This is a genomic window from Xanthomonas vasicola pv. musacearum NCPPB 4379, assembly GCF_000277895.2.
GTDB classification, from domain to species: domain Bacteria; phylum Pseudomonadota; class Gammaproteobacteria; order Xanthomonadales; family Xanthomonadaceae; genus Xanthomonas; species Xanthomonas vasicola.
Genome location: NZ_CP034655.1, coordinates 344792 through 402093 on the forward strand (window position 1 = coordinate 344792; position 57302 = coordinate 402093).

Genomic DNA, 57302 nt, shown 5'->3' on the forward strand with positions numbered 1-57302 from the left:
TGCCGGATGGGAACTGACAGTCTCGGCGCCGATGCTGGTTGCGTTATCCGACGTTTGAGCAGGCGTATGAGTTACACCCGTGACGATGCAGGCGTAACGACGCGCCTGACCCCGAAGCTGCTGGATCAGGTCGGTGGTCGGCTGCGGCTTCGCCATTACAGTCTGCGTACTGAGCAGGCGTATGTGGGATGGATTCGACGCTTCGTTCTGGCAAACGGCAAACGGCAAACGGCAAACGGCAAACGGCAAACGGCAAACGGCAAACGGCAAACGGCAAACGGCAAACGGCATCCAGGACAGATGGGGCAAATAGAGGTCGAGGCGTTTCTCACCGAACTGGCGACGCGGGGCCAGGTGTCGGCGGGCACGCAGAATCAGGCGCTGGCGGCACTGCTGTTCCTGTATCGCGAGGTTCTGGGCGTAGAGTTGCCCTGGATGGAGAATCTGGTGCGCGCCAAGCGGCCGCGGCGCATTCCGGTGGTGCTCTCGGCCGACGAGGTCGCGCGCTTGCTGACGATGCTGGAGGGGTCTTGTCGGCTGATGGCGGGGCTGCTGTACGGAAGCGGGATGCGGCTGCTGGAATGCCTGCGCTTGCGGACCAAGGACGTGGATGTGGTTCGTGGCGAGATTGTGGTACGCGATGGCAAAGGGGGCAAGGATCGGCAGGTGCCGCTGCCGCACATCCTGCGTGGAAAATTGATGCAGCAGCGCGAACGAGCGCTGTTGTTGCACGATGCCGATCTTGCTGAGGGCGCAGGACGTGTGTTCCTGCCACATGCACTGGCGCGCAAGTATCCCAATGTCGATGTCGAGCCTGGCTGGCAGTATCTGTTCCTCGCCGCGCGTCGCTCTGTGGATCCGCGCAGTGGGCGCGTTGGTCGGCATCATCTATCGGAAGAAGTCCTGCAGCGTGCGGTGCAGGTGGCACGGCGCCAGGCTGGCATCACCAAGCCTGCAACCTGCCACACGCTGCGGCATGCGTTTGCAACACATTTGCTGGAGGCGGGCCACGATATTCGCACGGTGCAGGAACTGCTCGGCCACAAGGACGTGACAACCACACAGATCTATACGCATGTGCTGGGACGCGGTGCATCGGCGGTACGTAGTCCGCTGGACGGACTCAGCGGTCTTGGTGGCGACGCGTAAAAACGCGCAGCGCGGCGACGCAGTGGACGGATGCTTGCTGCCACGCCAGTGAAATCGCGTGTTCTGACACACCAGAGCGTGCGATGAGGACAGCCAATCGCCGCACTGGCTTGCAGCGACTCAGCAGTCCACCGCGCGCATGTTGCGATGACTGCGTTGCACAGCATGGCCTACCGATGCGTTGCATCGCGCCGGCCATCCGAAGCCAGCTCGCTTCGCCCCGCTCGCCGGCCTCAGCCGTCCAGCAACGCCTTATTCCGCACCGCACCCTTGTCCGCACTGGTCGCCAGCAACGCGTACGCCTTCAAGGCCGTAGTGACCTTGCGCGGGCGCACTTCCACCGGCTTCCAGCCCTTGGCGTCTTGCTCTGCGCGACGAAGGGCGAGTTCCTCGTCCGAAATCAGCAGGTCGATCGAGCGCTTGGGAATATCGATCAGGATCTTGTCGCCATCGCGCACCAGGCCGATCGCGCCGCCTGCGGCGGCTTCTGGCGAGGCGTGGCCGATCGATAGCCCCGAAGTGCCGCCGGAGAAGCGGCCGTCGGTGAGCAGGGCGCATTGTTTGCCCAGGCCCTTGGATTTGAGGTAGCTGGTGGGGTAGAGCATTTCCTGCATGCCGGGGCCGCCCTTGGGGCCTTCGTAGCGGATCACCACCACATCACCTGCGACCACCTCATCGGCGAGGATGCCTTTCACAGCAGCATCCTGGCTCTCGAACACGCGGGCAGTGCCTTCGAACACGTGGATGGATTCGTCCACGCCTGCAGTCTTCACCACGCAGCCGTCGCGCGCGATATTGCCGTACAGCACGGCCAGGCCGCCTTCCTGCGAGAACGCATGTGCAACATCGCGGATGCAGCCGTCACTGCGGTCGGTATCCAGGCTGTCCCAACGCGTGGCCTGGCTGAAGGCGATCTGCGTGGGAATGCCGGCCGGGCCGGCTTTGTAGAACGTGTGTACTGTTTCATCGTCGGTCTGGGTGACATCCCATTGCGCGATGGCATCGGCCAGCGTGCGTGTGTGCACGGTGGCAGCATTTGTATGCAGCAGGCCGCCGCGTGCGAGTTCACCGAGAATGGCCATGATGCCGCCGGCGCGATGCACGTCTTCGATGTGGTACTTGGGCGTATTCGGTGCGACCTTGCACAGCTGCGGCACGCGCTTGGACAGGCGGTCGATATCCTGCATGCCGAAGGCCACCTCGCCTTCCTGCGCGGCGGCGAGCAGGTGCAGGATGGTGTTGGTCGAGCCACCCATGGCGATATCCAGCGTCATCGCATTTTCGAAGGCTTCGAAGGTGGCGATGCCGCGCGGCAGGGCAGTGGGATCTTCGCCGCCGTACCAGCGGTGACACAGTTCCACCGCCACGCGTCCGGCGCGCAGAAACAGTTGCTCGCGGTCCGCGTGCGTGGCGACAACCGTGCCGTTGCCCGGCAGCGACAGGCCCAGCGCTTCGGTCAGGCAGTTCATCGAGTTGGCAGTGAACATGCCCGAGCACGAGCCACAGGTGGGGCAGGCACTGCGTTCGAACTCGGCCACCTTTTCATCAGAGGCGGTGTCGTCGGCGGCGATCACCATCGCGTCGATCAGGTCGAGCTTGTGCTCGGCCAGCTTGGTCTTGCCGGCTTCCATCGGGCCGCCGGAGACGAACACGGTGGGGATATTGAGCCGCAGCGCGGCCATCAACATGCCGGGGGTGATCTTGTCGCAATTGGAGATGCACACCAGCGCGTCGGCGCAATGCGCGTTGACCATGTATTCGACCGAGTCGGCGATGATCTCGCGGCTGGGCAACGAATACAGCATGCCGTCGTGGCCCATCGCGATGCCGTCGTCCACAGCGATGGTGTTGAACTCCTTGGCCACGCCGCCGACGCGTTCGATCTCGCGCGCGACCAGCTGACCAAGATCCTTCAGGTGCACATGCCCGGGCACGAACTGCGTGAACGAGTTGGCGATGGCGATGATGGGCTTGTGGAAGTCGCCATCACGCATGCCGGTGGCACGCCACAGGGCGCGGGCGCCGGCCATGTTGCGGCCGTGGGTGGAGGTCTTGGAGCGGTACTCGGGCATGGCGAATTCGACGGCTGAGTGGCGAGCGGTGGCTGGCAATTAGAACGCGTCGTGACCGTTGCTGCTGCAACCGTCACTGCACGCGCAGGGTCTGCACGTTAGCACGCACGCCGGCGTGCACCTGCAGTGCAGCGGTGGGCGCTGCCGGCATGCCGTGCAGATGCCGCTCGTGCGCCATCGCCTTGCGAGCCCGCACGTGCGCGGCGTCGTTGGCCTGTCATGTAATGCGATGTAAACGTATGCGCCCGGGCATGCAGTGGCAGGAGTGCGAACTGGCGCCCAGATCCGGGCGCTGGGGCACGGTCACCATCGAGCGGACCGGTGCGGCCGAGGGGAGCTGCGCCGGCGAGGATCTTTCCAACGGCACCGCAGGAGGCGCCCCGATGTCCGACCATCCATCTCCACGCCGCGCAACAGCGGCATCGCCCCACTCCACCACGCCACCGGTCGCCGGCGGCATCACCCGCCGGCGTGTCCTGCAAGGTGCGGCCGGCGCCGCGGTCGTGGCCACCACCGGCTGGGCAGGCCGCGCAGCCGCGCAAGGCGCCAGCCTGCCGTTCGCTGGCCTCAACCTGTCCGGCCTGGCCTCCAATAGCTATGTGGAGAACGCCGAGATCGGCACGCATTACCGCGCCATCACTGCCCAGCATGTGGCCGCGGCAGGGAACTGCCCGTTCTTCCGTCTGCCGACAACCGCTGCGCGCTTCACGCGTGGGCAGGGTGCGCTGTTGAACGAGAGCTACTGCAAGCAGGTGCAGGACGCGCTGGACAACATCGCTGCGCGCGGCAAGCGCGCCATCGTGGAGTTGCACGATTACATGCGGCTGCCGCAGCGGGTGGCTGCCAAGAGCGGATATCGGCGCGATGCCAGCGGTGCAGTCGTCGATGCGCGTGGCAACCGCGTCGGCGATCTGGCGGCGGCCGAGCTGTGGGCCGACACCTATCCGCTGCGCAACTTCAATTACGCAGGCTATCTGGACAGTCGCGACCAGCTGCTCAAGCTTTACGAATACCGGGTGATCGGCACGCCGGGGTGCACGCTCTACAACGACGCCGGCTTGCCGGATCTGTGGGCGCGTATCGTCAACCGGTTCAAGCAGCATCCGGCGGTGTTCGGCTGGGGCGTCATGAACGAGCCGTACCAGGGCGCCGAGCGCAACGCCGATGGCAGCGTGCTGTCGATGGCCGCACATTGGCAGAAGACCGCCACCGCCTGCTCCAAGGCCATCATCGATCGCGATCGAAACCATTTCGCCTTCGTGTGCGGCAACGGTTATGCCAGCGCCCGGCGCTGGCAGGACGATTCGATGGACCTGTTCGACATCCCGGACCCATACGATCGCATCGTGTACGAGGCGCACAACTATCTCGACAGCAACGGCAGCGGGGGCGGTAACTGGATCGGGCCCGGTGGGCGCAACGAGGTGATCCAGCCGGATACCGGCATCAACATGGTCAGCCCGTTTATCGAAGCGCTGCAGCAAGCCGGCAAGCGCGGTTATCTGGGCGAGCACGGCTATCCGGCCGGCAATCGCAGCGCGGAGATCGCCACCACGCGCATGCTGGCGCATCTGCGGGCCTACAACATTCCCAGCACGCAATGGTGCTTTGGCCCCGGGTGGCCGGAAGACGACGTGCTGGGCATGAGCCGCGACGCGGGTGCGGACATCCAGGCCAAGGCCAACCTGGCTGCGGTGCAGGCCTTCTTCGACGTGCGCCTGTCCAGCTACGTTCCGCCCCGCTAGCCGGCATCGCCGCCGCTGCCGGGAGGCGGCGGCGGTTTACACTGCGGCATGCACCTGGACATCCCCTGCCGCGCTGGCTGCGCGGCCTGCTGTATCGCCCCATCAATCAGTTCGGCCATTCCCGGCATGCCGCATGGCAAGCCGGCGGGGGTGCCGTGCGTGCAACTGGACGGGCAGGGCCGCTGCCGCCTGTTCGGCCTGCCGACGCGGCCAGCGGTCTGCGCCCGCCTGCGTCCGTCCCAGGACATGTGCGGTACATCGCGCGCCCAGGCGCTGGCCACGTTGACGGCACTGGAGCACGCCACGCAGCCGTAGCCGCGCACTCCGGTACCGTCACGCCCGCGCCATGCACGCTGATGGCGCTGCGGCTCAGCTGGCGGGCGAGGCGCCCCGGTATTGGTCCTTGAGCCGCACGTAATGTTGCGCGGAGTAATGCAGGCTTTCGATTTCCTTGTCGCTGAGCGTGCGCGCCAAACGTGCAGGATTGCCCAACCACAACTCGGCTTCGCCAACCACCTTGCCCGGGCCGACCACCGCACCGGCACCGACGAAGCCATAGCGTTTGACCGTTGCGCCATCGAGCACGCAGGCCCCCATGCCGATCAGGCACAGGTCCTCGATCGTGCAGGCATGCAGGATGGTGCCGTGGCCGACGGTGACGTCCTCGCCGATCACCGTGGGGTAGCCGGCCTTGTTGAACGGGCTGTGGTGGCTGACGTGGATGATGGTGCCGTCCTGCACGTTGGTGCGCGCGCCGATCTGCACATGATTGACGTCGCCGCGAATTACGGTACCCGGCCAGACCGAGACGTCATCGCCCAGGCTTACCTTGCCGATGATGGTGCAGGCAGGATCGACGTAAACGCGGGCACCCAGCTGCGGGGTGTGGTCCAGGAAGGGGCGGATCGGGGTCACAGCATCTCCGTCAAGTCAGCGTGCCGCCTACTGCGGACACGCTGCGGATGATACCTGCGCTGCGGTTGCCGCCGGGGCAGCAGCAGGGCAGTGCGCCGCAGCACTCAACGGGCGGATGCAATGCGTGCGAGGCCGCTGCCAGACGTCAGCAGGTGGGACGAGGTCCAATGGATTGTGCCGCGACGGCAGCTACCCCAAAGCCGCGGACAGCACGTCACGCGATGCATCCGAAGACATCGCAGCGCTGGCCAAGCGCGTTGGCGCATTTTCCGATAAGCGCACAGCGCTGCGGTCATCGGTCTTGAACCGGCGGTGCAATCGGCTAGCGTGTGCAGGCGGTGGCAAGCCACTATGCATGGGTGATCGCACGCATCGCTGTTCCGCCGCGCAGCCCGGCCTTGCGCACTGCGCCGTTCAACGTCGACTGCAGCGCTTTCGGACCATTCCTTTCTCACACTACAGGGCATGCCAATGCGTCAGCACACTGCATCGTTTGGGCACTTCGTGCTGGAGCGCATGACACCGTTCCAGTGGAGGGCCGTTGCGGTATGCGTGTTGCTGACGATGCTCGATGGCTTCGACGTGATGGCCATGGCGTTCACCGCGCCGCACGTGTCGGCGGACTGGCAGCTGTCGGGCAAGCTGCTGGGTATGCTGTTCAGCGCGGGCCTGATCGGCATGGCGCTTGGCGCGCTGGGGTTGGCGCCGTTGGCAGACCGCATCGGCCGTCGCGCGCTGACGCTGGCATGTTTGGCGATCCTGACCATCGGCATGGGTATGTCCGCACTGGCCAGCACTGCATGGCAGCTCGGGGCGCTGCGGCTCCTGACCGGTCTGGGGATCGGCGGTATGTTGGCCTGCGTTGCGGTCACGGCAGGGGAGTTTTCCAGCCCCCGTTGGCGCAACACTGCCATCGTGCTGCAGGTGACCGGCTACCCGGTCGGTGCCACGCTGGGCGGCATGATTGCCGAACTGTTGATGCAGCAATGGTCGTGGCCTGCGGTGTTCGTACTCGGGGCAGTGGCATCGTTGCTTTGTGTGCCGTTGGTGTTTGCATTCCTGCCCGAGTCGCTGGAGTTCCTGATCATGCGCCGGCCACCCGATGCCGTCGCGCGCTTCAACGCCGTGCTGGCGCGGATGGGAATGCCGCCGCACGACGCGTTGCCGCCGCTACCGCCGCAGTCTGCCACGCAGGCACAAGGCTATCGGGCCCTGTTTGACGTTGCCATGCGGCGGCACACGCTGCTGATCGCGCTTGGCTTTTTTTCGCTGATGTTCGCGTTCTACTTCGTGATCAGCTGGACGCCGAAGCTGCTGGTGACCGCTGGCTCGTCGGCCACCGAGGGCGTCACGGGCGGGGTGCTGTTGAATCTTGGAGGCATCGGCGGCGGCGTGCTGTTCAGTGGGTTGGCCTCGTGCGTGCGGCTGTCGCGCCTGACGATCGGATCCCTGTTGCTGATGGGCCTGACGATGCTGGCCTCCGGCCTGTGCACGACGCAGTTGAGCTGGGCGTTCGCTGTCGCCTTACTCACCGGGGCAGCAATGTTCGCTGCGGTGGGCGGCATGTACGCCATTGTTCCGATCGTCTTCAACGCTGCGGTGCGCTCGACTGCGCTGGGCTGGGCGATCGGGGTGGGGCGCTTCGGTGCGATCCTGTCGCCGTTCTGCGCCGGGGTGCTGCTGGACGCCGGATGGTCGCCGGCCATGTTGTATCTGGCCTGCAGCGTGCCGTTGCTGTTCGCCGTCGTCGCCGTGCTGGGGATGCGGCTGCCGAACCGCTGAGCGGCCCGCCTACAGCCGCGTCCGGCGTCACATCCAGGCCTTTCGTCGACCCGGTCGCGCGCCAAAGAAATCGTGCCATGTGCCGATAACACCGCAGACCGCCAAGCCGTGGCGAACTTTCCCTGGACATTGTGCAGACCAGCGCCGGCATGCTCAGAACCATCGACTCAGATCAACTCCGCCCCGGCATGTATGTCTACAAGCTGCTGGGCGCGTGGGTGCACCATCCGTTCTGGAAGACGTCGTTTCTGGTCGATTCCGACGATGTGGAGAAGATCCATGACAGCCGCATCGAGCAGCTGGTAATCGACACCGCGCGCGGGGTGGATGTGGAGGCGCCCACGAGCTCTGGCGCGTCTGCCGAACCGGGCGTACCGCCGAGTCCGGCGCCTGCGGCGCCTGAACCGCCGGAGCCTGCTGCCGAACCGCGTAGCGTGCGTACCAACAGCGTCACCGCGCAGGTCGGCATCGAAGCCGAGGTGGTGCGCGCACGCCGCATTTTCGAAGACGGCCGCGACATGGTCGAGGCCATGTTTCGCGATGTGCGGCTGGGGCGCACCGTCGACACCGAGGCGGCCATGCCGCTGGTGGAAGCCATCAACGACTCGGTGCTGCGGCATCCGCAGGCCTTGATCAGCGTGGCGCGGCTCAAGACCGCCGACGACTACACCTATCTGCATTCGATGGCCGTGGCCGGCCTGATGAGCGGGTTGGCGCGCCAGCTCGGCCTGCCCGAGCCGCAGGTGGTGGAAGCGGCGATGGGCGGCCTGCTGCACGACATGGGCAAGGCGGTGACGCCGTTGGAGATTCTCAACAAGCCCGGCCGGCTCACCAGCGCAGAAATGGAGGTGATGCGCCAGCATCCGCTGGACGGCCATCGGCTGCTGGTGGCTGGCGGCGTGCAGAATGCGGTGGTGCTGGAAATTGCGCTTCATCACCACGAAAAGATGGATGGCAGCGGCTACCCGAATCAGTTAGTCGGCGAAAATATTTCGTTGATGTCGCGAATGGGCGCGGTGTGCGACGTCTACGACGCCATCAGCTCGGACCGCCCTTACAAACGCGGCTGGGATCCGGCCGAATCGCTCAAGCAGATGGCGTCCTGGAAGGGCCATTTCGACCCGGTGGTCTTCCAGGCCTTCGTACGCCGGCTGGGCATCTATCCGGTTGGTTCGCTGGTGCGGCTGGAGTCGCAAAAACTCGCGGTGGTGATCGAGCAGAGCCCTGATTCGCTGCTCAAGCCCAAGGTGCGCGTGTTCTATTCGGCCAAGTTGCGCAGCCACGTGCTGGTGCAGGACATCGACCTGTCGCGCCCGGACTGCCAGGACCGCATTGCGCAGATGGAAAGCCCCAGCGAGTGGGGCTTCCGCGATCTAGAAAAACTCTGGTTGCCCTAAGTGGGCGGCATAGGCGCCGCGGCAGTGGCGTGCTTGTGCCATGCAAGCCGACGCCGTGCCATCACCTTCAGCAGATATCCCAGCCGCACGTCTTGCGGCTTGCGACCAGCATGTGCTGCAGCCAGCAGCCAGCAGCCAGCAGCCAGCAGCCAGCAGCCAGCAGCCAGCAGCCCACAGAGCGCTTCCCGGCTAGCGAGCGCGACCATGCTGCGCTGCAGCTTGGCAATGTAGTTATGATAAATAAATATTCCGGAACGCAATCACTTGCCGCCCGGAATCATGTCCCAGTCCTGTCTGGATCACTGCCGTCCCACACCAGCTGCCGCGCTATGCCGCCGTTGCAAGGCGCGTGTGCGGAAGGGCGGCGTGCTGGATATGCGGACAGCGCATGCATCGGCGGCGTGGATGTCCACATCGACAGGCCTGGCCGCGTCTACAATACGGTGCACGCCGGGGATCGGCGTTGCGGATGGGGCGCATCGCGCGTACCGGTCCGCCCGCTGCCTTTGTTGTGAGAGCTGCCATGCCCATCACTGCCCCTGCTGCGCCCTTGCCCGATGCCGTCACCACGGTGGATCAGGCGCGTCTGCTGCGGTTGCTGGGGTATCGCATCACCCGCACCGAGTTGTTGATCCGGCGGATGTTTCAGGAGTGCGTGGCAGCGTTCGACCTCAAGCCGGTCGATTTCTCGCTGCTGATGCTGGTGGATGGCAACCCGGGCATCAATCAGCGCCAGATCGGCGATGTGCTGCACGTATCGCCGCCGAATCTGGCGATCTTGGTGGCCAGGCTGGTCAAGCGTCGCCTGCTGCGGCAGGTGCGTGGACGGCAGGACCGGCGCATGCAGCATCTTTCGCTGACCGCGGCCGGTGCCGCGCTACTGGCCGCCGCCGAAGCCGAAGTGCTGCGCATGGAACAGCAACTCAGCGCTGTGCTCGGATCCAGCGAAGCACCGCTGTTGCGCGCCCTGGACCGCTTGGATCGTCTGGACACACCGTAACGCGGCTCCGTCGGTCTGCTGTCGCCCGGCAGCGACTCTCAACGAAGGTTTCGATGGCATGTGCTGTGCGCAGCGCGGCGCATGCGCATGGCTGACGTTCGTAATGTGACACGTGCCGCTAATCCCTCCGAATGCTGGAGATGTCTGCAGTGATTCGATCATCGGTGATGCGTGGCGCTGGGATGGCAGCAACGTGGCAGGTCCGCGCGCTGCTCGGTGTGTTGGGAGGGTTGGCAGCAGGCGCGGCACTGGCGCAGAGCGCGCCGCAGGGCGTACCGCAGAGCGCGTCGCTGACCAATGGCGTCAACACCGGTGGCACCAGCTTTCTGGACGGGTTCACCAGCACCACACCCGGGTTGGCGGTCATCACCTACCTGCGGCATAACGCGTTGGATGCAATCAAGGACGCCCGTGGCAACGATGTACCGGTGTTCGACAACCCGCGTATCGATTCCACCGTGCTGCTGACCCAGTTCGCTTACGTCACGCCCTAGAAATTGTTTGGCGGATCGCTGGGCGTCACTGCACTGGTGCCGCTGGTCAATTTGGAGACCTCGTTCGGCCGCAACAGTATTGCCACGCTGCGCGACAACGGCGCCGGCTTGGGCGATGTGACATTCGGGCCATATCTGCAAATGCCGCCGGTGATACGCAACGGGCGAGCGGTGTTCTCGCAGCGATTCGAATTCGACGCCGTGGCGCCGGTTGGCAAGTTTGACCGCGACCGCGATCTCAACCAGGGCTCCGGTTACTGGTCGCTCATTCCCAGCTACGCATTCACGGTGCTTCCCACGCCCAATTGGGAAGTCAGCGCACGCATTAACTACATCTACAACTTTCGCAGCGAGCGTCGTCCGAACGTGTCGCCCGGCTTCGACTTCCGTAGCGGTCAGGCAGGCGATGCAGGCTGGATCAATTTCGCCACCTCCTGGGAACTGACGCCGAAGCTGCGGCTGGGCGTCAACGCGTATTACCTGACCCAATTCCGCGACAACCGCACCAACGACGAGCGCGTGCCGGACAGCCGTCAGCGCGCGTTCTATGCAGGGCCGGGTGGCGTATGGCGCTTTGATGCCAAGAACATCCTGTTCGCCAACCTCTACCTACCCGTCGAAGTCAGGAACGCAGCGTCCGGCACCAACGTGAATCTCGAATATGTCCATGTGTTCTAGCGCCGGCACAGCTGGCTCCTTCGAGGATGGCAATGAATTTACACAACAAGACGATCGTGGTGACTGGCGTGGCGTCGGGCATTGGCGCGGAGGTCGCACGGCTTGCACGGTTTCATGGCGCTAAGGTGATTGGTGTCGATCGCACGCCGGTGCAAATGACACTGCACGGTTTTCATCAGGCCGATCTTGGCGACCTGGCATCCATTGATACCTTGGTGAAGGCATTGCCGGATCACATCGATGCGCTGGCAAATATTGCCGGCGTGCCGGGCACCGCGCCGGTGGATGTGGTGGCGCGGGTGAACTATCTGGGCCTGCGCCATCTGACCCAGGGGCTGCTGCCGCGTATCGTGTCGGGCGGTTCCATCATCAATGTCGCTTCAATTCTGGGCGCCGAGTGGCCGCAGCGTCTGGACCTGCACAAGCAGTTGGCCGCGACCGACAGCTTCGAAAGCGGCAGTGCATGGCTGGCGGCGCATCCGGTGCCCCACGACACTTGCTACCAATACTTCAAGGAAGCGTTGATCGTGTGGACCTTGCTGCAATCGCGGCCCTGGTTCGCCGACCATGGCGTGCGCGTCAACAACGTGTCACCGGGCCCGGTGTTTACGCCGATCCTGGACGATTTCGCCGCCATGCTCGGCGAGGAACGCGTCAAGGAAGATGCCAAGCGCATGACCCGCCCGGCGTATGCCGACGAAGTGGCCGAGGGCATCGTCTTTCTCGCATCCGACGCCGCCCGCTGGATCAACGGCATCACCCTGCCGATCGATGGCGGGCTGGCTTCCACTACGCTCTAATCCACCACATTTTTTTGCAGGAGGCTAGACCATGAATGCTCTTTCCAGCGCAGCGGACGCTGCAACAAACGCACCCGCGTGGCATGGTTGCATCTTCAATGGCGAATGGGTGCCCGGTCACGGCGGCAGCTTGGCTGTCCATGAGCCGGCAACCGGCGCTTTGTTGCATGAAGTCGGCAAGGCCGACCTGGCCGATGTCGCGACCGCTATCGCACAGGCCAAACAAGCACAGCGCGCCTGGGCTGCGACCTCGCCGCGCGAACGTGCTGCGGTCTTCCATCGCGCCGCGCAAGTGATGCAGGCGCGCAGCGCCGAAGCCACGTTACTGATTGCGCTCGAAACCGGCGGCATCCTGCCCAAGGCGCAGCGCGAGGTGGACGAAGCGGTGGTGCTCTACCAGCAGGCGGCTGGAATGCCGCTGCAGGCCAGCGGCCAGATGTTGCCGACATCAGCCGGCCAACTTAGCCTTGCACGCCGCCTGCCGTTGGGCGTGATCGGAGTGATTTCGCCGTTCAATTTCCCGTTGGTTCTGTCGCTGCGTTCGGTGGCGCCGGCACTGGCAATGGGTAATGCGGTGGTTCTCAAGCCCGACCCGCGCACGCCGTACACGGGCGGAGTGATCATCGCGCAGGTACTCGAAGAAGCGGGTCTTCCCAAGGGCTTGTTGCACGTGTTGCATGGCGATGCGCAGATTGGTCAGGCGCTGGTGAAATCGCCGGATGTTCCGATGATCGCATTCACCGGCTCCACGGCTACCGGCCGCCGCATCGGCGAAATCGCAGGGCGCCATCTGAAGAAAGTCTCATTGGAACTGGGTGGCAACAACGCACTGATCGTGCTCGACGACGCGGATCTGGACAAGGCCGCCTCGGCCGTCGCATTCGGCGCTTACATGTACCAGGGCCAGATCTGCATGGCCACCGGACGTGTACTGGTACAACGCGGCGTAGCGCAGGCGCTGACTCAGCGGCTGGCCGAAAAGGCGCGCCATCTGCCGGTGGGTGACCCGGTCAGTGGCACTGTCGCATTGGGTCCGATCATCGACCAGCGCCAGCTGCAGCGCGTCATCGACATCGTCAGCGATAGCGTCGCCGCTGGTGCGGTGGTCGAAGCTGGCGCCACCAACCAAGGCCTGTTCTACGCGCCCACCGTGCTGTCCAATGTGCGCCCCGGCATGCGTGTGTTCGACGAAGAAGTGTTCGGGCCGGTGATCAACATCACCGTGTTCGACACCGACGACGAAGCTGCCGAGTTGGCCAACCAGGGCGAATACGGGCTGGCGGCAGGCATCCTGTCGGCATCGGTCTCGCGGGCGCTGGCGTTGGGCGAGAAGTTGCACACGGGTCTGCTGCATATCAACGACCAGACGGTGGCCGATGAGGTCGTCAATCCGTTCGGTGGCACCGGTGCGTCGGGCAACGGCACCAGCGTCGGCGGCCCCGCCGATTGGGAGCAGTACACGCACTGGCAATGGCTGACGATCAAAAACGAAGTGCCGCAGTATCCGTTCTGAGTGAATTGGCTTGGTGATGGAGTGGCTGAAACGTTATCTCCATCTTTGGACGGATGGAGAAATGTGCTTGGCTCACTCGTATTGGCTGTTTGGAAATGCCTTGCATCATTTTTAGATGCAAGCAAAGGCTTAATTGGTCGAGCGCGCGGTGCCCTCACCGCTTGCGGGACACGCCGTAGACCCATCGCTGTGGGCCCGATGGCGGCATCCATGCCGCCAACGGTCCCGCAAGCGGCGAGGGCACCGCACCAGAACGTTGGTCGGCAGTTTTATGGCAGCTGCTTGTGAAACGCAGGCGCTTCTGCATAGCGAGCGAAGGTCGCCTGTCGATTGCGCTGACAGACCGACCAACGTGACTGGTCCTTGCGCGCTCACCGTCGCAGGACCCTTGGCGGCATGGACCCCGCCAAGGAGCTTACATGGACCTACTTGTAGCGTGTCCTGCGATGGTGGGCGGGCAAGGACCTTGCAGCGAGTCTCTAAATCACTCTTCCTCCGACGCGGACAGCGAGTAAGCAACATCGCTGTGTTGCCGTTCTTACTCGCCAGTGCGAAAGCGCGTCGGCGAGCAGCCGGCGTGGCGTGCGAAATAGCGACTGAAATAGGCAGCGTCGAAAAATCCAAGGCCGGCGGCAATCTGTTGCACGCTTAGGCTGGTGTAACGCAATGTGCGGCGTGCTTCCAACATGATCCGGCGCTGCAGCAGCTGCAGTGCGGAGGCGCCAGCCAAGCGCTGGCACAAGGCGTTGAGGTGACCGGGCGTCAACCCAAGGTGATCGGCATAGCGCGAAATCGGCCAGTGCGCGCGGTAGTGCTGGTCGATCAAACTTTGATAGGCGCGGAGATGGCGCAGTGCGTGATCCGTCTGCGGGCTGATCGCCGTGGCGTCCTGTGCGCGTTCCAGCGCCGTGCGTGCCATCCAGATGACCAGCTGCGCCGCCGCGGCCTGCGCCGCGATGTCATGGCCGATCCGTCGGCGCGCATGGTCCTCGGCAATGCTGCCGAACACCACATCCAGCCATTTGCGCGCGTGCTGCACCTGCACAACTGCTGGCGTCGTCAGCACCTGTTGCAGCAATGGCGCAGCGCTCAGCGTGGTCTTGACCAGCGGCATGCACATGGTGATGACGTGTCCGCGCACCGCCGGGTCGAATGCGAAACCATGTACGCAAAGCGGTGGAAGCCACACCACGCTTGTGCCGCGCAGGCGTTGCGAGCGCCCATCCAGCTGCAGCGTCGCCGGCCCGCGTTGCACGTAGACCAATTGCGCTAAGTCTTCATGTCGATGCGGGACGATCTGCCAGTCGTGCAGCCGGCTGCGCGCGGCAATCGATTCCCAGTGCAGCAACTCCGCGGCATCGGCGTGTTGCTCGCCGTACAGGCCGAAAGCAGGGACTGCAGCAGCGTCGGGCGTAGGTGGGGCCATCGTCGAAAAGTCCAAGGACTGCACGCAATCATCCCTTCAATGCGCGGGTTTGGCTACTGACACTGCCTGCATCGCCATTCAGACCAGGAACAGTGCATGCGAACGCAGGTTGCGATCATCGGCGCCGGCCCATCCGGCCTGTTGTTGGGTGAACTATTGCGGCTCGCCGGCATCGACTGCGTTATCGTCGAGCGGCAGACACCCCAGCATGTGCTGTCGCGTATCCGCGCCGGTGTGCTGGAGCAGGGCAGTGTGGAACTGCTGCAGCGTGCTGGCGTCGGCGAGCGGTTGCAGCGCGAAGGCCTGCTACATCACGGCTTTGAGTTATCGCTCGATGGGCAGCGCGAGCGCATCGACCTGCTGCGCGGCTGCGGACGGGGCGTCACCGTTTACGGGCAGACCGAGGTCACCGCCGATCTTATGGACGCGCGCGAGCGCAGTGGGGCACCTACGCATTACAACGCGCAGGACGTGACCCTGTGCGATGTGGAGGGCACTGCGCCCGCTGTGGAATTCACGCAAGACGGCCAGCGCAAGCGTCTGGACTGCGACTACATCGTCGGCTGCGATGGCTATCACGGCGTCAGCCGCGCCAGCATTCCCGCCAAGCGACTGCGTCTGTTCGAGCGCGTGTATCCATTTGGTTGGCTCGGCGTGCTGGCCGACACGCCACCTGTGCACGAAGAGCTGATCTACGCGCGCCACCCACGCGGGTTTGCACTGTGTTCGATGCGTTCGCCCACCCGGACGCGTTATTACATCCAGGTGCCTGCGAGCGCGCAGGTGGATGCCTGGAGCGATCAGACGTTCTGGGACGAGTTGCGTACACGGCTGCCGCCTGCATTGGCGGCGCAGCTGGTCACCGGCGCATCGATCGAGAAAAGCATCGCACCGCTGCGTAGTTTCGTTGCCGAGCCGATGCAATATGGCCGCTTGTTCCTGGCCGGCGATGCCGCGCATATCGTGCCGCCCACAGGCGCAAAGGGGCTAAATCTGGCACTGGGCGATGTCGGCCTGCTGGCGCAGTTGTTCGAGCGCTGGAAAACAAGCGGCGACGCCAGCGTGCTGCAGCAGTACTCGGAGCTAGCCTTGCAGCGCGTGTGGAAAGCCGAACGTTTCTCGTGGTGGATGACCACGCTGTTGCACTGCTTCGACGACGAAGACGAATTCACTACGCGGCTGCACGGAGCGGAGTTGGATTATCTGCTCGGTAGCGAAGCAGGCCGCACGACGCTGGCGGAAAACTATGCAGGCCTACCATTGGCTGTGCTGTCGGATTGATGCGGCATGGATGATGCCGTGATGTCCCAGGCCGCGTAAGGACTACCCAAGACCTGGGCGGCATGGTTGTAAAGATTCAATGACGCCCTGGCTCCCTACATACGATGTGAGCGCACTGCAGCACTCCGATAACATCGCTTGATCGCACATAGCAGTCGCACATTCGTTGGCTTTGCTGCGGTAATCGCACAATCAAGAGCAACATCAGGACAACCCTGCGCACGTTGCAGCAAAGCACTGGCGGCAAGCACGTGGGTTATGTTTTTCTCACCATTTGTTCTGCAAGTGCCCAGGTGCACCTCTAGGCACCTAGCGAGCGAGTGAACGTCACCGGTAGGGTGGCGTTGACGCATAGATGCGGCTGCAAGGACGCGTCATTCCCCTGCTCAACGGAACACCGTGCTGGCATCCACCGATGAACGCACTGCCATCCTCCACCCAGGAGTATCCCATGAAGAAGTTGCCCACCCGTGCCTTGCTATTGGTCATGCTGGTAGCGCCAGTAGCTGCGTTTGCGCAGACCGCGGTCACTGCAAATCCCAACCATCAGAAGATGCTGCTCGGCTCCACCTGGTATGAAACTGCAAACAAGCGGCTGGTCTACGATTTCTGGCGCACCGTGCTTGAGGCGGGCCAGGTGCAGTACGCGCCGATGTACATGGACAAGAACTACATCCAGCACAATCCGAACGTGGCCAATGGGCGCGATGCGTTCATCGCTTTTCTCACCTCTCTCGTGAAGCCGACGCCGGTGCAGCCGCGTGTGCAGCTGCCATTGGTGGCCATCACGGCTGACGGCGATCTGGTGACGTTCGTGTCGGTGCGCACCTTGCCCAATCCCAATAAGCCGGGCACCACCTACACCACCACCTGGCTCGATATGTTCCGGATCGAAAAGGGGGTAATCAAAGAACATTGGGACACGGACACCATCTCCGGCCCCAGCACTGGCGGCCAGTAACGACGGCCGAAGGCAGGGCTGCATTGCGCAGGCCTGCCTGCTTCGTTATTGCAGATGGCTATCCGGTCTAAGCGCCGACCGCATGAATTGCAGATAGCTATGCGGTCTAAGCGCCGACCGCATGATGGGCGCTGTCGTTTTGACGGCAACCATCAGCTGATGCGGAAACCCATCGTCGCTTCCACTGCTTGCTGCCAGCCGGCGTACAGCGCTTCGCGCTTGTCGTCGGCCATGGCCGGTTCGAAGCGGCGATCCACTGCCCATTGCTTGGCAATTTCTTCGCGGCTGCACCAGAACCCGGTTGCAAGCCCTGCCAGATACGCCGCACCGAGTGCGGTGGTTTCGGCGACTTCCGGGCGGAGCACCGGCACATTGAGCATGTCGCTCTGGAACTGCGCCATAAAGTCGTTGGCGATGGCGCCGCCGTCGGCACGCAGTTCTTTCAGTTCGATTCCGGAATCACTCTGCATCACGGTAAGTACGTCGCGGGTCTGGTAGGCCATCGATTCGACCGCCGCACGTACGAAGTGTTCCTTGGTGGTGCCACGCGTCAGCCCGAACACGGCGCCGCGAATGTCGCTACGCCAGTACGGCGCGCCCAGGCCGACGAAGGCCGGCACGATGTACACACCGTCATTGTCGCCGGCGCGCTCGGCATAAGCCTGCGAATCGCTGGCCTTGCCCAACATACGCAAGCCATCGCGTAGCCATTGCACCACCGAACCGGCGACGAAGATGGCGCCTTCCAGCGCGTATTCGACCTTGCCGTCGATGCCCCAGGCAATCGTCGTCAATAAACCGGCCTTGGAAGCCACCGCTTTGTCGCCGGTATTCATCAGCATGAAACAGCCGGTGCCGTAGGTGTTTTTCGCCATGCCCGGCTCGAAGCACGCCTGGCCGAACAACGCGGCTTGTTGGTCGCCGGCGATCCCGGCAATGGGCACTTGTTCGCCGTAGAAATACTGGGTCTGGGTCATGCCATAGACCTCGCTGGACGAACGCACTTCCGGCAGCATCTGCGCGGGCACGTCCAGCATGGCCAGCAGCTCCACGTCCCACTCCAGCGTGTGAATGTTGAACATCATGGTGCGCGAGGCATTGGTGTAATCGGTAACGTGCACCTTGCCGCCGGTGAGGTTCCAGATCAGCCAGCTGTCGATGGTGCCGAATGCGAGCTCGCCTTTCTGCGCGCGTTCGCGCGCACCTTCCACATGGTCGAGAATCCACTTGACCTTGGTGCCGGAAAAATATGCATCGATCAGCAGGCCGGTCTTGTCGCGCACCATCTGCTCATGCCCGGCTTCCTTGAGCTGGGTGCAGATGTCCTTGGTCTGCCGGGATTGCCACACGATGGCGTTGTAGATCGGCTGGCCGGTGGCCTTGTCCCACACCACCGCGGTTTCGCGTTGATTGGTGATGCCGATCCCGGCGATCGCGCGTGCATCGATCTGCGCGTTGTTCAGCAACTCGGTGATGGTGGTATAGACGCTGGTCATGATCTCGCGCGGGTTGTGTTCTACCCAACCCGGCTGCGGAAAGATCTGGCCGAATTCGCGTTGCGCCACACCGGCCACCTTGCCCTGGCGATCGAACAACATCGCGCGCGAACTGGTGGTGCCTTGATCGATCGCAAGGACGTACTGCTTTTCCATCGGAGATTCCTCGAACAATGCCGGCATGGGCGCACGGCGAGAAAGGTCGGTGCGGACGGGCGATGACGTGTGGCCAATGATGGCTTGGCCACCGCTGACCTCGGGCGTCGTCAGAGTGATTGTCGGCTTAGCGCAATGCCATCACGGCGGATCGAGCGGTTTCGCGCCGCCCTGCAGATGGCGCACGCGCGCCGGCAGGAACGGCAGGATCAGCCACTGATACGCCAGCGCGCCGAGCGGCCCGCCGATCAAGGGGCCAACAATCGGGATCCACCAATAGTTGTCCTTGGCCGGCAACGCGGCCTCGCCCCAACCGGCGAAATACGCGAACAAGCGCGGGCCGAAGTCGCGCGCGGGGTTCATCGCCCAGGCTTCCAGATAGCCCATCGACGCACCCAGCGTCGCCACCAGCAAACCGATCATCAACGCGCCGGAGTTGGCAGTCGGTGCGGCTTCGTTGAACTGCTCGGTGATGGCGAAGATGCCGAAGATCAGGAACGCAGTGATGATGATCTGGTCGACCAGCGCATGCATCGGCGTGACCGCCAGCCCCGGCGCAGTGAAGAACACCCCCGCCGCGCCACCGGTCTCACGCGTGAGCTGATGCAGCTGGTTGAAGTGGTCGATTACCGGTCCATACAACTGATAGACGGTGGCCGCGCCCAGGAATGCGCCGATCACCTGCGCAACCCAGTAAGGGAGCACTTTCTGCCAGGAAAGTCGCGGAACAACGCCAGTGCCAGCGTCACCGCCGGATTGGCGTGGGTGCCGGATACCGAGCCGGTGACGTAGATCGCCAATGTCACCGACAAACCCCAGGCAATGCACACGCCCCAATACGCGTTTTGGTAAGGGCTGGGGTCGTACAGGATGTACATCGCTGCCACCGAATCGCCGAGCGCGATGATGATGAACATCGCCACCGCTTCGGAAATCAACTCACCTATGAGTTGCCGGCTCATGCGCGCAGACCCGCAGTGTCAGCGATGCAAACAACAGGATGCAGCGCGTTTACTGGCGCGCAGCGGTGGTCGTTGATGCTCATCTGGGGTGCCCTCCACGTAACTCAGGATGATGTGCTGGCTGATGCGCCGGAATACATTGCCGGACGACCCGTCCTCGCCGGCAATGCAGTGTGTTCAAGCAGGGACGATGTCGGGTTGCTGGATCGACTGCGTCTGCAGATAGTCTTCCAGACGCTGCCGCCCGGCCGCATCGATGCGCAGGCCGAGCTTGCTGCGCCGCCACAGGATATCGTCGGCAGCGACCGCCCATTCGGATTGGCGCAGGTAATCCACCTCGGCCTGATACAGGTCCGCACCAAAGTGCGTACCCAGTTCGGCCAGGCTTCGTGCATCGCCAAGCAGTTGTTCGGCGCAGGTGCCGTAGTTGCGCACCAAGCGCTGCGCGGTGGCGGCCGGCAACCAGGGGCGCGCGCTGCTGACGCGTTCCAGCAGGCTTGCGATATCGCGCTGTTCGCCGCCGGGCAATGCGTCGCCACGTGCGGTCCACGCCGGCTTGCGTGCGCCCAGCGCGTGGGTGAGCCGGTCCACCGCTTCTTCGGCGAGCTTGCGGTAGGTGGTCAGCTTGCCGCCGAACACATTGAGCAGTGGCGCGCCATCGGTGACCACTTCCAGCTGGTAATCGCGGGTGACTTCGGCCGCGTTGTCTTCGGCGTCGTCTAGCAGGGGGCGCACGCCGCTGTAGTTCCACACCACATCGGCAGGGGAGATCTGCTGCTGGAAATACAGGTTCACCGCATCGCACAGATACTGCACCTCGGCGGCATCGATCTTCGGCGCGGCGGGGTCTGCTTCGTAATCCACGTCGGTGGTACCGATCAAGGTGAAGTCGTGCTCGTAGGGGATGGCGAACACGATGCGCCGGTCCGGTTGCTGGAAGATGTACGCATGATCATGGTCGAACAGCTTGGGCACCACGATATGGCTGCCCTTGACCAGGCGCAGCGCGTGTTCGTGCGGCACTGAGGCCACGTTGTCCAGGAACGACACTGCCCACGGCCCAGCCGCATTGGCCAGCGCGCGCGCCTGTACGGTGCGGCGGCGGCCCTCGCGGTCTTCGAGTTCGGCATACCAGAAGCCGGCATCGCGCCAGGCCCCGACACAACGCGTACGGGTGTGGATCTTGGCGCCGCGTTTGGCCGCGTCCATCGCGTTGAGCACCACCAGCCGCGCGTCCTGCACCCAGGCATCCGAATACACAAAGCCAGTGCGCAGCGATTGCTGCAGTGGCGCACCCACCGGATGCGTGCGCAGCGACAACCGGCGCGAGCGCGGCAGGCTGCGCTTGCTGCCGCCCAGATGGTCGTACAGAAACAGGCCGGCGCGAATCATCCAGGCCGGGCGCAGATGCGGCTGATGGGGCAACAGGAAGCGCAGCGGCCAGATGATGTGGGGCGCCAGCCGCAACAGCACTTCGCGCTCGGCCAGTGCTTTGCCGACCAGCGCGAACTCGTACTGTTCCAGATAGCGCAAGCCGCCGTGAATGAGCTTGGTACTGGCGCTGCTGGTGTGCGCGGCCAGATCGTCCTGCTCGCATAGGCACACCGACAAACCGCGCCCGGCCGCGTCGCGGGCAATGCCGACCCCGTTGATGCCGCCGCCGATTACCAGAAGATCGTACATCTCGCCCATCGGTGCCTCCGTCCGGGCGCGCTGATGAGCGAACCCAAGTTGTCATGTTCGAACATATTCGAACATCGAACCTTGCGTAAGCGTGAAGATGCGCGGAGCCAGGCCCGCTGGTCGCAGCTGGAGAAGTTGGCTATCGAGAATGTAATTTAGATGTGATGGTTTACTCGAATTGAGCGGCTCCTTTGGCTTTTGCATAAGAACGCTCAAAAACGAACATCCACCTCAGTTGGCTTCGTCAGCGTCTGCCAAATGCACCCGGGTGCCGGCCTCGGCCAGCACGGCAGCCAACTCCTGCGGCGGTGGCCGGTCAGTGAACCAGTCGTGCACCTGGGCGATGGCGCCCAGTCGCACCATGGCGTTGCGGCCGAACTTGCTGTGATCGGCGGCGAGCAGTACTTGCCGCGAGTGCTCGATGATGGCCTGCGCCACGCGCACTTCCTGGTAGTCGAAATCCAGCAAGGTGCCGTCCAGGTCGATACCGGAAATGCCGATCACCCCGAAATCCACCTTGAACTGACGGATCAGCTCCACCGTCGCCTCACCGGTCACGCCCTGGTCGCGCCCGCGCACCACGCCACCGGCCACGATCACCTCGAAGCTGGGGTTGGCGCTGAGCATCACCGCGACGTTGAGGTTGTTGGTGATCACCCGCAGCCCGCGGTGCTGCAGCAACGCACGCGCAACTTCCTCGTTGGTGGTGCCAAGGTTGATAAACAGCGAAGCATCGTCGGGAATGAAACGCGCCACACGCGCGGCGATATGCTGCTTTTCGCGGGCCTGCAGCGCTTTGCGTGCGGTATAGGCGAGATTTTCCACGCTGGAAGGCATGCTGACGCCGCCGTGATAGCGGCGCAGCACGCCGGCATCGCAGAGCAGGGTCAGATCGCGCCGGATGGTCTGCGGCGTCACCTCAAAGCGGGTGGCCAAGCCTTCCACGTCGGCAAAGCCCTGCTGCCGCACCAGCGCCACCAATTGCTCCTGGCGCGGGTTTAATGCCGGCGCCGGGACAGTCCTGTAGTGAGTCGACTCCATGCGCAGATGATCGCGCATACGCGTGAGGATGCAAACACGGTGGTACGCGCCAGTGGCTGCAGGAGCTGTGGGCTGATTGCGATCACCAGCCTGGTTTAGTGCGCACATGCCGCGCGGTTTCGCGTGAAGCCTGCGACATGCCTCGACTCTGCGAGGTAGAGCGGTCTGAGGCCAGAGCTACGAGGTGAATCAAGCACGCGCTACCGACTCAGATGGTGTGCAAAGCCATACAACCCCAGCCCCGGCAGTTTCACCACGAATGCCTGCGCCGGAATCCGCCCGCTATTGCCGAAGGTTTCGAAGTGCAGCCGCGCGTACGGCCGACCTGCCGCGTGCCAGTGCTGGCGTGCCGCTTCGAGCATGCCGAGTGGTCCGCATACGTAGACTTCGGCATTGGGCGAGAGCCGCGCCAGTTGCGCAGCCAAATCGGGCGGGCCGGCGCTGTCGTCGCAGTTGCAATTGCAAACGCTTGCCCAGCAGCGCTTCCAGCGTGTCGACATAAGCCGTCGCACTGCGTGAGCGGCCGGCGTAGAGCAGGCGAAACGCGGGATGGCGACGCGCCAGCCGTTGCGCCATGCCAATGATCGGAGTGATACCGATACCACCGGCAATCAGCAGAATTTCCTCGCCGCTTTCATCCAGCGGGAAGTTGTTGTTGGGTGGCGACATTTCCACCACATCGCCCGGCGCGAGCGTCCACATATGCAGCGAGCCGCCACGGCTGTCGGGCATCTGCCGCACTGCAATCCGGAAATAGCCATCGGCGCGCGGTTCGCCCACCAACGAATACGAGCGTACATCGTCGCGACCATGCAGCTGCACGCGGAAATTCACATGGCTACCGACCTCGAAGTGGCGCGCGGCGGTGCCAGGATCTAGCATGATTTCGCGCACGCCGGGGCAGGCATCGGCAGCACTGACGACGCGGCCGCGATGCCACTGGGTGTCTTTACGCATGAAGGGCTCCGGGCAATGAGGCGTGCCGGCCCGTGCCGGCAGTAATGGCATTGCGATGAATCGCTGTGATTGAAGGCACGGCTGGCCGCATGCGCTGTGCTCAGCCCACCATGCGCAGCGACAGATCCTGCACGCGTTGTTCCTGCGCGATCAGGCGGTCGATCACGCGCCGCGCCCACATGCCGCCGGCATCGACGTTGAGTTGTAAAAGGCCTGATCCGGGTGCGCGCCGATCGCACGTTGCTGCGCTTCCAGCACCGCCTCGTCTTCGCCGAACACGCCGGTCACCCCTTCGCGCGTGAGCGTGGTCAACGACTGGTCGTGCAGCGCGTAGTTGCGCATGAACGCCCAGAAGTAATGACAGGTGGTGTCGGTTTCGGGGGTGATGGCGTTCAGCACATAGCCGTTGACACCCTGGCTGCGATCGCCCTCCGGCGCACCGGTGCCGGTGATGGCCACGCCCACATCGATAGCAATGGTGCCGGGTGCTTCGAAATGAATAATCTGCCAGCGATCGACCTTGCCGCGGTAGTCCAGATGGCGGGCGATCTGGCTGGCCCAGAACGGCGGCGGATCGATATTGCGCATCCAGCGCGATACGACCACGCTGCGATTGCCATGCACCACGTCGAACGGCGCTTCGGCCACTTCGTCCTGGCCGATGCTGGAGCCGTGCACGAAGGTCTCGTGGGTGAGGTCCATCAGGTTGTCCAGCACCAGCCGGTAGTCGCACTTGGCGTAGATGGTGCGGCCATCGCCGGCCCAGGCCGGGTCGTGCGCCAGTGCAGGTCGGGAATCAGGCGCGCATCGGCCCAGGCCGGGTCGCCCGGCCAGATCCAGACACAGCGGTGCTTTTTGGCAACGGGAAGCTGCGCACGCAGGCCGAGGGGTTGATGGTGTCCTGCGAGGGCATGTGCACGCAGCGCCCCTGCGTGTTGTAGACCAGCCCGTGATGCCGCACACCACATCGTCGCCGCGCAGCTTGCCCATCGACAACGGCACCAGCCGGTGCCAGCAGGCGTCTTCAAGCGCGACCAGCGCACCGGCAGTGGTGCGGTAGACCACCACGTCCGGTTGCAGATCTTGCGTGGGCTGAGCGCGTGCTTGATCTCGTGGTCCCAGACGACGGCGTACCGCGCGTTGAGGGGAAACAGCGGCTTGGACTGCGACATGACCGTAACTCCTGGATGTGTACGCAACCTGGATGCAAGGCGGCATGCGCCGGCCGGCAACTGGTTGGCCGGCATGGCAACGCTGGCGTCTGCTTGCAAATGAAGTTATGTATAAACCGGATACAATGTGGGGGCGTTACGGCCCTGCTGAAATTGTGCGAATATCGATTTGGGGTGCCGATTATCGGATTGACCGACCGACTGGCTGCGCCTACCGTGACCGCACGCTCGCTGTGCTGGAAGGGAATGCAATGGCCGAAATCGTCACTCTCGCCGACGCCGTGTCGCAGCTGATCGCCGACGGCGATTGCGTGGCGATGGAAGGCTTCACCCACCTGATTCCGCATGCGGCCGGGCACGAGGTGATGCGCCAACGCAAGCGCGAACTGCGCCTGGTGCGCATGACCCCCGACCTGATTTACGACCAATTGATCGGCGCCGGTTGTGCGGCCGCGCTGCGCTTCTCCTGGGGCGGCAATCCGGGCGTCGGCTCGCTGCACCGGTTGCGCGATGCGGTGGAACACGCCTGGCCGCAGCCGTTGCAGATTCGCGAGCACAGTCATGCCGATATGGCCAATGCCTATGTCGCCGGTGCATCGGGTCTGCCGTTTGCGGTGCTGCGGGGGTATGTCGGCTCGGACCTGCCGCGCGTCAACGACAGCATCAAGTTCCTGCAATGCCCCTACACCGGCGAAACGCTGGCCACCTCGCCGGCAGTCAATCCCGATGTCACCGTGATTCATGCCCAGCAGGCCGACCGCCGCGGCAATGTCTTGCTCTGGGGCATTCTGGGTGTGCAGAAAGAAGCCGCGCTGGCAGCGCGCAAGGTGATCGTGACGGTGGAAGAGGTCGTCGACACCCTCGACGCCCCGCCCAATGCCTGCATCCTGCCGCGCTGGGTCGTCGATGCGTTGTGCCTGGTTCCCGGTGGCGCGGCGCCGTCGTACGCGCACGGCTATTACGCGCGTGACAATCGCTTCTATCTGGCCTGGGATGCGATTGCGCGCGACCGTGCGACGTTTCAGGCCTGGATCCAGACGCACATTCTCGATACCGACGATTTCGCCGGTTTTCAGCGGGTTTACGCACAGTCGCAGCAGCAGGTGGCCGCATGAGCGCCTACAGCACCAATGAAATGATGACGGTGGCCGCCGCGCGCCGCCTGCCTGATGGCGCGGTGTGTTTTGTCGGCATCGGCTTGCCATCCACTGCCGCCAATCTGGCCCGGCTCACGCATGCGCCGGACGTCACCTTGATCTACGAATCCGGCCCCATCGGTGCGCGCCCGCAGGTGTTGCCCTTGTCGATCGGCGACGGCGAGCTGGCGGAGACTGCAGACACCGTGGTGTCCACGCCGGAAATCTTCCGTTACTGGTTGCAAGGCGGGCGCGTGGATGTGGGCTTTCTGGGCGCGGCGCAGATTGATCGCTACGCCAATCTCAACACCACCGTGATTGGTCCGTACGACGCACCGAAAACGCGTCTGCCCGGTGCCGGCGGCGCGCCGGAAATTGCGGCCAGCGCCAAACAGGTGTTCATCATCATTCGCCAATCCAAACGCAGTTTCGTTCCGACGCTGGACTTCATCACCACGGTCGGGCATCTGGACGGTGGCGATGCGCGGACGCGTGCCGGTCTGCGCGGCGCCGGCCCAACCGTGGTCGTCACCGACCTGTGTGTGATGGAGCCCGACCCCGTGACCTGCGAACTCACCGTGACGTCGCTGCATCCTGGAACAACGCGCGAGCAGGTCAGCGCGGCGACGGGTTGGCCGATCCGCTTCGCTGCCGACCTTGCGCAGACCGCGCCGCCCAGCACCACCGAGTTGGATGCCCTGCGCGCGCTGCAGGCACGCACCGATGCCGCGCATGGTGCCCAGGCAGCGGGAGCGGAGGCATGAGCGAGGTGTATCTGATCGATGGCATCCGCACGCCGATCGGCCGTTACGGTGGCGCCTTGTCCAGCGTGCGCACCGACGACCTGGGCGCGGTGCCGATCGCTGCATTGCTGGCGCGGCAGCCGCAGCTTGAGCCTGCCGCAATCGACGATGTGTATTTGGGCTGCGCCAACCAGGCCGGCGAAGACAATCGCAACGTCGCGCGTATGAGTCTGTTGCTGGCCGGCTTGCCCCCTTCGGTGCCGGGCAGCACGCTCAATCGCCTGTGCGGTTCGGGGTTGGATGCGATCGGCACGGTGGCGCGCGGCATTCGTGCCAACGAACTGGATCTTGCCATTGCCGGCGGTGTCGAATCGATGTCGCGCGCGCCGTGGGTGATGGGCAAGGCCGACAGCGCCTTCGCCCGCACCCAGCAGCTGGAAGACACCACCATGGGCTGGCGCTTCATCAATCCGCGCCTGCAGGCCGCCTATGGCACCGAATTGATGGGCGAAACTGCAGAGAACGTGGCGCAGCGGCATGCCATCTCGCGCGAAGACCAGGACGCCTTTGCACTGCGTAGCCAGCAACGCGTGGCGGCGGCGCAGGCGGCCGGTTTTTTCGATGGCGAAATCACCTCGGTGGCAGTGGCCGCGCGCAAGGGCGGCGATGCCAGCAGCGTCGAATACGACCAGGCGCCGCGGCCCACCACCACGGCAGAGATGCTGGCCAAGCTCAAACCGGTGTTTCGCCAGCCCGGCACCGTGACAGCCGGCAATGCCTCCGGTCTCAACGATGGCGCGGCCGCATTGCTGCTGGCCTCTGCGCAGGCGGTACAGGCGCATCGGTTGACGCCGCGCGCGCGGGTGCTGGGGTTTGCATCGGCAGGTGTGGAGCCGGCATACATGGGCATCGGCCCGGTGCCGGCCACGCAGCGCTTGCTGACGCGTTTGAACTTGCGCATCGAACAGTTCGATGCGATCGAACTCAATGAAGCCTTTGCTGCCCAGGCGCTGGCCTGCACGCGTGCATTCGGGCTGGCCGACGATGCCGAACACGTCAATGCCAACGGTGGCGCCATCGCGCTAGGGCATCCGCTCGGCATGAGCGGCGCGCGGCTGGCGCTGACCTTGTTGCGGCAGCTGGAAGCCAGCAACGGACGGCTCGGGCTGGCCAGCATGTGCATCGGGGTAGGGCAGGGTGTGGCACTGGCGATCGAGCGTCTGTGAGACCAGCTTTTGCAACCTACCTCATCCTTCCCTCGCACCCATGTCGTTGTAGTCGCCTTGCTGCCAACGGAGATGTAAATGCGCGATCCCACCTCTGACGAAACTGCCGTCGCCACCGATCCGCTGCTCGGCTACCGCCGCAGCCGGCTCGGTACGCAGCCGGCGTATCTGCATCCGGCATACGCCTCCACCAGGTTGCGTGGGCCCACGCGTGATCCGATCGATCTGCCGGTCACGCTGTCGGAAATCACCGGCCCGCGACTGGATCGGCTCAGCTTGGGCGAGCACGCGGCGGACCTCACTGCAGGTTTCAGCGGCGCGCCGTTAGGTGAACGCATCATCGTGTCTGGCCGCGTGCTCGACGAAAACGGCAAGCCGGTCCGCAACAGCGTGGTGGAAGTGTGGCAATGCAACGCGGCTGGTCGCTACCAGCACGCAGGCGATCAGCACGACGCGCCGCTGGACCCAAACTTCCGTGGTACCGGGCAGGTGCTCACCGATGAGCATGGCCGCTACAGCTTCAAGACCATCAAGCCGGGCGCGTACCCGTGGCGTAACCACTACAACGCCTGGCGGCCGGCGCACATCCATTTTTCATTGCATGGCGATGGCATCGGGCAACGGCTGGTCACCCAGATGTATTTCCCCGGCGACCCGCTGCTGGCGCACGACCCCATCTACAACTGTGTCGACGATGCTCTGGCGCGCGAACGCATGGTGTCCAGTTTTGATTGGGAAAATGCGGTCAGCGAATATGCGTTGGCCTACCGCTTCGACATCGTCTTGCGCGGTCGCAAACAAACGGTCTGGGAGTGACACGATGAGCCTGCATGCAACGCCGTCACAAACCGTCGGCCCGTATTACCGGCTCGGATTGGAGCCGCTGTATCGCGAACAGATCGCGCCCGCGCAGGCGACAGGCGCGCCGGTGCAGATCAGCGGCTGCATTTTCGATGGTGCAGGCACGCCGGTGGCCGATGCGGTACTGGAAGTGTGGCAAGCCGATGCGGCCGGCATCTATGCGCATCCGGCCGATGCCCGCTGCGAGGCCCACGACCCCAGCTTCGACGGTTGGGGCCGTGTGCCCACCGATGCGCATGGGCGGTTTTCTTTCAGCACCATCAAGCCGGGCAGGGTGGCCGGCCCCGGTGGCAAGCTGCAGGCGGCGCATCTGACCGTCCTGGTGTTCATGCGCGGCCTGTTGCGTGGCGCCTCGACGCGGCTGTATTTCGCCGACGACCCGCAGCTGGGCAGCGACCCGATCCTGGCGTTGGTGCCGGCCGAGCGACGCGCCACCTTGCTGGCCCAACCAGGCGCAGGTGGCGCTTACGCCTGGGACATCCGTATGCAGGGCGAGGCGGAAACGGTGTTCTTCCGCTATTGATCCGTCTGCCGCTGATGAAACACCGTGCGCGTGCCGGAGCAGTACACCGTGCTGTCTGCACGCTTCTGCGTCAACAGCTGGCGGTAGCCAGCTGCGGAAGTACCCGCTGCTGCAAAGACACCACGGCGTGGGCTGCGGGCGATGGACCGCGGCGCGTCACACGCATGCATACGCACCGATGACAGCGCGCATCGTGGCAAATACGCACACGCACTTGGTCGTGCCCATGCTTCCCATCCACACGGGGGGCACCCACATCACCCCGACAGTGGCAGGCGCGTAGGATGCATTGCCCTTTCGTCTAGTTGGCAACCTGGCACATCGGTGCGATGCTGCCGACACGCCTAGAGAGGCAATGCATGAGTGCGACATCTTCGCTGTTGGGATCCTTGTTCGGCGAGCCTGCGTGCGACGCCTTGTTCGACGATGCTGCGCGCGTGCAGGCGATGCTGCAGTTCGAATCCGCGCTGGCGGGTGCGCAGGCGCAGTGCGGGGTGATTCCAGCCGAAGCCGCGCAGGCCATCGCCGCTGCCTGCGAGGTGCGGCACTACGATGTGGCTGCGTTGGCGCAAGCCACAGCATTGGCCGGCAACCCCGCCATTGCGTTGGTCAAGGCGCTGACTGCCCAGGTCGCCGCGCACGACAGCGCTGCCGCGAGATGGGTGCACTGGGGCGCCACCAGCCAGGACGTCATCGATACCGGCACGGTGCTGCAGCTGCGTGCTGCACTCGATCTGCTGCTGCCACGTCTGCATGCCCTGTGTGCCGAGTTGGCCGCACTGGCCGAACGCGAACGCAACACCGGCCTGCCCGGACGCACCTTGTTGCAACAGGCCGTGCCGGTCACCTTCGGGCTCAAGGTCGCCGGCTGGCTGGATGCATTGCAACGCGCGCAGCAGCGCCTGCAGGCCTTACGGAGCGATGCGCTGGTTCTGCAGTTCGGCGGTGCGGCCGGCACCCTGGCTTCGTTGCAGGAGCGTGGCCTGGAAGTGGCGCAGGCGCTGGCGAGCACTCTGGAATTGCCGCTGCCCGCGCTGCCCTGGCATACGACGCGCGATCGCATTGTTGAAGTCGGCTGCGCGTTCGGTCTGCTGGCCGGTACGTTGGGCAAGATCGGTGGCGATGTGGTGTTGCTGATGCAGTCGGAGGTGGGCGAGGCGTTCGAGCCGGCCGCTGCCGGTAAAGGCGGCTCATCGGCGATGCCGCATAAGCGCAATCCGGTGTCCAGCGTGGCAGCGGTTGCTGCGGCCACCCGCGTGCCCGGCCTGGTCGCCACCTTGTTCAGCGCCATGGCGCAGCCGCACGAGCGCGCGGCCGGGCAATGGCATGCCGAATGGGACACCTTGCCGCAGATTGTCTGCCTCACCGCCGGCAGCCTGGCGCAGATGCAGATGTGCCTGTCCGGTCTGGAACTGGACCGCGTACGCATGCGTGCGCATCTGGATAGTCACGGCGGGCTGCTCTACGCCGAGGCGGCGGTGTTCGCGCTTGCGCCGCAACTGGGCAAGCCGCAGGCGCACGTGCTGGTGGAACAGGCGGTGCTGCGTGCGCGGGCGCAGCAGCGGCATTTGCGCGAGCTGCTCGGCGAGGACGCGCAGGTGCGCGCCGTGCTCACGCACGCGCAACTGCAGGCAGTGTTCGATAGCGACAGTTGGCGTGGCATGTCTTCGGTCTGGATCGACCGCGTGCTGGCTGGATCTTCTTCCTGTTGACGGTGCTCAGATGGCTTATCTCCAGTTGCCCACGCATCGCCTGCATTACCGCCTGGACGGCACCGAAGGGCGCCCCTGGCTGACCTTCTGCAACTCGCTCGGCACCGACCTGCACATGTGGGACGTGCAGCTCGACGCCTTCGCGCCGCACTACCGCATCCTGCGCTACGACCGCCGCGGCCACGGTTATTCGGAAACGCCGCCGGGTCCGTACAGCGTCGCCGACCTGGGCCAGGACGTGCTGGCGCTGTGGGACACATTGGAGATCGCGCAAAGTGATTTCTGCGGTCTGTCGATCGGCGGCCTCACCGGCCAATGGCTGGGCCTGCATGCAGCGCAGCGCCTGCGCCGGCTGGCGGTGTGCGCCACCGCGCAGAAGATCGGCAGCGCCGCCACCTGGGAAACCCGCATCGAGCAAGTGCGCAGCGAAGGCCTGCCGGTGCTGATCGACGCCACGCTGCAACGCTGGTTTACCCCGGAATTTGCCATCAGCCACGCGCAGCGCCTGGACATGATCGCCGCCGCCTTCGTGTCCACCTCGCCGGCCGGCTACATCGCCTGCTGCCAGGCGCTCGCAGACGCGGATTTCCGCGGTGCATTGGACGGGCTGAGCCTGCCGCTGCTGGCGCTGGCCGGCGATGACGACCCGGTGTGCCCGCCATCTGACTTGCGCGAGATCGCCTATGCCGCGCCGGATGGTCATTACGCCCAAGTGCCCGGCCGACACATCTGCAACCTGGAATCGCCGGCCGCGTTCAACGACGCGGTGCTCGGCTTTTTTCTCCAGGCCGACTGAGCTCCCCACCTTGCAAGGACACCCCATGCACGAAGACGAACGTTATCAAGCCGGAATGCGTGAGCGCCGGCGCGTCCTTGGCGATGCGCATGTCGACCGGGCGCTGGCCGCGCGTAGCGAATTCACCGAAGAATTTCAGGACCTGATTACCCGCTACGCCTGGGGCAGCATCTGGACCCGCGGCGGTTTGCCGGCGCACACGCGTTCGCTGCTCACGTTGTCGATGATGGTCGCGCTGGGCCACGACGAAGAATTCAAACTGCACGTGCGTGCAGCGCGCAACAACGGCGTGACGCCTGCGCAGATCAAGGAAGTGCTGCTGCAAGCGGCAATCTACTGCGGCGTGCCGGCCGCCAATCACGCTTTTGCGCTGGCCAAGCCGATTCTGGAAGAACAGGCCGCCGAGGCCGGCGCAGCGCCAGCGGCGTAACCCGGGTAAGGTCGTCTTAGAGCGGCGAACAAAACGGCTGCGCTCACCGCGAGGCAGGCGCGTCCGGTGTTCGGTACGGCATGTATCACTGGCACACCAAGGTTGCTGCACGCCGTCCACATCTAACTTGATGACTGCTCGCGACGGTTTGGTTGCGGCTTTACGCCGACACGCACGCAACAACGAGTAACGATCAACCCGGATGCGTCTGCCCGAGCGCTTTCCGACTGCCGCGCGCAGGCGCATTGGCCCACGCGGAATGCATCGATGCGACTCCCCTCTGACCTGTGCCACCCATCACCGCTGCCAGCTTTGACTTAGCGCGCGCAGGTCATGCGCTCCGCAAGCACCGCCTGCGCCAGCGCAGAACGTTGCATTAGCTCAACAAGGTTCCCAACCGCTGCGCCGCCTGCTTCAGCGGTTCCAGCAACTGCGTCTGCATGGTCTGCAGGCTCACCCGCCCTGCCTGAGCGCCGATGTTGAGCGCGGCGATCACCTCGCCGCGCAGGTTACGTACCGGCACGGCGATCGAGCACAGGCCGATTTCCAGTTCCTGATCGGTCAGGCACATGCCTTCGCGGCGCGTGCGCGCCAGCACTTCCAGCAACGCCGAGGCCTGGGTCACGGTGCGATCGGTACGCGGGCGCAAGGTGGTGCGTTCCAGATACGCCTGCAAGGTGTCGCCGGGCAGCGCGGCCAGCAATACCCGGCCCATCGAGGTGCAATAGGCCGGCAGTCGCGTGCCCGGGCGCAGCCCGATCGACATGATGCGCACCGTTTCCGAACGCGCCACATACAGCAGATCGTCGCCATCCAGTACGCCCAGCGAGCAGGATTCATGCAATTGGTCGCGCAGCCCGTCCAGGACCGGCTGCGCCGCTGCGGTCATCGACGAAGAGGCCGCATACGCGCCGCCGATTCCCAGCACGCGCGGCAGTAACACGTAGCCGCGCCCCTGCTCGCCCACATAGCCAAGCTTGGCCAGCGTATGCAGCACCCGCCGCACGGCCGCGCGCGAGATGCCGGTTTCCAGGCTGATCTGCGACATCGTCACTTCGCGCGCGTGCTGGGCGAACACGCTCAGCACCACCAGCCCGCGCCCCAGCGAGGTCATGAAGTCCGGGTCGCCCCGGGCGGCAGCGATCTGCTGCATCAGCTCATGCGGCAGGCCGCGATCGCTACCGGCCGCAAGCACGGCGGCGGGAGGTTTGCGGCGGCTGGAGGCGGGCTCTGGCATAGCAGTGCGGCAGCAGACAGGTGCGTGCATGGTAAACGCTCACGCCATGGCATGCCCCGGCGCACAGTGTGTGCGTCGGGCATATAAGCGCTTCACCCTGCTTGTCGCATAATCGCCGCTGGCTTGTTACGGATCGGTGCTCCTAGTCCATGAAAACCCCCAAGGGCCTGCAGCCGCTGATCGACGACGGCATCATCGATGAAGTGTTGCGACCACTGAAGAGCGGCAAGGAAGCATCCGTCTATGTGGTCAGCACAGGCGCCGACGTTCTGTGCGCCAAGGTCTATAAGGACATGGCGCAGCGCAGCTTCCAGGCGCGCGTGCAATACCAGGAAGGGCGCAAGGTGCGTGGTAGCCGTCAGGCGCGCGCGATGGGCAAGGCCACCAAATTCGGCCGCAAGGAAGCCGAAACCGCCTGGAAGAACACCGAAGCCGAGGTGCTCTATCAATTGATGGATGCCAGCGTGCACGTGCCCAAACCGCGCGGTTATTTCCACGGCGTGCTGCTGATGGACCTGGTCACCGACGAAGCCGGCCACAGCGCGCCGCGCTTGGGCGAAGTGGATCTTGAACCGGACCAAGCCCGTGTCTTCCATACCAGCCTGATCGGTGACGTGGTCAAGATGCTCTCGCTCGGCCTGGTGCACGGCGATCTGTCCGAATACAACGTGCTGGTCTCGCCCGATGGCCCGGTGCTGATCGATTTCCCGCAGGTGGTCAGCGCCGCCGGCAACAACGCCGCGCGCGACATGCTGCTGCGCGACGTGCACAACCTGCGCGATTGCCTCGGCCGTTTCGCACCGGAGCTGCGGGAGACCTATTACGGCGAAGAGATGTGGGCGTTGTTCGAAAAAGGCGAACTGCGCCCGGACAGCGTGTTGACTGGACGCTTCAAGTTCGACACTCGCCGCGCCGATGTGCGCGCCATCCGTGCCTCGATTGAAGATGCACGCCAGGAAAACCTGATTCGTCAGCAAGGCCGTGAAGCGGCGGCGCAAGACGAAGACTAGGAATCGCCCGCAAGCCGACTGCGCCAACCGCCGGGCGCGCAGTCGGTAGCGCATTCGCCGCGGTGCAGTGCAGCAAATATCCAGCTCGCACGGCGTCGCTTATAGCTCGTCGCTAGCCGCCCAATGTGTGCCGCCTTAGCCGGATTGCGCGGAAATTGTGGGTTTGCGCATGAGTCCGCAGCAATCCGGCCAAGCCCGCTGACACTAGTTCGCGATTTAAATAGTGATGGTTCATAGCAATCTGGCAAGCTCGACCATTGTTTACCGGAGAGTTCGTCATGTCGTTTGATCCTGATGTCGTGCGCCTGTTCGCCCAGATTCAACAGGCGGCGCAGCCGCCCATGGAAACCCTGTCGATCGAAGCCGCGCGCGCGAGGATGCGCGCGGTAGGCGCGCGGTTCGGTTTCCCGCGCGTGGAGATGGCCGAGGTGCGCGATCTGCAGGCCGATACCGCCACCGGTGCGGTGCCGCTGCGCTTGTATCGCCCCGCAGGGCTGGCGGCCGACCCTGCGCCGACCTGCCTGTTCGTGCACGGCGGCGGCGGTCTGGTGGGCGATCTGGAGTCGCATGACGATGTGTGCCGACAACTGGCGGCGCGCGCTGGCTGTCAGGTGCTGGCGATCCACTACCGTCTCGCCCCCGAGCACCCGGCGCCGGCCGGCGTGGAAGATGTCATCGCGACGTTGCATTGGTTGGTTGCCCACCCCGACACGGTCGGCGCCGATGTGCAGCGGCTTGCCATCATCGGCGACAGCATCGGCGGCGCCATGGCCGCGGTTGCCGCACTGGCTGCGCGCGACGCTGGAATTGCCTTGCGTTGCCAACTGCTGATCTATCCGCTGACCGATGCACGCGAAGACAGCGGCGTCTATCCATCGCGCGCGCTCAACGCCAATCTGCCGCCACTGACTGCGGCGGCGGTGGAATTCTTCAACCGCCATCTGCTGCCCGACATGGCAGTTGCCAACGACTGGCGTGTCTCGCCGATGCTGGCGCCGGATGTCGCCGACGTTGCGCCTGCGTTGGTGGTGGTCTGCGACCGCGACATGCTCTACGACGAAGGCTGCGCCTATGCCGACCGCCTGCGCGCCGCCGGTGTGGAGGTCACCCTGCATAGCTTCCCAGGCATGATCCACGGCTTCGTCAACCTGGGCAGCATCTTGCGCGCTGCCGGCGAAACGCTGGACCTGGCGGCATTGACGCTACGTCAGCGCCTGCTGCCGGCGATCGAGCGCAGGGCCGCCTGACGACCTGCGGTAGCCGTGCAAAAGCAGTCGCTGCCGCAGCATTGGCGAGTTGATCCACCGCCCGATGCGTTTGTCACCAGGGTGGCTAACAAAACGTAGCGAGCAGTTGCGCCCGCCTTGGTCGACTCAGATCGCCGTTGCTCGTCCAATTCTTCGGGAATCGGGACATGTCATCGTTCGCGACGACTCGAAGCGGCGACCGCTGTCTCAGTGGAAGGCATTGCAGACGGTCGCTGACGACGGGCAGCGACCGTCGCGTCCTCACGCCACCCGGCTGCGCCGCGCACGCTCCAGATGCACCAGCAGCAGCGAGATCGCCGCCGGGGTCATGCCGGGAATGCGTTGTGCCTGACCGATATGCTGGGGCCGCACGCGCTCGAGTTTCTGTTGCACTTCGATCGACAGGCCGCGTACCACGGCGTAATCGAATCCATCGGGGATCGGCGTGGTTTCGTGACGCTGCTGGCGCGCGATATCGTCGCGCTGCCGATCCAGATAGCCGGCGTACTTGACGCTGATCTCGACCTGCTCGGCCACCTGCGCATCGTCCACGCCCGGCCCCAGCGTCGGCACCCGCATCAAGGTGACGTAGTTGAGTTCGGGGCGCTTGATCAGGTCCAGCACGTTGGTTTCGCGGCTGACCGTCACGCCCAGCGCGTCGGCGACCTCGCGGCCCAGCGCATTGCCCGGTGTCGCCCAGAGCGTGGACAACCGCGCCGTTTCGCGCTGCACGGCCTCTTGCTTGGCCGAGAACCGCGCCCAGCGCGCGTCGTCCACCAGACCCATCTCATGGCCGACGCCGGTCAACCGCGCATCGGCATTGTCCTCGCGCAGCTGCAGCCGGTATTCGGCGCGGCTGGTGAACATGCGATACGGCTCGGTGGTGCCATGGGTAATCAGATCGTCGACCAACACGCCCAGGTAGGCTTCGTCGCGACGCGGCGACCACGCCGGCAGCCCCTGAACGTGGCGCGCTGCGTTGAGCCCGGCGAGCAGACCCTGTGCAGCGGCCTCTTCGTAACCGGTGGTGCCGTTGATCTGCCCGGCGAAGAACAGCCCGCCCACCGCCTTGGTTTCCAGCGAGGCCTTGAGCCCGCGCGGGTCGAAGAAGTCGTATTCGATGGCATAGCCGGGGCGGGTGATATACGCCTGCGCAAAGCCATGAATCGATCGCACCAGCGCCAGCTGCACGTCGAACGGCAACGAGGTGGAGATGCCGTTGGGGTAGATCTCGGCCACTTCCAGACCTTCGGGCTCGACGAAGATCTGGTGGCTGGTCTTCTCGGCAAAACGCACCACCTTGTCTTCGATCGACGGGCAGTAACGTGGGCCGATGCCTTCGATCTGCCCCGAATACAGCGGCGAGCGATGCAGCGCGTTGCGAATGATCTCGTGGGTTTGCTCGGTGGTCTGGGTGATCCAGCAGCTGACCTGACGCGGATGGTCGCTGACCTGGCCCATGAACGACATGACCGGCAGCGGGTCGTCGCCGGGTTGTTCGACCATCACGCTGTAGTCGAGCGTGCGCCCATCAATGCGCGGCGGCGTGCCGGTCTTGAGCCGGTCGATCGCGAACGGGCGCTCGCGCAGGCGCGCGGCCAGCGTGGTGGCCGGCGGGTCGCCCATGCGCCCGGCCGCGTACTGGGTTTCGCCGACATGGATCTTGCCGGCCAAAAACGTCCCGGCGGTCAGCACCACCGACGGCGCTTCGAAGCGCAGCCCGGTTTGGGTGATGACGCCGCGCACGCTGTCGGCTTCGGAGGTGCCGTTGTGGATGATCAGATCGTCCACTGCCGCCTGGAACACGGTCAGGTTGGGCTGGGCCTCAACGATGCAGCGGATCGCATTACGGTACAGGTTGCGGTCGGCCTGGCAGCGGGTGGCACGCACCGCCGGCCCCTTGGAGGCGTTGAGCGTGCGCCACTGGATGCCGGCCAGATCCGCGGCGCGTGCCATGGCCCCGCCAAGCGCGTCAATCTCCTTGACCAGATGGCCCTTGCCGATCCCGCCGATGGCCGGGTTGCAGCTCATCGCGCCCACCGACTCGATGTTGTGGGTGAGCAGCAAGGTGCGGGCACCGGCGCGGGCAGACGCCAGGGCGGCCTCGGTGCCGGCATGGCCGCCGCCGATCACGATGACGTCGTAGCGATAGAAAGAGTCGGACATGGGCGTGGACTAAGAGCGGAAAGGAAAAAACGGCCGCAGAAGTATCGGCTGAAGGGCGGTTGAGGTCACTCATTCACTGAAAATGTGATGTAAGTCACAATTCAAAGTAGTGACCCTCAAGTTGGCATGTTTCGTGCGGATATTCCTACTGCACCCGTCGTGGCATTGCGACATGGGCGCAAAGGCTGGAATTGGAACAGGGGCCAACCGCGCGTGCGATGGGGTAGCGTAAGGGTCGGTAGTCGGGGGACTGCCGACCCTTAATTTTTTGCGAATTGGCCGCGGTCTGGCCCGCTTCCGCTGCAGCATCTACCGCAACATCGAACAAAAACAGAAAGCCCCGGCATGCCGGGGCTTTTTGCATTGTAGGCGCCGATATCCGACAGGGCCGGAACAGGGGGGATCCAGATTTCCCTGCCGGAAATCGACATAAGTCGGTCAATGGGGCGGGCCGGTCAAAACATGACGTGGCGGGTCACACAGAGCACCTAGCTTGCGGCCAACCGTTAGCTGAACGCAAGCCCCCAATGTTACCAATTGTGGACCCTGTCGCAGTCAGGAACTCAAGGAATCTGCTCACGCGTGTTGCGCGGTGCTGTTTGCCGTTGGATCTCGCGTATAACCCGCGGTGGTGCCCCAATACGCGGCTGTGCACCGGTTGCGGGCGGGCGATTGGGCTGTTGCGGACGCGAGCCACCCGGGCGCTGCCCGTTATTGAACGAGCCGTTCGGGCGTGGCGGGCGGTACTGCGGACGGCGATCATACTCCCGGTAGTAATAGCCGCCGCCGCGGTAGACCGGGTACACCGGGTAGTCGTACAGACCGATCGAACCAGCACCGTAGCCGTACGGCATTCCGTAAGGGTTGCCGTAGTAGTACGGGGAGTAGCCGGGCGGATAGCGATACTGCACGGCAGGTGCACCACGGTAATAGCCGCCCGACCCAGCGCCGGTGTAGTCGTAGGTTGCGCAGCCGCCCAGGGCCAATAGCCCGGCGGCGAAGATCAGACGGAATTTCATGAATGGTGCCCTCCTGCAACCATGGTGTCACTTTCGAGCCGACGCATTGAATCGGTCCTTAATTGTGCGGCAATGTGGCGCTTCGTCATCGATCCAGCATGCGCGGCGGCAGTGCGTGCGACCCGTGAAGAGGGGGCGATACGTTAATCTTGCAGGCATGATCGAGACGGTTCCTCTTGCCCATTCCGACGTCCTGCAGGCCGCTGCGCGGATCGCGCCGCACTGCGCACCGACACCATTGCTGACATCGCACAGCCTGGATGCGCTCAGCGGTGCGCAATTGTTCTTCAAGGCCGAGCATGTGCAGCGGAGCGGGGCCTTCAAGTTCCGCGGGGCCTGCAATGCCGTGTGGTCGCTGCCGGACGAGCTGGCTGCACGTGGGGTGGTGACGCATTCGTCCGGTAACCATGGCGCAGCGCTGGCGCTGGCCGCACGCACGCGCGGCATCGGTTGCCATGTGGTGGTGCCTGAAGGCGCGGTGGCCGCCAAACTGGCCAATATCTCCCGGCACGGCGCCAGCTTGTGGCGTTGCGCGCCGACCATCGCCGCGCGTGAACAGCTATGCGCCGAGGTGCAGGCCAGCAGCGGTGCCACGTTGGTGCATCCGTATACCGATGTCGCGGTGATCGCCGGGCAGGGCACCGCCACGTTGGAATTGCTGCATCAAAGCGGTGGGCTGGACGTGCTGGTGGCGCCGGTCGGCGGCGGCGGGTTGGCGGCCGGTGCCGCACTGGCGCTGCGCTCGGCACCAAACTGCGCGCTGGTGCTGGCCGAGCCGGCCGGTGCCGCCGATACCGCGCGCTCACTGGCGGCCGGGCAGCGCCTGGTCGATTTCGTGCCGGACACTGTGTGCGATGGCCTGCGCGGCACCTTGGGCGCGCCCAACTTCGCGCTGCTGCAGCACGCCGGTGCGCAGGTGATCACGGTCGACGATGCCGCGGTGGTGCAGGCAATGCGGCTGGTTTGGCAGGTGCTCAAGCAAGTGGTCGAGCCATCTTCGGCGATCACCCTGGCCGCGGTGTTGGCCGAGCCGGCACGGTTTGCCGGGCGCCGGGTGGGGCTGATCCTGTCTGGCGGCAATGTCGATCTGGATGCGTTGCCATGGGCCGCGGCGTGAGCAGGCGTTCGCGCGGGCTCGGCCTGTGGGGCTGGGGCTGGCGGTTGTGCATGCTGGCGCTGATCTGGCTGGTGGCGGTGGCGGGCTGGATCGTGTGGATCGGCGACCGCGATCAGGCCGCGCCGGCCGATGTGATCATCGTGCTGGGTGCGGCCGCCTACGATGCGCGCCCGTCGCCGGTATTCGAAGAACGTATCCGGCATGCGCTGGATCTTTATGCGCAGGGCTATGCGCCACGGCTGTTATTCACTGGCGGCTTCGGTAACGGTGCGCGCTTTGCCGAATCGCAGGTGGCTCGACGCTACGCGCTGCGCCACGGCATCCCGCCGGAAGCCATCGTGATCGAAACCACATCGCGCACCACCCGGCAGAATCTGGAGCAGGCGCGCACGCTGATGGAGCGGCACGGCATGCATCGGGCGATCATCGTCAGTGACCCACTGCACATGGCGCGCGCGCTGCGCCTGAGCCAGGAACTGGGCATCGACGCGCTGGCCTCGTCCACGCCGAGCACGCGCTTTCGCAGCTTCCACACCAGTTGGCGTTTCCTGTTGCAGGAGGTGTATTACTTCCACCGCGATCTGGTGGTGCAAGGGCCGTGACTGCGGGCCTATGATGCGGCTTTCCCAGCGGCAGGTTCGAGCATGAGCGAGAGCAATCGACAACACGCCATCGGCCTGGTTCAGGCCTACTACGCAGCATTCAACCGTGGCGACTGGGACGGCATGGTGGTGTTTCTGGCCGACGACGTCGCCCACGACCTCAATCAAGGCGCGCGCGAAATCGGGCGGGCCGAATTTGCCGCCTTCCTGCAACGCATGAACGACAGTTACCGCGAGCAATTGCGCGATGTCGTGGTGATCGCCAACGACGATGGCACCCGGGTCGGCGCCGAGTACGTGGTGCATGGCGTCTACCACACCACCGACGAAGGCCTGCCGGAGGCCACCGGGCAGACCTATGTGCTGCCGGGCGGTGCGTTCTTCGACGTGCAGGGCGACAAGATCACCCGCGTCACCAACTACTACAACCTGCAGGAATGGATCGCGCAGGTATCGCGCTGAGTGCATCGGCCGGCATGGCAGCGCTGCGTAGGAGCGCACCTGGGCGCGATGAGGCATTACCGGGAAGACCGGTCGCGCCCGGGTGCGCCTACCTGGCTGGTCTTGGCGTGATTGCAAGACAGTGCAAGCCTGCCTGGCCGATTGGCATGGGCGGCCAGACCTGTGTAGGAGCGCGCTTGCGCGCGACTGAGCGTCACCGGTAACGCCTCATCGCGCGCAAGCGCGCTCCTACGCGGTTGGCCCGGTATTACAGCAACACCACCCCAACCACCACCAGCACGAAGATACTCCACTTGAGCACCTGGTACAGCGGGTTATTGCGTTCCTTCAGCGCCTTGGCCTTGAGGCGTGCAGCATAGAAATAGCGGAACACGCGGTTGATGCCGCCGGTCTTGTCGCCTTCCTGATTGGGCGAGGCGCCGGCCGAGAGCAGGCTGCGGCCGACGAAGCGGTTCACCGCCGCTGCCCAGCGCCAGCGCATCGGTCGCTCGATATCGCAGAACAGGATGATGGGGTCCTGGTCGGTGTCGTTGCGCGCGGAGTGGATGTAGGTTTCATCGAACATGGTCCATTCGCCATCGCGCCAACTGTGGCGCTGGCCGTCGACGTCGATGAAGCAACGGTCGTCGTTGGGTGTGGCAAGGCCCAGGTGCAGGCGCATGGAGCCGGCAAACGGGTCGCGGTGCGGGCGCAGTTCGCTGCCCGGCGGCAGCTCGGCGAACATCGCCGCCTTGACCGTGGGAATGGATTTCAGCAACGCGGTCGTCTGCGGGCACAACTCGGCCGCAGACGGGTGCGCGGTGCCGTACCACTTCAGATAAAAGCGCTTCCAGCCACGACGGAAAAACGAATTGAAGCCGATGTCGGTGTAGCCGTCGGCGGCGCGGATCTTCTGCATCTGCTGCAGCGCCACCGCTTCGTCGCGGATCAGCGGCCAGTTGGCCCGTAGCGGCGCCAGTTCCGGAAATTCCTTGCCCGGGTCGATGAACGGCGTGGTCGGCACCCGCGAACACAGGTACATCAGCGTGTTGATCGGGGCCATGAAGGTGGAATGGTCCAGCAGCTGCCGGCTGAGCCGGTGCCGCACGCGACCGCGGTAATGGATGTAGAGCGCCGATGCGATGAACAGCGCGATGAGGAGCCACTTCAACATGGGGGAGGCCGATTGGGGGCGGGGGGCCGCAAATGTGAGAGCGGCTGCCAAGAAGCGCACGCAGCATTGCTGCGTCGTGTCGGTAGCCACCATCGAACAAGGTGAGCCGCATCAGGGAAGTGCGGCCGGTAACTTCAGAATTCTAGCAAGTGTGGCCGCCGAGCCTGACAGCGGAGCATTGGCATGGGCGCAATACTCTGTGTCTCACCGGCAGTGGCTGCGCAACGCCTAGCGTTCTGTACCGCCGCTCAGTCGATGCGGCGGCGGATCGGGATGGCGCTGACCGGCACACTGGCGACGTCGTGCCCGTGTTCGCGAATGGGCGCGCCCGGTGCCGGTGCCCAGGCATGGGCGTATATCACCTCCCACGAACTGGGCAGGGTGCCGTCCGGCCGCCGTAGCGGTTCGTAGGCAGCGCTGGCAGCGGCAAACCGGCCGCGTCCGGTGAGCGTGGCGCGGCGGTTGCTGAGCGCATTGGTCGCGCCCATTGCGCGCAGTTCGCGCATCAACGCGGGCAGGTCGTTGTAGGTCAGGGTGAACAGGTCGCGGTCCAGCACCGGGTCGCGGAAGCCGGACATCAGCAAGGCATCGCCGAACTGCGCAATTGGCGGAAAGCGGCTGACGTGCGGAGCCGGGTCGGCCTGCGCGAAGGCCTCACGCAATTCGATCAGTGTTTCCGGGCCGAAGGTGGAGCACAGCAGCAGCCCGCCTGGGCGCAGCGCGCGCCGGAAACCGGCAAACACGGCCGGCAGGTCTTCTACCCACTGCAGGCATAGATTGCTGAAGATGACATCCACACTGCCGTCGGCAACGGGCAGCGCGCGCGCGTCGGCGCACACCTGTGCAAACGGCTTCCACCAGCCTGCGGCCTTGCGCGCCTGGCGCAGCATCGGCATGGCCTGATCGAGCGCGATGACCTGCGCCTTGGGCCAGCGCTTCTTGATCGCGCCGCTGGCATGACCGGGGCCGGCGCCGACATCCAGCACCACCTTGGGCACCTGCGCGCCCAGGTAGTCGAGCGATTCGAACAGGCGCGCTTCCGCTTCGCGCTGGAGTGCGGCGGCGGCGGTGTAAGTGCTGGCGGCACGCGCAAAGGCGCGCCGGACGTGGCGGGGGTCGAAAGTACTGTTCATGGCGCCGCTATTGTCACTGCTGGCAGAGGCGGAGGGAATCGATGTGTGGTGCGCGACGCTGCGCTAGAAGGTGCCGGGATAGCTGCCGCCATCGATGAGCAGATTCTGCCCGGTGATGTAGCCGGCCTGCGCGCTGCACAGGAAGGCGCAGGCAGCGCCGAATTCGTCCGGCTCGCCAAAACGTGCGGCGGGAATGCCCGCACGCTTGCGCTCGGCGACCTCGTCGGCGGTGCTGCCCTGCTGGTGCGCGATGGCGGCGAAATTGCCGCGCAGCCGGTCGGTGGCGAACTGCCCGGGCAACAGGTTGTTGATGGTGACGTTGTCGGTGACGGTGCTGCGCGCCAGCCCGGCGACGAACCCGGTGAGGCCGGCACGCGCGCCGTTGGACAGGCCAAGGATGTCGATCGGCGCCTTCACCGCGCTGGAAGTGATGTTGACGATGCGGCCGAAGCGGCGTGCGCGCATGCCATCGACGGTGGCGCGGATCAGTTCGATCGGCGCCAGCATGTTGGCGTCCAGCGCGCGCAGCCAGTCCTCGCGTTCCCACTGACGAAAATCGCCCGGCGGCGGGCCGCCTGCGTTGTTGATCAGGATGTCGATCTGCGGGCAGGCGGCGAGTGCGGCGCTGCGTCCTTCCGGCGTGGCGATATCGGCGACCACGCTGCGCACCTCGCCAGCGCCGGGGAGCGCGCGCAACGTGTCGGCGGCCTGTTCCAGCGCCTCACGGCCGCGTGCGGCGATCACCACATTGACGCCTTCGCTGGTCAATGCACGTGCGCAGCCCAAACCCAGCCCTTTGCTTGCGGCGCAGACCAACGCCCAGCGGCCGGCAATTCCCAAATCCATGCGATGTGCCCCTCGATCAGCGATGTCGCATGATCGACGATCCGCTCACGGCACGGACGCAACGAAGCGTTGCAGTGCCTCGCTCACCTGATCCGCATGACCGAGAAACGGCGCGTGGCCACCACCGGCAATAGTGAGCGCCTGCGCATGCGGGTTGAGCGCGGCGGCGGCATGCATGCCGGCGGCAGGCACCAGGCGATCGCGTTGCCCGGCGATCCACAGGCTGGGGCGTGCGAGCTGCGGCAAGGCGCGGCGAAGATCGGTGCGCTCAAGCAGGGTGAGCCCCTGCTGCAAGGCCTCTGGCGCCGGTTCGCCGCGCGCGGTGAGCGTCTCGCGCAGGCTGCGCAGTTCGCTGCGTGCATGTGCCGAGCCGAGCGTGTCCAGCGCAAGAAAACGCTCCAGGGTTCCGCGATAGTCGCGCAATAACTCGGTGCCGAACTGCACGAACACCTCGCGCTGGACGGCATCGGGCCAATCGTTGCCACGCACGAAGCGCGGCGTTGCAGCGATCATCGCTAGCCCGCGCACCTGCGGCAGGGTGGCGGCTGCATGCAGCGCAAACAGCCCGCCCAGCGACCAGCCGAGCCACACCGCCGGCGGCGTGGCGGCCGCAATCTCGGCAACTACGTAGGGAAGCGCCAGCGGTGTGCTGTCGTCGCGACTGAAGCCGTGTCCGGGCAGGTCGACCAGATGCAATTGATAGTGCGGTGCCAGGCGTTCTACTAGCGGTGCGAACACGCCGCCGTGCAGCGCCCAACCATGCAGAAGAACCAGCGCAGGCCCGTGGCCGATGACATCGATATGCATGCGTGCATTGTCGCCGATTGTTGCGTGCCGCTACGCGTTGATCGAGACGCGCGCTGCTACGACAGGGTCCAGAAAGACTGGATGCTGGTGGCCTTGTCGCCAATTGCAGGTTGCCGGCTGGCGCTTGGGTGTGTAGGTAGGGCGCTGCTGCGGCGCGCCGGCGTCAGTACGTGGCGGTTGCACGCAGTGCGCTGATCTTCGGGGCCAGCAACGCCCACTGCGCGCGCGCGTCACTGCGCCAATACCAACGCGGCGGCCAGCCCCAGCGACGTGCACATCGCGCCTGGATCATGGCCGCCAACGAGTCGGGATCGAACCCGTGCCAGACGCCGGCCGCGCTGCGCAGATGACCGATCAGCACCGGATGCACTTCGTGCAACAACATCGTGCGCAGCTGTTCCAGGGTGAATGGTGAGGTGGCTAAAACGTGCGCAATGCTGTCGTCGTCGTCGCGACTGTCGCTGTCCAGATACAAGCGCGATAACGCTTCGCACACGCGGCGTTGCGCCGCTGTGGCTGTGCCTGCGTCCGTAGCTGGTATCGCTGGCGACATGTCAGTGCACGGACGTCGTCGGATGCGAGTACGCGTCCGCTGCACAGCTGCTGCAATGCCTGCAGCCCCTGTCGCAACGAAAAGTCACTGCAGGGGTGTCGCCTGCCACACGCACCCGGTATGCGATCAATGCATCGGTTGGGTGGCCCACGCTCATTTCAGCGTAAGCCATGCACAAGCCGCAGTGCGCCTCAGGCAGACGCAGGCAGCGGCTGCCGGCTCACCACATCGCGCGCCTGCACGATGGCGTCGATCAGCGCCTGCACCTGCTGCGGCGTATGCAACGCGGACAGCGTCACGCGCAAGCGCGCCTTGCCTTCGGGTACGGTAGGCGGACGAATGGCGCCAACCATGAAACCTGTCTGTTCGAGTGCGGTCGACATCGCCATCACGGTCACTTCTTCGCCGAACAGCAACGGCTGGATCGGTGTGTCAGAAGCCATCAATTCGAAGCCATGCTTGCGCGCGCCATCGCGAAACGCAGCGATCAATTCGACCAGGCGCGCACGCCGCCAATCGTCGCGACGCGCCAGGCGCACGGCTGCCAGGGTGGCGGCGACCTGCGCTGGCGGCAACGCAGTGGTGTAGATATACGGACGCGCGGTTTCGGCCAGATGGCGCACCAGCGCCTCATCGCCTACCACCACCGCACCGTAGCCACCGAGCGCCTTGCCCAGGGTCACCAACTGCAATGGCACTTCGGCCACGCCCAGCCCCGCATCGGCCACGCAGCCGCGGCCTTGCGGGCCGAGCACGCCAACACCATGCGCGTCGTCCACATAAAAAAGCGCTTCCTGCATGCGGGCCACCAGGCTCAACGCGCGCAGCGGCGCGACATCGCCATCCATGCTGAAAACACCGTCGCTTACCAGCATCGCCGCACCCTCGGGCGAACCCTTGAGCTGACGCATGGCACCTTCCACATCCAGATGCGGATAGCGCCGCAGCCGGCAACCGGCCAGCCGTGTGGCGTCGAGCAGGCTGGCGTGATTGAGCCGGTCCTGCACGCAGACATCGTCTTCTTCGCTGAGTAGAGCCTGCTGCACCGCCAGATTGGCGATGAAGCCGCTGCCGAACAGCAACGCCGATGGATAGCCCAGCCAGTCGGCGATTTCGCGCTCGAGCGTTTCGTGCGCGGTGTGGTGGCCGCAGATGAGATGCGAGGCGGTGGCGCCGGCGCCATCGCGGGCCGCGGCATCCTGCAGCGCGGCGACCACTTCGAACTGTTGCGACAGACCCAGATAGTCGTTGGAGCAGAAACCGGTCAACCAGCGGCCGTCGATTTCCAGTCGCACGCCATCGCGGCGGCCCACCTGTCGCCGCACCCGCACCCGTTCCTGGGCCACACGCAATTTACGCAGCGACGAAATCCGTTCGTGCAGATTGGGGCGAGCCATGGGGGCGTTCAACGGCAGAGAAGGGCTGCTAGCGTAGCGTGCCGGGCTCAGTGCGCCCAGCCGGCACCGACGACCGGTGCCGGGCGCGGGCTCAGGCGGCGTGCTCGCAGGCCGCGCTGCGGGTGATCTCCGCATGCACGGTGCGGGGTGATCGTGCTCGGCCGCATCGACAGTGATTTGCATGGGGCGCAGGCCCAGGCGCTGGAACAGGGCCTGGTCGCGCTCGGTGTCCGGGTTGCCGGTGGTGAGCAGTTTTTCGCCGTAGAAGATCGAGTTGGCACCGGCCAGGAAGCACAGCGCCTGCAGTTCGTCGCTCATCGCTTCGCGGCCGGCGGACAGGCGCACCATCGACTTGGGCATGACGATGCGGGCAACGGCGATCATGCGCACGAACTCGAACGGATCCAGCTGCTGGGTGCCATGCAGCGGGGTGCCGGGCACCTGCACCAGCTGATTAATCGGCACCGAATCCGGATGCGCCGGCAGCGTGGCCAGCGCCAGCAGCAAACCGATGCGGTGGTCGCGGGTTTCGCCCATGCCGACGATGCCGCCGCAGCAGGTCTTCAGACCGACATCGCGCACATGCTCCAGCGTGTTCAGGCGATCCTGGTACTGGCGTGTGTGAATGATGGAGTCGTAGTAATCCGGCGCGGTGTCCAGATTGTGGTTGTAGTAGTCCAGCCCGGCATCCTTGAGCGCACGCGCCTGGCCGGCGTCGAGCATGCCGAGCGTGGCGCAGGTTTCCAGACCCATGGCCTTCACCTCGCGGATCATCGCGGCAACCTTCGGAATGTCGCGCTCCTTGGGCGAGCGCCAGGCGGCGCCCATGCAGAAGCGCGAGGCACCGGCGGCCTTGGCCTGGCGCGCTTTTGCCACGACCTCTTCGGTCTCCATCAGCTTCTGCGCGGTCACGCCGGTGTCGTAGCGCTGCGCCTGCGGGCAATAGGCGCAGTCTTCCGGGCAACCGCCGGTCTTGACCGACAGCAACGTGGAGACCTGCACTTCAGCGGGATCGAAATGGGCGCGATGCACGCTGGCGGCGCGATGCAGCAGCTCCGGAAATGGCAGATCGAACAGCGACTGCAGTTCTTTGTGATCCCAGTCATGGCGGACGACAACAGACATCGGAGTTTCCTGACAGTCAGCGGCTTGTAAGCCAGGCAGTCTGGTGAGCATGGAAGAGGCTGTCAACTTTAGAGAGGTTCGATCGGTTTACAGGTGGCCGCAACGGCTGCTGCGGCTGTTGCTGCCGAGCCTGTGTCTGGTCTGCGCAGAGGCCGGTACGCCGGATGTCGATCTGTGCCCCGCGTGTCGCGCCGCCTTGCCGGATCATGGCCATGCCTGCCTGTGCTGCGCCACCCAGCTGTTCGCCTCCGATGGGGTGGCGCTGTGCGGGCAATGCCTGCAGGAACCACCACCGCTGCAGCGGGTGCATGCCTGCTTCACCTATCGCTGGCCGGTGGACGGGCTGCTGCGGCGATTCAAATTCCATGAGGATCTGGCGGCGGGCCGCCTGCTCAGCGACCTGATGGCCCGGCGCTGTGCGGGTTTGCCGCGCCCGCAGGCGTTGGTGCCGGTGAGCCTGCACCGGCAGCGCTTGCGCCAGCGCGGCTACGACCAGGCGCTGGAGATGGCCAGGCCGCTTGGCCGCGCGCTGCAGCTGCCGTGCCTGCCGTTGCTGCGCCGCGTGCGCGCGACCGCGCCGCAATCCGAACTGGACGCGATCGAGCGGCAGCGCAATCTGCGCGATGCGTTTGTTGCCCGCGGTGCGTTGCCGGCGCATGTAGCGCTGGTGGACGACGTGATGACGACCGGCGCGACACTGCACGCCGCGGCGAAGGCATTACGCAAGGCGGGGGTGCAACGGGTGGATGCGTGGGTCTGCGCGCGGGTGCCGTGACCGCGATTGAGATTGCTGCGGTCTGCTTGCGCGGCTGCGTCCGTACCTCACCCCAACTCCTCTCCCGCAGGAGAGGGGAGAAAACTGCGCCACTCGCCACAAAACCTTTACCAGAAAGGCTTTCGGGACAATTTTTAGTTTTCGGGGGATGGGCAAAAATAGCCTTAACCGATCCGCACCGCCTATTTGCGCCTGAGCCATAATATCGAGGTCGAAGTCCTTCGCTCATGCGGATAGGTGTTCGCCAGCCGGGAATCCGCACTGCCGCTGATAGCGTATTTTTGAAAAATTTTAAATATGATCAGGATATCTTTTTAAATTGAAAGGCGAACCTGAATGAAGACGACGGCCACTTGCAAATCCGGCTATGTGGGCGGTGAAAATTCGCGGCCCGACACCCCGGAACCCGATAACAGAGTTGAGGTCCGGAGCAACACCTCGCCCCAGGGCGCCCTGTCGGGTCTCGCCAGGCGCCCGCAACGGGAAACCGAAGGCGGCGAGCCGCGCCGTGCCTCTTCCTCCCCCGTCCGATCGAGCAGTTACCCGTCGATCACCAAACCGCAGAAACTGGAAAACCAGAAACGGCCGATCATGATTTTCGACTCGGTCGAACCGAGCCGAATTCGATCCACCACCAACCTCGCCGCACTCGACGGTATCAATCAGGAAGGACTCGATCGCATCAGCATGACCGGTATCGAGCAGTTTTCCGAAGCGCAACTGGATGACGTGATCAAGAGCGTGTATCCGAAAACGGTCGTGGTGATCGATACGCGCCAGGAAGCGCATGGCTTCGTCAGCGGCAAGCCGGTTTCCTGGATGGCGCTAGACAACAAGAATTGGGGTAACGTGGACAAGCCGATGGCCGACATCGAGCCCAAGGAAGAAAAGAAGCTCTCGAAATGGGTCCGCAAGAACGACGGGGAGGAAGTGTCGATCCCCAACGGCAGCACTGCGAAGGTCAAGCGCGCGGCGGAGCCGCTCACCCTTTCCGTGTCGAGCGACGAGGTGGAGACGGAAAAGCGGCTGGTCACGCGCAAGGGCGGCATATACATCCGCGTGCCCGTGCCCGATCACGCCGCGCCGGACGAAGATGCCCTCGCGCATTTCGCGGCGAGCACGCGCAGCGTCGTGATGGACAAGGGCCTGGAAAACGTCCACTTTGTGGTTCACTGCCGAGGCGGCATGGGGCGCACCACGATGTTCATGAGCGCGCTCGACATGCTCACGAATGCTGGCGACGTGCCGATGAAGGAGATCGTCGATCGGCAGGTGAAACTGCGCCAGCGCGACGAAGGCTCGATCACCGCAGCGGGCAAGGCCTACAAGGCCACCTTCCGCGACGAGAAGGCTGCTGTGCTGCAGTTCTTCTACGACTACGCAGCGGCAAACCGATTCGGGTCGAAGGACGCGAAGTCGCTCGAGGCGTGGTCGGCGGATCAGGGCGACGCGCTGCGGGCGGAGGCTCTGTCGCGATAAGTACTGGGGGTGTAAGAATGTGGGTTCAGGAATACCCCGAGCGAACAATCCGATCCATGAAGCAAAAGCTGACTGCGGCGATGGGGAGAGTGTTTAAACGGCTCCACTATCCGCTGGACGTGATGCTCCTATGTGTGCGTTGGTATGTTTCGTATCCGTTGAGCTTACGACACCTCGAAGAGATGATGGCAGAGCGTGGGATTGCTGAGGACCATTCGACAGTTCACCGCTTGGCGATAAAACTGTTGCCGCTACTGGAAAAAGCGTTCCGGCGGTGCAAACGCAGGGTCGGCACAAGCTGGAGGATGGACGAGACCTACGTTCGAATCGGGGGTGAGTGGTCGTTGGCGCTCGCCAGATGGAACAGGTCATGCGAATTGTCGAGAAGGCGGGCGCTCGCATGGTTTTGCTTGGCGACACCAAGCAGACTGAGGCCATCGAGGCGGGCAAGCCGTTCGCGCAGCTCCAACAGTACGGCATGCAGACCGCACGAATCAGCGAGATTCAGCGCCAGAAAGACCACGAGCTGAAAACCGCTGTCGAGCACGCGGCCGAGGGCCGCGTCACGCAATCGCTTGCGCATATCAAGCACGTTGAGGAACTGAAAGAGCCGACCGAGCGGCACCGGGCCATCGTGAACGACTACATCCAGCTCACTGAACCCGAGCGCCGCGAGACACTGATCGTTGCCGGCACCAACGAGGCTCGCCGCGAGATCAATCGCATGGTGCGCGAGTCGCTGGACCTGACCGGCAAGGGGCGGGAGTCGAGACGCTGACTCGTGTAGACCTGACACAGGCGCAGCGCCGCTTTGCGCGAAGCTATCAGCCGGGCATGGTTATCCAGCCCGAGAAGGACTATCAGAAAGCCGGCCTGACGCGAGGCGAGACCTACCGCCTCAAGGAAGCGTTACCCGGCAATGTACTGGTCTTGCAGCGGCAAGACGGTACCACCACCACGATCAACCCGCGCAAGGCCACGCAGCTCAGCGTCTACCACCTTGAGCGCGCCGAGCTGTCGGTCGGGGATACCGTGCGGATCAACCGCAACGATCCCGGTCGCGACCTCACGAACGGCGACCGCATGCGCGTTGCCGGCGTGATCGGCGGCGTCGTCAAGCTCGAATCGGTCGAGCAGCGCGACGGCCGGCCGGCACGCGCGCTCGAACTACCGGTGAACAAGCCGCTGCACCTCGAGCACGCCTACGCGTCCACCGTCCACAGCTCGCAGGGCTTGAGCAACGACCGCGCACTGATCGCGCTGGATACCAAGAGCCGCACCACGTCGATGAATCTGTATTACGTGGCGATCAGCCGTGCCTGCCACGAGGCGCGCGTCTACACGAACTCGGTCCAGGAGCTGCTGGCCGCAATCGCGCGGCGCTTCGACAAGAGCACGGCACTGGCGATCCACCGCGAACGCCAATTGCAGCGCCGCGACGTCGGTATGCAACCCAAAGGCACAGCCGACGGCAAGCAGGCGTTCCAGCGTCAGCAGCTCGAACACCAGCGCAAGCAGCCAGGCAGCGGCCGGCAAGCCATCGGGCTACGGCCGCTTCGACTAACTGCGCAAGGAGCGGCCAGCGGAAGCTGTTGCATATGCTGGTCGATCTTCGTGGCCAGTCGCCGAAATTCGTTCATTCTCATGTCCGTCACAAAAGACGCGCTGATTGCCCTTGGGCAGAGAGAAGTGTCACCGCCTTCTTATCGAAGGAAACGAAGGTTTCCCCACCAAGCCAATTACCTTCGTAGGCAATGACGCCATCGGCAAAGTCACCGCCTGCGTCGAGCACCAGCAAACCGGCCTCCACGGCGGGCCGGTTCACTTCCACGTTGGCGGCGGCCAGTAGCGCCCGGATCGCGTCGGCCGCGTCAGATTGCTGTAAGCCATAGACACGCATCAGCACCCAAACAAATTCGCATAGGCACGGCAGCGCAACCGCGATCAACTCGGCATCGGTCAAGACTGCGGCGGCAACGTCCGCTTGTGCGGGATCGTCACGCACAACAGCACGCACAAGGACGTTGGTATCGACTGCGACCTTCATTGCTTGCCTGCCCATCCTTGTGCAGCCGCCTCGTTGATTTCTTCGATAGTGGCAACCTTCTGCGTCTTACCCGCGAGCAGGCCGACAAAGCTGGCTATCGTCCCTGCGGGCCGTGCCGCCTTGAGTACTCCCCGACCATCTGGCAGCAAGTCAAGCTCGATCTTGTCGCCTGGCCTAATGCCGAGGTGTTGCAGTACGTCCTTCCGAAACGTCACTTGTCCACGTGCGGTAACGGTCAATGTGGTCATGGTGATGTGCCTCGCAATCTCATGGGTCGACGTATAGTAATGCAAAAAAGCATTACTTGCGATGTCCGTCAAACGATCATTAGTCGGCCGTGCCGGACGCTGTCCTGAAAACTGCTTGTGCAACGGGTTGTCGGACATCATGCCGCGATGGAACTCATCGGCAGTATCTCCCCCGTCGCCTGGCAGCACGTGAACCTATTCGGCGCCTTCGAGTTCAGCCAGACCGGCATCACGGTCGATATCGACGCGCTCGCTGCGTACTAAAACGATCCCGCGTACTGGGCACGCATCCTTCAGACCGCTGCCGAACCCGACGAGCCCTGAACTGCAGGGCTCTCTGTCTGAGAGGAGGCGCGATGGATGGCGATGTGACTTCGCTGGGTGGATGGCCGATGACAAGAAGAAAAGACTGAGGAATGGAGCCGTTGAAGATGCTGGCGAGCTTTGATCCTTGCTCGCAATTTCAAGTCCTGGCCGTTAATCGACGAATCCCCAATCCCCAATCCCGAATCTAACGCCCGGCCAACGCCACGGCGATGCCCACAAAGATCGCCAGGCCGACCCAGTTGTTGTGCAGGAAGGCGCCGAAGCAGGGGCCGCGTTCGCGGTGGCGGGCGATGCGGAATTCGTAGGCCACCAGCAGCACTGCAGCGCCTAGACCGGCCCAATACGCAGCAGCAAGATCAGCACGCAGGCCGACCAAGGCCAGGACTGCGAACATCAGCGCATACAAGATGCCTTGAGCGACCAGATCGAATTTGCCGAACAGGATGGCGGTGGATTTGCTGCCCATGCGGATGTCGTCGTCGCGGTCGACCATGGCATACCAGGTGTCGTAGGCGGTGGCCCACAGGATGTTGGCCGCGTACAGCAGCCAGCCCAGCAAAGGCACGCTGCCCTGCACGGCGGCGAAGGCCATCGGGATGCCCCAGCCGAACGCCATGCCCAGATAGACCTGGGGCAGGTGGGTGTGGCGCTTGAGATAGGGGTAGCTGGCGGCCAGGAACACGCCGGGCACGCTCAGCGCCACGGTGAGCCAGTTGAGCGTGAGCACCAGCGCGAAGGCCACCAGCATCAACACCACGAACACCCACAGCGCCTCTCGCCCGGAGACCGCGCCGGTGGCCAGCGGGCGCGATTTGGTGCGCTCCACATGCGGGTCCAGCCAGCGGTCGGCGTAATCGTTGATCACGCAACCGGCCGAGCGGGTCAGCCACACCCCGGCGGTGAACACGAACAGCGTCCACAGCGGCGGCAGACCATCGGCGGCCAGCCACAACGCCCACCAGGTGGGCCAGAGCAGCAGCAGGCTGCCGATCGGGCGGTCGCCACGGACCAGCTTCCAGTACTGGCCCAATCGCTGCGGCCACGTCAGCGCGCGCGCTGCGGGCAGTTGTTCAACACCATGCTTGCTCATGCGGCAAAGGGTAGCAGCGCGGCTTGGCCGTGGTCATGTGGGCGCGGGTGGGCGCTGCCTGGGCGGCACTCTTGGGAATGCCCTGCGTCCGCGATGGCAGGCTGTTCATGGGTGCGGCTGGCCTCGACGATCGAGGTCGCAAGCGGCGAAGCCGGACGTTGGTGCAGTCAGGCGTGCGGCGGGTGTGCGGCTACAACGCAAGCTCGGCAGTGACCGCGCTCGGGCGCGTACTCAGCCGCACGCTCAGGCTGGGGACGTTGAGCGGTCTTGCGTTCTGGGGACTGCCGCCTGAGACGGCGACACCGTTGCCCGGCCTGGATCCTGCGCGCTCGAACCTGGGCATCCGGTTGCCACCCAGCGAGTGCACGGACCGAGAGGCCGGTGCCATGACGTCTCGAGTGACGCCGTGGCTCGCCAGGTCCCGCGCCGCTAGGCCCCATCACGCGCATGCCGGCTGTTCTGGCATAATGCGCGGCCAGGCGCTCGTAGCTCAGCCGGATAGAGTAGTGGCTTCCGAAGCCATTGGTCGGGGGTTCGAATCCCTCCGGGCGCACCAATTTCAGTTCCAGGCGTGTCCTTGGATGAACAAAAGCCCTCGAGAGATCGAGGGTTTTTTGTTGTCTGTACATCAAAAGGTTTATCCGGATCTATTGGCACCCGGACTGATCGTGGCATAGATGGGCGCACCAACCCTCAACGCAGAAGCGCAGAAGCGCAGAAGCGCAGAAGCGCAGAAGCGCAGAAGCGCAGAAGCGCAGAAGCGCAGAAGCGCAGAAGCGCAGAAGATGGCTGCCCCATGCAGTCACGCGGCTTCATGGAACGCTTCAACGACTGCGAACAACGCGGCGTTGGGGATATGCACGGGTTCCGCAGCGTCAGTGAAGCGAGCAAACCGACCGGCCGCCGCTTGGCTGGTTGCCGGCATCCAATACAGACTGCATGGACTCGGCGGGCAAACACCCGCCGAGTTCTGCGATCAACATCATCAGCATGCCTGCCGTTGAAATTGCCGGGTGCGACGTCGCCGGTTCCCAGGGTCTAACGGATGTGCCATTCCTTGATCAGTTTACGCGCCCGCTCTTCGATGAAGCGGTTCGCGTTGGCCTGCGCCTGTTCGGACTCCTGCTTTGCCTCTGCGTCCCCGATGCCACCCTCTTGCGCTTCCTCGAACTGCGCCGTCGCCCACGTGGTCGCCGCATCCTGCGCCGCTTCTCCCTGCTCATCGTGCATGGAGATGTAGGCCTTCAATGGCGGCCACATTTCCGAACGCCCGGTGAGTGCATTCCTGCTGCGCAGCAGCCTCTCCCTGGACAGCTCCAACGCGGGATTTTGCAGGGCTTCCTGCAGCAGGCCCAGTGCGGTCTCGTGGTTCTGCGTGTGCATGATCTTGTGCTTGAGCATCTCAGCAAACGCGGTTGTGACGTCTCCTAGCACGGCGCGACCGAAACCGCCCACTTGCGTCATGCCATCCAGGTTGAGCCTCTTGACGGTGTGGTCGCTCAAAAATTGGTCGAAGCTTGTGCGGAATTCGGGTGAACGAATGGCCTCGGCCACCACTTGGTCGAGCAGTGTCATGTCGGCGGGCCTGATGTGTGCGGCGAAGGGCCCGGCATCTTGCTCCAGCCCCCGCGTCCACTTTTCAAAACGCTTGCCCAGCTCGGCATCGACACCGCGCAACACGCCCGTGAACTCGCGGAAGCGGTTCCAGGACGCCCCGGCCTGTTGCGCCGCCGGCACGGGCGCGTGCCGCGGTCTGTCGGCCATCCGCTGTGCCGCGCGCTGTGCCCGGCGCTGTGCCGCGCGCTGCTCGTGCTCTGGGTCGCGGATCCGCAGCAATTGGCCTGCCAGATGATCCGGCACCTTGATATCGCAGCCAGCGGGCAGTCGTGCCAGCCACGGTGGAAGGGTCTGCAGGCCGGTGCCGCGCAGGTCCAGCAGTTGCAGCTGGGCAAGATCCCCCACGCTGTCTGGCAACCGCTGGAGCGCGGCGCAATTTTTCAGCGACAGTTCCTTCAAGCCGCTCAGTCGACCGATGTCCTCGGGCAAGTGCGCCAGCCGGTGGTTGGAGGAGAGGTTGAGTTTTTTCAGCCGCTGCAGCCGGGTGAGACTGCCTGGAAGTTGCTCCAGCTTGGAGTTTGATGTTACCGCCAGCGACCTGAGCCCCTGCATGAGGCCGATGTTTTCAGGCAGCTCGCGCAAATGCGACGAGTACTTCATGCGCAATTCGGTCAATCGGCCCAGTTCAACGATGCTGGCCGGCAGGCGCTCACAGTGCACGCCGCCTAGCGCGAGGTGGCGCAGACCTTGCATACGCCCCAGGTCCGCGGGCAGCTCGTCCAACGGGGCATTCATCAATTCGAGGGTTTTTAGATTGGACAGGTGCGTCAACGAAGGTGGCAGCTTTTTCAGGCCCGTAGCGCCAAAAACTTGCAGCTGGCGGAGCTGCTGCAGCTGTCCCAGGCTGTCCGGCAGCGACACAAGCCCGGTATGGGCCAGCGTCAATGTCTGTAACGCGTCAAGCCGGCCGACCGCATCAGGCAGCGTCCTGGCAGGAAGGCCGTAGTTGATGACGAGCTCGGTGCTTCGGTTGGTCGCTGCACGGCGGATTGCGTTTGCCACGTCCTGCAGCACCACCCGCGACGTATCGCTTACCCCGTCATGGAGGTTGAGGCCGATTCGGACCTGCTCTGCCATCGGCAGGCTTCGCGCAAGCCAATCGTCGATGTCCTGTTCGATGCTGGGCGGTGGCGCTGAAGACGCTCCAGCTAGCGCAACCGGTTGGCTCGACGCACGCAGAGGTGACCGGGTAAGGCGCCGTTGTGCCGGGTTTCTGGGTGCCAAGGGATCTGCGGCCGACGTGCTTTCGCGCCGCCGCGGCCGCGCGAGTAGAGGGCTCAGCAAGCCCTCCGCGCTCGAAGGTTGCCGTGAAGGACGGTCTTCAGCGGGTGCTTGGTCGGCGGTATCCGTTCGCGGACGAGCGCGCAGTAAGCGATTTAAATTTATATTTAACATGGACGAATCTCCTGCGTAGTCGGCTGGCTGCAGCGTTCCCCAACGTAGGCTACTGCGACGCGACTGCCATCGCAGCACTGAAGCGAAGCGGTTGCATCGCCTGGCGAATCACGCGCTTGTGTCCAAAGGCGCAGCTTTGCTGCGTATCTCCTCACCGAAAGCGGTGAATGGTTCGAGGTTCGATTTAACCGGTTTTCAGCGTGAGACACATGATGGCGACGGGCGACCGATCAGGTAATGCGTCGCATCGTTCGCGACCCAGTTCTGCGCGTGGCGACCGTGTTCATTGCAACGACGTTGACGCTGCCGGGACAACCTCTAGCATTCCGTCGCTTGGTCGCCC

Annotated in this window: 46 protein-coding genes, 1 tRNA gene and 8 pseudogenes; 30 read left to right on the forward strand and 25 right to left on the reverse strand. The window is 64.4% G+C overall.

Annotated features, from left to right (window positions below; all coding sequences use genetic code 11):
• Positions 1-66: 66 nt before the first annotated feature.
• Positions 67-1149 carry an integron integrase gene (locus KWO_RS01555; RefSeq protein ID WP_113622527.1) on the forward strand — a complete coding sequence of 361 codons (1083 nt, stop codon included), beginning with the start codon at positions 67-69 and terminating at the stop codon, positions 1147-1149.
• A gap of 233 nt (positions 1150-1382) precedes the next feature.
• On the opposite strand, the gene ilvD is transcribed toward KWO_RS01555, so the two are convergent.
• Together ilvD and KWO_RS23255 are read right to left on the reverse strand one after the other, a co-directional pair.
• On the reverse strand, positions 1383-3221 hold the full coding sequence (ilvD, locus tag KWO_RS01560) for a dihydroxy-acid dehydratase (protein WP_010369020.1): 1839 nt from the start codon (positions 3219-3221) through the stop codon (positions 1383-1385).
• Positions 3222-3294: 73 nt separating this feature from the next.
• Positions 3295-3417, reverse strand: coding sequence for a hypothetical protein (locus KWO_RS23255; protein ID WP_256133535.1), 123 nt, complete (start codon positions 3415-3417; stop codon positions 3295-3297).
• A 187-nt stretch (positions 3418-3604) separates the two neighbouring features.
• On the opposite strand from KWO_RS23255, the gene KWO_RS01565 reads away from it, so the two are divergent.
• Positions 3605-4966, forward strand: a complete 1362-nt coding sequence (locus KWO_RS01565) for a glycoside hydrolase family 5 protein (RefSeq protein ID WP_026113222.1) — start codon at positions 3605-3607, stop codon at positions 4964-4966.
• A 117-nt stretch (positions 4967-5083) separates the two neighbouring features.
• Positions 5084-5281, forward strand: a complete 198-nt coding sequence (locus tag KWO_RS01570; RefSeq protein ID WP_238692677.1) for a proteinase inhibitor — start codon at positions 5084-5086, stop codon at positions 5279-5281.
• 54 nt (positions 5282-5335) lie between these two features.
• Here KWO_RS01570 and KWO_RS01575 read toward each other — a convergent pair whose 3' ends face one another.
• Complete coding sequence (locus KWO_RS01575; protein WP_010377272.1) at positions 5336-5881, reverse strand: gamma carbonic anhydrase family protein; 546 nt, start codon at positions 5879-5881, stop codon at positions 5336-5338.
• Positions 5878-6108, reverse strand: a pseudogene (locus KWO_RS23340) (hypothetical protein). The gene KWO_RS01575 and the pseudogene KWO_RS23340 overlap by 4 nt, the downstream one beginning before the upstream one ends.
• 244 nt (positions 6109-6352) lie before the next feature.
• Between KWO_RS23340 and KWO_RS01585 the strand changes: the two are divergent.
• The 6 genes and pseudogenes from KWO_RS01585 to KWO_RS01620 all read left to right on the forward strand — a co-directional run bounded on the left by KWO_RS01585 (position 6353) and on the right by KWO_RS01620 (position 13545).
• Complete coding sequence (locus KWO_RS01585; RefSeq protein ID WP_010377273.1) at positions 6353-7663, forward strand: MFS transporter; 1311 nt, start codon at positions 6353-6355, stop codon at positions 7661-7663.
• Positions 7664-7812: 149 nt separating this feature from the next.
• Entirely contained in the window at positions 7813-9060 is a 1248-nt protein-coding gene (locus KWO_RS01590; RefSeq protein WP_010369003.1) for a cyclic di-GMP phosphodiesterase, read from the forward strand.
• 469 nt (positions 9061-9529) lie between these two features.
• Positions 9530-10060 carry a MarR family winged helix-turn-helix transcriptional regulator gene (locus KWO_RS01600; protein WP_010377274.1) on the forward strand — a complete coding sequence of 177 codons (531 nt, stop codon included), beginning with the start codon at positions 9530-9532 and terminating at the stop codon, positions 10058-10060.
• A 131-nt stretch (positions 10061-10191) separates the two neighbouring features.
• Positions 10192-11232 (forward strand): annotated as a pseudogene (locus tag KWO_RS22385) (SphA family protein).
• A 32-nt stretch (positions 11233-11264) separates the two neighbouring features.
• Positions 11265-12032, forward strand: a complete 768-nt coding sequence (locus KWO_RS01615; protein ID WP_010377275.1) for a coniferyl-alcohol dehydrogenase — start codon at positions 11265-11267, stop codon at positions 12030-12032.
• Positions 12033-12063: 31 nt separating this feature from the next.
• Positions 12064-13545, forward strand: coding sequence for a benzaldehyde dehydrogenase (locus KWO_RS01620; protein ID WP_010377276.1), 1482 nt, complete (start codon positions 12064-12066; stop codon positions 13543-13545).
• A 538-nt stretch (positions 13546-14083) separates the two neighbouring features.
• Here KWO_RS01620 and KWO_RS01625 read toward each other — a convergent pair.
• Positions 14084-14971, reverse strand: a complete 888-nt coding sequence (locus KWO_RS01625; RefSeq protein WP_017113342.1) for a helix-turn-helix domain-containing protein — start codon at positions 14969-14971, stop codon at positions 14084-14086.
• A 96-nt stretch (positions 14972-15067) separates the two neighbouring features.
• Between KWO_RS01625 and pobA the strand changes: the two genes are divergently transcribed.
• Positions 15068-16252, forward strand: a complete 1185-nt coding sequence (gene pobA, locus KWO_RS01630; RefSeq protein ID WP_010368991.1) for a 4-hydroxybenzoate 3-monooxygenase — start codon at positions 15068-15070, stop codon at positions 16250-16252.
• A 451-nt stretch (positions 16253-16703) separates the two neighbouring features.
• Positions 16704-17213 (forward strand): nuclear transport factor 2 family protein, encoded by a 510-nt coding sequence (locus KWO_RS01635; protein ID WP_010377278.1) that lies wholly within the window; start codon positions 16704-16706, stop codon positions 17211-17213.
• A 152-nt stretch (positions 17214-17365) separates the two neighbouring features.
• On the opposite strand, the gene glpK is transcribed toward KWO_RS01635, so the two are convergent.
• The 6 genes and pseudogenes from glpK to KWO_RS01665 form a co-directional block, all read right to left on the reverse strand.
• Positions 17366-18865 (reverse strand): glycerol kinase GlpK, encoded by a 1500-nt coding sequence (glpK, locus tag KWO_RS01640; protein ID WP_010377280.1) that lies wholly within the window; start codon positions 18863-18865, stop codon positions 17366-17368.
• A 141-nt stretch (positions 18866-19006) separates the two neighbouring features.
• Positions 19007-19827: pseudogene (locus KWO_RS01645) on the reverse strand (MIP/aquaporin family protein).
• Positions 19828-20004: 177 nt separating this feature from the next.
• The gene (gene glpD / locus KWO_RS01650) at positions 20005-21519 is read right to left on the reverse strand and encodes a glycerol-3-phosphate dehydrogenase (protein WP_010368984.1); all 1515 of its coding nucleotides are present in this window, start codon (positions 21517-21519) and stop codon (positions 20005-20007) included.
• Between the two features lie 222 nt (positions 21520-21741).
• On the reverse strand, positions 21742-22569 hold the full coding sequence (locus KWO_RS01655) for a DeoR/GlpR family DNA-binding transcription regulator (protein WP_017113344.1): 828 nt from the start codon (positions 22567-22569) through the stop codon (positions 21742-21744).
• 212 nt (positions 22570-22781) lie between these two features.
• Positions 22782-23508: pseudogene (locus KWO_RS01660) on the reverse strand (ferredoxin reductase); the annotation flags it as partial.
• A gap of 100 nt (positions 23509-23608) precedes the next feature.
• Positions 23609-24680: pseudogene (locus KWO_RS01665) on the reverse strand (aromatic ring-hydroxylating dioxygenase subunit alpha).
• 251 nt (positions 24681-24931) lie between these two features.
• Here KWO_RS01665 and KWO_RS01670 point away from each other — a divergent pair.
• The 8 genes from KWO_RS01670 to pcaC all read left to right on the forward strand — a co-directional run bounded on the left by KWO_RS01670 (position 24932) and on the right by pcaC (position 32107).
• Complete coding sequence (locus KWO_RS01670; protein WP_010377286.1) at positions 24932-25795, forward strand: CoA transferase subunit A; 864 nt, start codon at positions 24932-24934, stop codon at positions 25793-25795.
• On the forward strand, positions 25792-26580 hold the full coding sequence (locus KWO_RS01675) for a CoA-transferase subunit beta (RefSeq protein ID WP_017113347.1): 789 nt from the start codon (positions 25792-25794) through the stop codon (positions 26578-26580). Before KWO_RS01670 ends, KWO_RS01675 begins: the two co-directional genes overlap by 4 nt.
• Entirely contained in the window at positions 26577-27785 is a 1209-nt protein-coding gene (gene pcaF, locus KWO_RS01680; protein ID WP_010377293.1) for a 3-oxoadipyl-CoA thiolase, read from the forward strand. The genes KWO_RS01675 and pcaF overlap by 4 nt, the downstream gene beginning before the upstream one ends.
• A gap of 78 nt (positions 27786-27863) precedes the next feature.
• Positions 27864-28601 (forward strand): protocatechuate 3,4-dioxygenase subunit beta, encoded by a 738-nt coding sequence (pcaH, locus tag KWO_RS01685; RefSeq protein WP_017113349.1) that lies wholly within the window; start codon positions 27864-27866, stop codon positions 28599-28601.
• Between the two features lie 4 nt (positions 28602-28605).
• The gene (gene pcaG, locus KWO_RS01690; protein WP_010377301.1) at positions 28606-29169 is read left to right on the forward strand and encodes a protocatechuate 3,4-dioxygenase subunit alpha; all 564 of its coding nucleotides are present in this window, start codon (positions 28606-28608) and stop codon (positions 29167-29169) included.
• A 359-nt stretch (positions 29170-29528) separates the two neighbouring features.
• Entirely contained in the window at positions 29529-30881 is a 1353-nt protein-coding gene (locus tag KWO_RS01700) for a 3-carboxy-cis,cis-muconate cycloisomerase (RefSeq protein ID WP_017113350.1), read from the forward strand.
• Between the two features lie 10 nt (positions 30882-30891).
• Positions 30892-31677, forward strand: a complete 786-nt coding sequence (pcaD, locus tag KWO_RS01705) for a 3-oxoadipate enol-lactonase (RefSeq protein ID WP_010377308.1) — start codon at positions 30892-30894, stop codon at positions 31675-31677.
• Positions 31678-31702: 25 nt separating this feature from the next.
• On the forward strand, positions 31703-32107 hold the full coding sequence (gene pcaC / locus KWO_RS01710; protein WP_010368967.1) for a 4-carboxymuconolactone decarboxylase: 405 nt from the start codon (positions 31703-31705) through the stop codon (positions 32105-32107).
• Between the two features lie 376 nt (positions 32108-32483).
• On the opposite strand, the gene KWO_RS01715 is transcribed toward pcaC, so the two are convergent.
• Complete coding sequence (locus KWO_RS01715; protein WP_010377310.1) at positions 32484-33344, reverse strand: IclR family transcriptional regulator domain-containing protein; 861 nt, start codon at positions 33342-33344, stop codon at positions 32484-32486.
• 149 nt (positions 33345-33493) lie between these two features.
• Between KWO_RS01715 and KWO_RS01720 the strand changes: the two genes are divergently transcribed.
• Together KWO_RS01720 and KWO_RS01725 are read left to right on the forward strand one after the other, a co-directional pair.
• On the forward strand, positions 33494-34354 hold the full coding sequence (locus KWO_RS01720) for a PA4780 family RIO1-like protein kinase (RefSeq protein WP_010377312.1): 861 nt from the start codon (positions 33494-33496) through the stop codon (positions 34352-34354).
• A 278-nt stretch (positions 34355-34632) separates the two neighbouring features.
• Entirely contained in the window at positions 34633-35601 is a 969-nt protein-coding gene (locus tag KWO_RS01725) for an alpha/beta hydrolase (protein WP_010368960.1), read from the forward strand.
• 261 nt (positions 35602-35862) lie between these two features.
• Here the strand turns inward: KWO_RS01725 and mnmG are convergent, their stop codons facing one another.
• Positions 35863-37767 (reverse strand): tRNA uridine-5-carboxymethylaminomethyl(34) synthesis enzyme MnmG, encoded by a 1905-nt coding sequence (gene mnmG / locus KWO_RS01730; protein WP_017113351.1) that lies wholly within the window; start codon positions 37765-37767, stop codon positions 35863-35865.
• A 563-nt stretch (positions 37768-38330) separates the two neighbouring features.
• Positions 38331-38786: a hypothetical protein gene (locus tag KWO_RS01735; RefSeq protein WP_010368954.1), complete on the reverse strand. Its 456-nt coding sequence runs from the start codon at positions 38784-38786 to the stop codon at positions 38331-38333.
• Positions 38787-38943: 157 nt separating this feature from the next.
• Between KWO_RS01735 and KWO_RS01740 the strand changes: the two genes are divergently transcribed.
• The 3 genes from KWO_RS01740 to KWO_RS01750 are packed head-to-tail and all read left to right on the forward strand — an operon-like array spanning position 38944 to position 40967.
• Complete coding sequence (locus KWO_RS01740; protein ID WP_017113352.1) at positions 38944-39903, forward strand: pyridoxal-phosphate dependent enzyme; 960 nt, start codon at positions 38944-38946, stop codon at positions 39901-39903.
• Complete coding sequence (locus KWO_RS01745) at positions 39888-40505, forward strand: YdcF family protein (RefSeq protein WP_010368949.1); 618 nt, start codon at positions 39888-39890, stop codon at positions 40503-40505. Before KWO_RS01740 ends, KWO_RS01745 begins: the two co-directional genes overlap by 16 nt.
• A gap of 42 nt (positions 40506-40547) precedes the next feature.
• The gene (locus tag KWO_RS01750; protein ID WP_010377322.1) at positions 40548-40967 is read left to right on the forward strand and encodes a ketosteroid isomerase-related protein; all 420 of its coding nucleotides are present in this window, start codon (positions 40548-40550) and stop codon (positions 40965-40967) included.
• Positions 40968-41214: 247 nt separating this feature from the next.
• On the opposite strand, the gene lpxO is transcribed toward KWO_RS01750, so the two are convergent.
• The 7 genes and pseudogenes from lpxO to bioB form a co-directional block, all read right to left on the reverse strand.
• A complete protein-coding gene (lpxO, locus tag KWO_RS01755) occupies positions 41215-42120 on the reverse strand; it encodes a lipid A hydroxylase LpxO (protein ID WP_010377324.1) in 906 nt (301 codons plus the stop codon).
• A gap of 248 nt (positions 42121-42368) precedes the next feature.
• Positions 42369-43253 (reverse strand): malonyl-ACP O-methyltransferase BioC, encoded by an 885-nt coding sequence (gene bioC / locus KWO_RS01765; protein WP_010377328.1) that lies wholly within the window; start codon positions 43251-43253, stop codon positions 42369-42371.
• A gap of 63 nt (positions 43254-43316) precedes the next feature.
• The gene (locus tag KWO_RS01770; protein WP_010377330.1) at positions 43317-44099 is read right to left on the reverse strand and encodes an SDR family oxidoreductase; all 783 of its coding nucleotides are present in this window, start codon (positions 44097-44099) and stop codon (positions 43317-43319) included.
• A 45-nt stretch (positions 44100-44144) separates the two neighbouring features.
• Positions 44145-44906 (reverse strand): pimeloyl-ACP methyl ester esterase BioH, encoded by a 762-nt coding sequence (gene bioH, locus KWO_RS01775; RefSeq protein WP_010368935.1) that lies wholly within the window; start codon positions 44904-44906, stop codon positions 44145-44147.
• 163 nt (positions 44907-45069) lie between these two features.
• Positions 45070-45459, reverse strand: a complete 390-nt coding sequence (locus tag KWO_RS01780) for a DUF7079 family protein (protein WP_026113221.1) — start codon at positions 45457-45459, stop codon at positions 45070-45072.
• A 191-nt stretch (positions 45460-45650) separates the two neighbouring features.
• Positions 45651-46856, reverse strand: coding sequence for an 8-amino-7-oxononanoate synthase (gene bioF, locus KWO_RS01785; RefSeq protein WP_017113353.1), 1206 nt, complete (start codon positions 46854-46856; stop codon positions 45651-45653).
• Positions 46857-46947: 91 nt separating this feature from the next.
• Positions 46948-47981: pseudogene (gene bioB, locus KWO_RS01790) on the reverse strand (biotin synthase BioB).
• Between the two features lie 49 nt (positions 47982-48030).
• On the opposite strand from bioB, the gene KWO_RS01795 reads away from it, so the two are divergent.
• From KWO_RS01795 to KWO_RS22835, 4 genes and pseudogenes are all read left to right on the forward strand, one after another.
• Entirely contained in the window at positions 48031-48756 is a 726-nt protein-coding gene (locus KWO_RS01795; RefSeq protein ID WP_017115004.1) for an amidophosphoribosyltransferase, read from the forward strand.
• Between the two features lie 336 nt (positions 48757-49092).
• Entirely contained in the window at positions 49093-50235 is a 1143-nt protein-coding gene (locus KWO_RS01800; protein WP_010377341.1) for a phosphatase domain-containing protein, read from the forward strand.
• Between the two features lie 80 nt (positions 50236-50315).
• A pseudogene (locus tag KWO_RS22830) lies at positions 50316-50576 on the forward strand (IS6 family transposase); the annotation flags it as partial.
• Positions 50576-51799 (forward strand): annotated as a pseudogene (locus tag KWO_RS22835) (AAA family ATPase); the annotation flags it as partial. The pseudogenes KWO_RS22830 and KWO_RS22835, both read left to right, overlap by 1 nt.
• 87 nt (positions 51800-51886) lie before the next feature.
• On the opposite strand, the gene KWO_RS01815 reads toward KWO_RS22835, so the two are convergent.
• From KWO_RS01815 to ubiA, 3 genes are all read right to left on the reverse strand, one after another.
• Positions 51887-52282 (reverse strand): type II toxin-antitoxin system VapC family toxin, encoded by a 396-nt coding sequence (locus tag KWO_RS01815; protein WP_017114109.1) that lies wholly within the window; start codon positions 52280-52282, stop codon positions 51887-51889.
• Positions 52279-52530, reverse strand: coding sequence for an AbrB/MazE/SpoVT family DNA-binding domain-containing protein (locus KWO_RS01820; protein WP_003108276.1), 252 nt, complete (start codon positions 52528-52530; stop codon positions 52279-52281). The genes KWO_RS01815 and KWO_RS01820 overlap by 4 nt, the downstream gene beginning before the upstream one ends.
• Before the next feature lie 511 nt (positions 52531-53041).
• On the reverse strand, positions 53042-53947 hold the full coding sequence (gene ubiA / locus KWO_RS01830; protein ID WP_017113356.1) for a 4-hydroxybenzoate octaprenyltransferase: 906 nt from the start codon (positions 53945-53947) through the stop codon (positions 53042-53044).
• Positions 53948-54426: 479 nt separating this feature from the next.
• Between ubiA and KWO_RS01840 the strand changes: the two genes are divergently transcribed.
• Positions 54427-54503: transfer RNA gene (locus KWO_RS01840), tRNA-Arg, on the forward strand.
• A gap of 121 nt (positions 54504-54624) precedes the next feature.
• Positions 54625-54951 carry a hypothetical protein gene (locus KWO_RS23500; protein WP_113645408.1) on the forward strand — a complete coding sequence of 109 codons (327 nt, stop codon included), beginning with the start codon at positions 54625-54627 and terminating at the stop codon, positions 54949-54951.
• A gap of 34 nt (positions 54952-54985) precedes the next feature.
• Here KWO_RS23500 and xopAE read toward each other — a convergent pair whose 3' ends face one another.
• Positions 54986-56641, reverse strand: coding sequence for a type III secretion system effector XopAE (gene xopAE / locus KWO_RS01850; protein ID WP_010377352.1), 1656 nt, complete (start codon positions 56639-56641; stop codon positions 54986-54988).
• Positions 56642-57302 lie beyond the last annotated feature (661 nt).

Bases quoted from the DNA above. Each gene is read 5' to 3' on its own strand.
- KWO_RS01555 (WP_113622527.1), top strand. From the start codon at position 67: ATGAGTTACACCCGTGACGATGCAGGCGTAACGACGCGCCTGACCCCG.
- ilvD (WP_010369020.1), bottom strand. From the start codon at position 3,221: ATGCCCGAGTACCGCTCCAAGACCTCCACCCACGGCCGCAACATGGCC.
- KWO_RS01565 (WP_026113222.1), top strand. From the start codon at position 3,605: ATGTCCGACCATCCATCTCCACGCCGCGCAACAGCGGCATCGCCCCAC.
- KWO_RS01585 (WP_010377273.1), top strand. From the start codon at position 6,353: ATGCGTCAGCACACTGCATCGTTTGGGCACTTCGTGCTGGAGCGCATG.
- KWO_RS01590 (WP_010369003.1), top strand. From the start codon at position 7,813: ATGCTCAGAACCATCGACTCAGATCAACTCCGCCCCGGCATGTATGTC.
- KWO_RS01600 (WP_010377274.1), top strand. From the start codon at position 9,530: ATGGGGCGCATCGCGCGTACCGGTCCGCCCGCTGCCTTTGTTGTGAGA.
- KWO_RS01615 (WP_010377275.1), top strand. From the start codon at position 11,265: ATGAATTTACACAACAAGACGATCGTGGTGACTGGCGTGGCGTCGGGC.
- KWO_RS01620 (WP_010377276.1), top strand. From the start codon at position 12,064: ATGAATGCTCTTTCCAGCGCAGCGGACGCTGCAACAAACGCACCCGCG.
- KWO_RS01625 (WP_017113342.1), bottom strand. From the start codon at position 14,971: ATGGCCCCACCTACGCCCGACGCTGCTGCAGTCCCTGCTTTCGGCCTG.
- pobA (WP_010368991.1), top strand. From the start codon at position 15,068: ATGCGAACGCAGGTTGCGATCATCGGCGCCGGCCCATCCGGCCTGTTG.
- KWO_RS01635 (WP_010377278.1), top strand. From the start codon at position 16,704: ATGAAGAAGTTGCCCACCCGTGCCTTGCTATTGGTCATGCTGGTAGCG.
- glpK (WP_010377280.1), bottom strand. From the start codon at position 18,865: ATGGAAAAGCAGTACGTCCTTGCGATCGATCAAGGCACCACCAGTTCG.
- glpD (WP_010368984.1), bottom strand. From the start codon at position 21,519: ATGGGCGAGATGTACGATCTTCTGGTAATCGGCGGCGGCATCAACGGG.
- KWO_RS01655 (WP_017113344.1), bottom strand. From the start codon at position 22,569: ATGCGCGATCATCTGCGCATGGAGTCGACTCACTACAGGACTGTCCCG.
- KWO_RS01670 (WP_010377286.1), top strand. From the start codon at position 24,932: ATGGCCGAAATCGTCACTCTCGCCGACGCCGTGTCGCAGCTGATCGCC.
- KWO_RS01675 (WP_017113347.1), top strand. From the start codon at position 25,792: ATGAGCGCCTACAGCACCAATGAAATGATGACGGTGGCCGCCGCGCGC.
- pcaF (WP_010377293.1), top strand. From the start codon at position 26,577: ATGAGCGAGGTGTATCTGATCGATGGCATCCGCACGCCGATCGGCCGT.
- pcaH (WP_017113349.1), top strand. From the start codon at position 27,864: ATGCGCGATCCCACCTCTGACGAAACTGCCGTCGCCACCGATCCGCTG.
- pcaG (WP_010377301.1), top strand. From the start codon at position 28,606: ATGAGCCTGCATGCAACGCCGTCACAAACCGTCGGCCCGTATTACCGG.
- KWO_RS01700 (WP_017113350.1), top strand. From the start codon at position 29,529: ATGAGTGCGACATCTTCGCTGTTGGGATCCTTGTTCGGCGAGCCTGCG.
- pcaD (WP_010377308.1), top strand. From the start codon at position 30,892: ATGGCTTATCTCCAGTTGCCCACGCATCGCCTGCATTACCGCCTGGAC.
- pcaC (WP_010368967.1), top strand. From the start codon at position 31,703: ATGCACGAAGACGAACGTTATCAAGCCGGAATGCGTGAGCGCCGGCGC.
- KWO_RS01715 (WP_010377310.1), bottom strand. From the start codon at position 33,344: ATGCCAGAGCCCGCCTCCAGCCGCCGCAAACCTCCCGCCGCCGTGCTT.
- KWO_RS01720 (WP_010377312.1), top strand. From the start codon at position 33,494: ATGAAAACCCCCAAGGGCCTGCAGCCGCTGATCGACGACGGCATCATC.
- KWO_RS01725 (WP_010368960.1), top strand. From the start codon at position 34,633: ATGTCGTTTGATCCTGATGTCGTGCGCCTGTTCGCCCAGATTCAACAG.
- mnmG (WP_017113351.1), bottom strand. From the start codon at position 37,767: ATGTCCGACTCTTTCTATCGCTACGACGTCATCGTGATCGGCGGCGGC.
- KWO_RS01735 (WP_010368954.1), bottom strand. From the start codon at position 38,786: ATGAAATTCCGTCTGATCTTCGCCGCCGGGCTATTGGCCCTGGGCGGC.
- KWO_RS01740 (WP_017113352.1), top strand. From the start codon at position 38,944: ATGATCGAGACGGTTCCTCTTGCCCATTCCGACGTCCTGCAGGCCGCT.
- KWO_RS01745 (WP_010368949.1), top strand. From the start codon at position 39,888: ATGGGCCGCGGCGTGAGCAGGCGTTCGCGCGGGCTCGGCCTGTGGGGC.
- KWO_RS01750 (WP_010377322.1), top strand. From the start codon at position 40,548: ATGAGCGAGAGCAATCGACAACACGCCATCGGCCTGGTTCAGGCCTAC.
- lpxO (WP_010377324.1), bottom strand. From the start codon at position 42,120: ATGTTGAAGTGGCTCCTCATCGCGCTGTTCATCGCATCGGCGCTCTAC.
- bioC (WP_010377328.1), bottom strand. From the start codon at position 43,253: ATGAACAGTACTTTCGACCCCCGCCACGTCCGGCGCGCCTTTGCGCGT.
- KWO_RS01770 (WP_010377330.1), bottom strand. From the start codon at position 44,099: ATGGATTTGGGAATTGCCGGCCGCTGGGCGTTGGTCTGCGCCGCAAGC.
- bioH (WP_010368935.1), bottom strand. From the start codon at position 44,906: ATGCATATCGATGTCATCGGCCACGGGCCTGCGCTGGTTCTTCTGCAT.
- KWO_RS01780 (WP_026113221.1), bottom strand. From the start codon at position 45,459: ATGTCGCCAGCGATACCAGCTACGGACGCAGGCACAGCCACAGCGGCG.
- bioF (WP_017113353.1), bottom strand. From the start codon at position 46,856: ATGGCTCGCCCCAATCTGCACGAACGGATTTCGTCGCTGCGTAAATTG.
- KWO_RS01795 (WP_017115004.1), top strand. From the start codon at position 48,031: ATGGAAGAGGCTGTCAACTTTAGAGAGGTTCGATCGGTTTACAGGTGG.
- KWO_RS01800 (WP_010377341.1), top strand. From the start codon at position 49,093: ATGAAGACGACGGCCACTTGCAAATCCGGCTATGTGGGCGGTGAAAAT.
- KWO_RS01815 (WP_017114109.1), bottom strand. From the start codon at position 52,282: ATGAAGGTCGCAGTCGATACCAACGTCCTTGTGCGTGCTGTTGTGCGT.
- KWO_RS01820 (WP_003108276.1), bottom strand. From the start codon at position 52,530: ATGACCACATTGACCGTTACCGCACGTGGACAAGTGACGTTTCGGAAG.
- ubiA (WP_017113356.1), bottom strand. From the start codon at position 53,947: ATGAGCAAGCATGGTGTTGAACAACTGCCCGCAGCGCGCGCGCTGACG.
- KWO_RS23500 (WP_113645408.1), top strand. From the start codon at position 54,625: ATGGGCGCACCAACCCTCAACGCAGAAGCGCAGAAGCGCAGAAGCGCA.
- xopAE (WP_010377352.1), bottom strand. From the start codon at position 56,641: ATGGCAGAGCAGGTCCGAATCGGCCTCAACCTCCATGACGGGGTAAGC.